The 57542-nt window shown below is 60.4% G+C and carries 51 protein-coding genes (1 of these 51 running past the window's edge); 36 read left to right on the top strand and 15 right to left on the bottom strand.

Going from position 1 to position 57542, the window contains the following annotated elements; genetic code table 11:
* The 5 genes from ggt to HX898_RS30035 form a co-directional block, all read left to right on the top strand.
* A protein-coding gene (ggt, locus tag HX898_RS30055) for a gamma-glutamyltransferase (protein WP_180196548.1) crosses the window boundary here: on the top strand, positions 1-17 show its 3' portion. 1594 nt of this gene lie to the left of the window's left edge; 17 of the gene's 1611 nt are visible here — the last part of the coding sequence; its start codon lies beyond the left edge, outside the window; its stop codon occupies positions 15-17.
* A 130-nt stretch (positions 18-147) separates the two neighbouring features.
* The gene (locus tag HX898_RS30050; protein ID WP_072641174.1) at positions 148-1122 is read left to right on the top strand and encodes an ABC transporter permease; all 975 of its coding nucleotides are present in this window, start codon (positions 148-150) and stop codon (positions 1120-1122) included.
* 5 nt (positions 1123-1127) lie between these two features.
* Positions 1128-2042 carry an ABC transporter permease gene (locus tag HX898_RS30045; protein WP_130689986.1) on the top strand — a complete coding sequence of 305 codons (915 nt, stop codon included), beginning with the start codon at positions 1128-1130 and terminating at the stop codon, positions 2040-2042.
* Positions 2039-3016: an ABC transporter ATP-binding protein gene (locus HX898_RS30040; protein WP_180196547.1), complete on the top strand. Its 978-nt coding sequence runs from the start codon at positions 2039-2041 to the stop codon at positions 3014-3016. The genes HX898_RS30045 and HX898_RS30040 overlap by 4 nt, the downstream gene beginning before the upstream one ends.
* Entirely contained in the window at positions 3016-4020 is a 1005-nt protein-coding gene (locus HX898_RS30035; protein WP_246698004.1) for an ABC transporter ATP-binding protein, read from the top strand. Before HX898_RS30040 ends, HX898_RS30035 begins: the two co-directional genes overlap by 1 nt.
* Positions 4021-4070: 50 nt before the next feature.
* On the opposite strand, the gene HX898_RS30030 is transcribed toward HX898_RS30035, so the two are convergent.
* Positions 4071-4496, bottom strand: coding sequence for a CBS domain-containing protein (locus tag HX898_RS30030; protein ID WP_017957358.1), 426 nt, complete (start codon positions 4494-4496; stop codon positions 4071-4073).
* Between the two features lie 336 nt (positions 4497-4832).
* Entirely contained in the window at positions 4833-5882 is a 1050-nt protein-coding gene (locus tag HX898_RS30025; RefSeq protein WP_180196545.1) for an AI-2E family transporter, read from the bottom strand.
* Positions 5883-6034: 152 nt separating this feature from the next.
* On the opposite strand from HX898_RS30025, the gene HX898_RS30020 reads away from it, so the two are divergent.
* The 3 genes from HX898_RS30020 to HX898_RS30010 all read left to right on the top strand — a co-directional run bounded on the left by HX898_RS30020 (position 6035) and on the right by HX898_RS30010 (position 8390).
* A complete protein-coding gene (locus HX898_RS30020) occupies positions 6035-7000 on the top strand; it encodes an alpha/beta hydrolase (RefSeq protein WP_348649489.1) in 966 nt (321 codons plus the stop codon).
* Positions 7001-7164: 164 nt separating this feature from the next.
* Complete coding sequence (locus HX898_RS30015) at positions 7165-7839, top strand: L,D-transpeptidase (RefSeq protein WP_180196543.1); 675 nt, start codon at positions 7165-7167, stop codon at positions 7837-7839.
* A 14-nt stretch (positions 7840-7853) separates the two neighbouring features.
* Positions 7854-8390, top strand: a complete 537-nt coding sequence (locus tag HX898_RS30010) for an OmpA family protein (protein ID WP_180196542.1) — start codon at positions 7854-7856, stop codon at positions 8388-8390.
* Between the two features lie 92 nt (positions 8391-8482).
* Here HX898_RS30010 and HX898_RS30005 read toward each other — a convergent pair whose 3' ends face one another.
* The gene (locus tag HX898_RS30005; RefSeq protein WP_180196541.1) at positions 8483-10945 is read right to left on the bottom strand and encodes a glycoside hydrolase family 3 C-terminal domain-containing protein; all 2463 of its coding nucleotides are present in this window, start codon (positions 10943-10945) and stop codon (positions 8483-8485) included.
* Positions 10946-11146: 201 nt separating this feature from the next.
* On the opposite strand from HX898_RS30005, the gene HX898_RS30000 reads away from it, so the two are divergent.
* Positions 11147-11785 carry a TetR/AcrR family transcriptional regulator gene (locus tag HX898_RS30000; RefSeq protein ID WP_180196540.1) on the top strand — a complete coding sequence of 213 codons (639 nt, stop codon included), beginning with the start codon at positions 11147-11149 and terminating at the stop codon, positions 11783-11785.
* Positions 11786-11854: 69 nt separating this feature from the next.
* Here the strand turns inward: HX898_RS30000 and HX898_RS29995 are convergent, their stop codons facing one another.
* Both HX898_RS29995 and HX898_RS29990 read right to left on the bottom strand, forming a co-directional pair.
* Complete coding sequence (locus tag HX898_RS29995; RefSeq protein ID WP_180196539.1) at positions 11855-14881, bottom strand: glycoside hydrolase family 38 C-terminal domain-containing protein; 3027 nt, start codon at positions 14879-14881, stop codon at positions 11855-11857.
* 274 nt (positions 14882-15155) lie between these two features.
* The gene (locus tag HX898_RS29990) at positions 15156-16175 is read right to left on the bottom strand and encodes a LacI family DNA-binding transcriptional regulator (RefSeq protein ID WP_180196538.1); all 1020 of its coding nucleotides are present in this window, start codon (positions 16173-16175) and stop codon (positions 15156-15158) included.
* A 170-nt stretch (positions 16176-16345) separates the two neighbouring features.
* On the opposite strand from HX898_RS29990, the gene HX898_RS29985 reads away from it, so the two are divergent.
* From HX898_RS29985 to HX898_RS29955, 8 genes are all read left to right on the top strand, one after another.
* Positions 16346-17605, top strand: a complete 1260-nt coding sequence (locus HX898_RS29985; protein ID WP_180196537.1) for a sugar ABC transporter substrate-binding protein — start codon at positions 16346-16348, stop codon at positions 17603-17605.
* Positions 17606-17668: 63 nt separating this feature from the next.
* Positions 17669-18550 (top strand): sugar ABC transporter permease, encoded by an 882-nt coding sequence (locus HX898_RS29980; protein WP_138330765.1) that lies wholly within the window; start codon positions 17669-17671, stop codon positions 18548-18550.
* Positions 18543-19379, top strand: coding sequence for a carbohydrate ABC transporter permease (locus HX898_RS29975; RefSeq protein ID WP_180196536.1), 837 nt, complete (start codon positions 18543-18545; stop codon positions 19377-19379). The genes HX898_RS29980 and HX898_RS29975 overlap by 8 nt, the downstream gene beginning before the upstream one ends.
* Positions 19380-19392: 13 nt before the next feature.
* A complete protein-coding gene (gene ugpC / locus HX898_RS29970; RefSeq protein WP_180196535.1) occupies positions 19393-20535 on the top strand; it encodes a sn-glycerol-3-phosphate ABC transporter ATP-binding protein UgpC in 1143 nt (380 codons plus the stop codon).
* A 109-nt stretch (positions 20536-20644) separates the two neighbouring features.
* Positions 20645-22018, top strand: a complete 1374-nt coding sequence (locus HX898_RS29965) for a NosD domain-containing protein (protein WP_180196534.1) — start codon at positions 20645-20647, stop codon at positions 22016-22018.
* Between the two features lie 92 nt (positions 22019-22110).
* On the top strand, positions 22111-23799 hold the full coding sequence (locus tag HX898_RS29960; protein WP_180196583.1) for a glycoside hydrolase family 32 protein: 1689 nt from the start codon (positions 22111-22113) through the stop codon (positions 23797-23799).
* Between the two features lie 138 nt (positions 23800-23937).
* Positions 23938-24126, top strand: a complete 189-nt coding sequence (locus HX898_RS33380; protein WP_246697123.1) for a hypothetical protein — start codon at positions 23938-23940, stop codon at positions 24124-24126.
* Between the two features lie 211 nt (positions 24127-24337).
* Complete coding sequence (locus HX898_RS29955) at positions 24338-25477, top strand: ROK family transcriptional regulator (protein ID WP_138390410.1); 1140 nt, start codon at positions 24338-24340, stop codon at positions 25475-25477.
* A 27-nt stretch (positions 25478-25504) separates the two neighbouring features.
* Here HX898_RS29955 and HX898_RS29950 read toward each other — a convergent pair whose 3' ends face one another.
* Positions 25505-26551 (bottom strand): Gfo/Idh/MocA family oxidoreductase, encoded by a 1047-nt coding sequence (locus HX898_RS29950; RefSeq protein ID WP_138330771.1) that lies wholly within the window; start codon positions 26549-26551, stop codon positions 25505-25507.
* Positions 26552-26920: 369 nt separating this feature from the next.
* Between HX898_RS29950 and HX898_RS29945 the strand changes: the two genes are divergently transcribed.
* The 6 genes from HX898_RS29945 (at position 26921) to ugpC (HX898_RS29920) (ending at position 33215) form a co-directional block, all read left to right on the top strand.
* The gene (locus HX898_RS29945; RefSeq protein ID WP_003550504.1) at positions 26921-28219 is read left to right on the top strand and encodes a hypothetical protein; all 1299 of its coding nucleotides are present in this window, start codon (positions 26921-26923) and stop codon (positions 28217-28219) included.
* A gap of 70 nt (positions 28220-28289) precedes the next feature.
* On the top strand, positions 28290-29219 hold the full coding sequence (locus tag HX898_RS29940) for a sugar ABC transporter permease (protein ID WP_180196533.1): 930 nt from the start codon (positions 28290-28292) through the stop codon (positions 29217-29219).
* The gene (locus HX898_RS29935; RefSeq protein ID WP_011649125.1) at positions 29216-30058 is read left to right on the top strand and encodes a carbohydrate ABC transporter permease; all 843 of its coding nucleotides are present in this window, start codon (positions 29216-29218) and stop codon (positions 30056-30058) included. The genes HX898_RS29940 and HX898_RS29935 overlap by 4 nt, the downstream gene beginning before the upstream one ends.
* Positions 30059-30096: 38 nt before the next feature.
* Positions 30097-31230: an ROK family transcriptional regulator gene (locus HX898_RS29930; RefSeq protein ID WP_180196532.1), complete on the top strand. Its 1134-nt coding sequence runs from the start codon at positions 30097-30099 to the stop codon at positions 31228-31230.
* A gap of 46 nt (positions 31231-31276) precedes the next feature.
* The gene (locus tag HX898_RS29925) at positions 31277-32131 is read left to right on the top strand and encodes a sugar phosphate isomerase/epimerase (RefSeq protein ID WP_180196531.1); all 855 of its coding nucleotides are present in this window, start codon (positions 31277-31279) and stop codon (positions 32129-32131) included.
* 22 nt (positions 32132-32153) lie between these two features.
* Positions 32154-33215 (top strand): sn-glycerol-3-phosphate ABC transporter ATP-binding protein UgpC, encoded by a 1062-nt coding sequence (gene ugpC, locus HX898_RS29920; protein WP_138390414.1) that lies wholly within the window; start codon positions 32154-32156, stop codon positions 33213-33215.
* A 148-nt stretch (positions 33216-33363) separates the two neighbouring features.
* On the opposite strand, the gene HX898_RS29915 is transcribed toward ugpC (HX898_RS29920), so the two are convergent.
* Positions 33364-33849: a ProQ/FINO family protein gene (locus tag HX898_RS29915; protein ID WP_180196530.1), complete on the bottom strand. Its 486-nt coding sequence runs from the start codon at positions 33847-33849 to the stop codon at positions 33364-33366.
* Positions 33850-34125: 276 nt separating this feature from the next.
* Between HX898_RS29915 and panC the strand changes: the two genes are divergently transcribed.
* A complete protein-coding gene (panC, locus tag HX898_RS29910; RefSeq protein ID WP_180196529.1) occupies positions 34126-35037 on the top strand; it encodes a pantoate--beta-alanine ligase in 912 nt (303 codons plus the stop codon).
* On the top strand, positions 35034-35855 hold the full coding sequence (gene panB / locus HX898_RS29905) for a 3-methyl-2-oxobutanoate hydroxymethyltransferase (RefSeq protein WP_180196528.1): 822 nt from the start codon (positions 35034-35036) through the stop codon (positions 35853-35855). Before panC ends, panB begins: the two co-directional genes overlap by 4 nt.
* Positions 35856-35876: 21 nt before the next feature.
* Here panB and HX898_RS29900 read toward each other — a convergent pair whose 3' ends face one another.
* Positions 35877-36791 carry a hydrogen peroxide-inducible genes activator gene (locus HX898_RS29900; RefSeq protein WP_180196527.1) on the bottom strand — a complete coding sequence of 305 codons (915 nt, stop codon included), beginning with the start codon at positions 36789-36791 and terminating at the stop codon, positions 35877-35879.
* Positions 36792-36934: 143 nt separating this feature from the next.
* On the opposite strand from HX898_RS29900, the gene katG reads away from it, so the two are divergent.
* Positions 36935-39124: a catalase/peroxidase HPI gene (gene katG / locus HX898_RS29895; protein ID WP_180196526.1), complete on the top strand. Its 2190-nt coding sequence runs from the start codon at positions 36935-36937 to the stop codon at positions 39122-39124.
* Positions 39125-39402: 278 nt separating this feature from the next.
* On the opposite strand, the gene HX898_RS29890 is transcribed toward katG, so the two are convergent.
* Entirely contained in the window at positions 39403-39960 is a 558-nt protein-coding gene (locus tag HX898_RS29890) for a DUF3299 domain-containing protein (protein WP_180196525.1), read from the bottom strand.
* A 289-nt stretch (positions 39961-40249) separates the two neighbouring features.
* Entirely contained in the window at positions 40250-40708 is a 459-nt protein-coding gene (locus HX898_RS29885; protein ID WP_180196524.1) for an SgcJ/EcaC family oxidoreductase, read from the bottom strand.
* Positions 40709-40896: 188 nt separating this feature from the next.
* On the opposite strand from HX898_RS29885, the gene HX898_RS29880 reads away from it, so the two are divergent.
* The 4 genes from HX898_RS29880 to HX898_RS29865 all read left to right on the top strand — a co-directional run bounded on the left by HX898_RS29880 (position 40897) and on the right by HX898_RS29865 (position 45139).
* Positions 40897-42024 (top strand): sensor histidine kinase, encoded by a 1128-nt coding sequence (locus HX898_RS29880; RefSeq protein ID WP_180196523.1) that lies wholly within the window; start codon positions 40897-40899, stop codon positions 42022-42024.
* Entirely contained in the window at positions 42021-42683 is a 663-nt protein-coding gene (locus tag HX898_RS29875; protein ID WP_180196522.1) for a response regulator transcription factor, read from the top strand. Before HX898_RS29880 ends, HX898_RS29875 begins: the two co-directional genes overlap by 4 nt.
* Complete coding sequence (locus HX898_RS29870; RefSeq protein ID WP_180196521.1) at positions 42680-44602, top strand: ATP-binding protein; 1923 nt, start codon at positions 42680-42682, stop codon at positions 44600-44602. The genes HX898_RS29875 and HX898_RS29870 overlap by 4 nt, the downstream gene beginning before the upstream one ends.
* 69 nt (positions 44603-44671) lie before the next feature.
* Positions 44672-45139, top strand: coding sequence for a response regulator (locus HX898_RS29865; RefSeq protein ID WP_180196520.1), 468 nt, complete (start codon positions 44672-44674; stop codon positions 45137-45139).
* A gap of 51 nt (positions 45140-45190) precedes the next feature.
* Here the strand turns inward: HX898_RS29865 and HX898_RS29860 are convergent, their stop codons facing one another.
* A complete protein-coding gene (locus HX898_RS29860) occupies positions 45191-45658 on the bottom strand; it encodes a nuclear transport factor 2 family protein (protein ID WP_180196519.1) in 468 nt (155 codons plus the stop codon).
* Positions 45659-45795: 137 nt separating this feature from the next.
* On the opposite strand from HX898_RS29860, the gene HX898_RS29855 reads away from it, so the two are divergent.
* Entirely contained in the window at positions 45796-46167 is a 372-nt protein-coding gene (locus tag HX898_RS29855; RefSeq protein WP_180196518.1) for a helix-turn-helix domain-containing protein, read from the top strand.
* Between the two features lie 13 nt (positions 46168-46180).
* On the opposite strand, the gene HX898_RS29850 is transcribed toward HX898_RS29855, so the two are convergent.
* On the bottom strand, positions 46181-47155 hold the full coding sequence (locus HX898_RS29850; protein ID WP_180196517.1) for a zinc-dependent alcohol dehydrogenase family protein: 975 nt from the start codon (positions 47153-47155) through the stop codon (positions 46181-46183).
* A gap of 52 nt (positions 47156-47207) precedes the next feature.
* Here HX898_RS29850 and HX898_RS29845 point away from each other — a divergent pair, with 52 nt between their 5' ends.
* Genes HX898_RS29845 through HX898_RS29835 form a run of 3 tightly spaced genes read left to right on the top strand, consistent with a single transcriptional unit; the run spans position 47208 to position 50366 of the window.
* Positions 47208-47624 carry a thioesterase family protein gene (locus HX898_RS29845; RefSeq protein WP_180196516.1) on the top strand — a complete coding sequence of 139 codons (417 nt, stop codon included), beginning with the start codon at positions 47208-47210 and terminating at the stop codon, positions 47622-47624.
* Between the two features lie 29 nt (positions 47625-47653).
* Positions 47654-49183, top strand: coding sequence for an AMP-binding protein (locus HX898_RS29840; RefSeq protein WP_180196515.1), 1530 nt, complete (start codon positions 47654-47656; stop codon positions 49181-49183).
* On the top strand, positions 49161-50366 hold the full coding sequence (locus HX898_RS29835; protein WP_180196514.1) for a thiolase family protein: 1206 nt from the start codon (positions 49161-49163) through the stop codon (positions 50364-50366). The genes HX898_RS29840 and HX898_RS29835 overlap by 23 nt, the downstream gene beginning before the upstream one ends.
* 20 nt (positions 50367-50386) lie before the next feature.
* Here HX898_RS29835 and HX898_RS29830 read toward each other — a convergent pair whose 3' ends face one another.
* Positions 50387-50845 (bottom strand): carboxymuconolactone decarboxylase family protein, encoded by a 459-nt coding sequence (locus HX898_RS29830; RefSeq protein WP_180196513.1) that lies wholly within the window; start codon positions 50843-50845, stop codon positions 50387-50389.
* Positions 50846-51232: 387 nt separating this feature from the next.
* Here HX898_RS29830 and HX898_RS29825 point away from each other — a divergent pair, with 387 nt between their 5' ends.
* Both HX898_RS29825 and HX898_RS29820 read left to right on the top strand, forming a co-directional pair.
* Complete coding sequence (locus HX898_RS29825; RefSeq protein WP_180196512.1) at positions 51233-51997, top strand: SDR family oxidoreductase; 765 nt, start codon at positions 51233-51235, stop codon at positions 51995-51997.
* A 46-nt stretch (positions 51998-52043) separates the two neighbouring features.
* Positions 52044-52457, top strand: a complete 414-nt coding sequence (locus HX898_RS29820) for a cupin domain-containing protein (RefSeq protein WP_180196511.1) — start codon at positions 52044-52046, stop codon at positions 52455-52457.
* Between the two features lie 44 nt (positions 52458-52501).
* Here the strand turns inward: HX898_RS29820 and HX898_RS29815 are convergent, their stop codons facing one another.
* Positions 52502-53785 (bottom strand): cystathionine gamma-synthase family protein, encoded by a 1284-nt coding sequence (locus tag HX898_RS29815; protein ID WP_180196582.1) that lies wholly within the window; start codon positions 53783-53785, stop codon positions 52502-52504.
* A 73-nt stretch (positions 53786-53858) separates the two neighbouring features.
* Positions 53859-54938 carry a YihY/virulence factor BrkB family protein gene (locus HX898_RS29810; RefSeq protein WP_180196510.1) on the bottom strand — a complete coding sequence of 360 codons (1080 nt, stop codon included), beginning with the start codon at positions 54936-54938 and terminating at the stop codon, positions 53859-53861.
* Positions 54939-57542: the final 2604 nt, after the last annotated feature.

Here is a 57542-nt window from a genome sequence, read left to right as displayed (position 1 = left end):
CGATCTCCGTCGCCTAATGCATGTCGCGCAAACGTGTGCAGCGGTTTTGCGACAACGACGTGCGTAAAAACAAAGACGTCGATTCAAAGTGTTACAGCGTCCTTTGCGGCTCTCGAAAAGATGCGCGGCGCTGTAGGGAGAGGTTCAATGGTCACATCCATTATCAGGCGGTTGATACAGGCGCTGTTCGTCGTTGTCGCGATGACGATCATTGTCTTCATCGGCGTCAATGTGATTGGCAACCCGGTCGACATCCTCATCAACCCGGACGCCAATCAGGCGGAGCGGGCACTCGTCATCGCGCATTACGGCCTGGATCAGCCGCTGTGGAAACAATATCTGCTGTTTCTCCAAGGGCTTCTGCACGGGGACTTCGGCAACAGCTTCGTTTATGGCCGGCCGGCGCTGGGTCTGATCCTCGAACGTCTCCCGGCAACGCTCGAACTGGCGATCACGGCTCTCGGCATCGCGCTGCTGTTCGGCTTGCCGCTTGGGCTGTATGCAGGGCTCTACCCCAATCGGATTTCCTCCAAGCTCATCATGAGCGGCTCGATTCTGGGCTTCTCGCTTCCGACCTTCTGGGTCGGCCTCATGCTGATCATGGTATTTTCCGTCGAGCTCGGCTGGTTACCGACGAATGGCCGCGGCCCGACGCAGGAGCTGCTTGGCGCACAATGGTCGTTTCTGACCGGGGACGGCATCCGGCACCTTTTATTGCCGGCCTTCAACCTGGCTCTGTTCAAAACATCGCTCATTCTTCGGCTGACCCGCGCCGGCGTACAGGAGGTCCTTCCTCAGGACTATGTGAAGTTCGCCCGCGCCAAGGGATTGCGAGAGCGGCGGATCATTTCCGTGCACGTTCTCAAGAACCTGATGATCCCGGTGGTGACCATCATCGGTCTCGAGTTTGGCTCACTGATCGCCTTTTCGGTCGTCACCGAAAGCATCTTTGCCTGGCCGGGCATGGGCAAGCTCATCATCGACTCGATCAACCTTCTCGATCGCCCCGTCATCGTCGCCTACCTGATGATGATGGTGCTGCTCTTCGTCGTCCTCAATTTCATCATCGATATCTGTTATACCCTTCTGGATCCGCGGGTCCGGCTGGAAGGAAAGGCTTGACCCTCATGGCCGAACCAAACACGCAAGACACAAGTGCTCCAACGCCCGAACCCAGTCGTCTGTCGAAAGGGATCGCGGATTTCTTCAGCTCTCCGGCAGCGGCGATCGCCTTTCTCACGCTGGTGATCATCTGTTGCCTGGCGCTGTTCGCGCCATGGATCTCTCCGCAAAATCCCTATGATTTGATGCAGCTCGACATCATGGATGGACGACTGCCGCCGGGGTCCGAATCCATGACCGGGCTTGTCTATCACCTCGGTACCGACAGCCAGGGCCGCGATATCCTGTCCGGCATCCTCTATGGGCTGCGCACGTCGTTATTGGTGGGCGTTCTGTCGGCTTTCGCCGCTGCCATCATCGGAACCTCAGCCGGACTGTTCGCAGCTTACATGGGAGGGCGCACGGAAACCGCTATGATGCGGCTCGTCGACCTGCAGCTGTCGTTTCCCACCATCTTGATGGCGCTCATGATGCTTGCCGTGCTTGGCAAGGGCGTGCCCAACGTGGTGATCGCACTGATCATCGCCGAGTGGGCGACCTATGCCCGCACGGTCCGCGGCACCGCTCTGGTCGAGCGCGAGAAGGAATATATCGAGGCGGCCCGGATGCTGCGCCTGCCCGGATGGCGCATCCTCTTCAGGCACCTGCTGCCGAACTGTCTTGCGCCGGTCATCGTCATCGCCACCATGCAGATCGCCCGGGCAATCGGCCTCGAAGCAACCTTGTCCTTCCTCGGTCTCGGTGCATCCGTGACCGAACCCTCGCTCGGCATGCTGATCTCGACGGGCTACCAGTATCTTCTGACAGGCCTTTACTGGATCAGCTTCTTTCCCGGCATTGCGCTTCTGGTCACGATCGCGGCGATCAATCTCGTCGGCGACCGGCTGCGCGATGTCCTCAACCCGAGGAACATGTCATGACCCCATTGCTGCAAGTGAGCAATCTTGTCACCGAATTCGGCGGCGGCAGGGGACGCCCCAGCCTTTGCGCCGTCAATGATGTGTCGTTCACGGTGGAGCGCGGCAAGGTCCTTGGTCTTGTGGGAGAATCCGGATCCGGAAAGTCGGTGACCGGCTTTTCGATCATGCGGCTCCTTGATAAACCCGGCCGGGTTGTCGGCGGCAGGGTCATCTTCGACGGCGCCGACATCGCGAAATATTCGGACGAAGAGATGCGGCAGCTGCGCGGCAAGCGGATCGCCATGGTATTCCAGGATCCGATGATGACGCTCAATCCGGTCCTGACGGTCGGAACGCAGATGGTGGAAGCCGTCCAGGCACACGAGCGAGTCTCGAAGGATGCCGCCCGGCAGCGGGCGCGGGATGCTTTGGCGCTGGTCGGCATACCAAGCCCTGAAGAAAGGCTTGCCGCCTATCCGCATCAGTTTTCCGGCGGAATGCGCCAGCGCGTGGCAATTGCCATCGCGCTTCTTCACAAGCCGGACCTCATCATCGCCGATGAACCGACAACGGCGCTTGATGTGACGATCCAGAGCCAGATCATTTCCGAATTCCAGAAACTCACGGAAGAGGGAAATACGGCGGTGATCTGGATCACCCACGATCTGGCTATCGTTTCAAGATTGGCCGACGAGATCGCCGTCATGTATGCCGGCCGCCTCGTCGAGACCGGACCGGTGGGCAAGGTTCTGACCGATCCTCACCATCCCTACACCGCCGGTCTGATCGCGTCCGTTCCTTCGCAAAACAGACGCGGAGAGCCCCTTCACCAGATCCGCGGCATGACGCCGGCGATTAACCGGCTCCCACAGGGATGCAGTTTTCGTACGCGCTGCGAGCGGGCAACCGACGGCTGTCTGGTCATGCCGGCGCTCATGCCGGAAGGCGATCGCTCCTTCCGTTGCATTCATCCCGTAACGAAAGAGGTAGCATGATGACGGCGACCGCCGCGCCCCTGATCGAAGCGAGGAACGTGTCGCAGCGCTTCGGAGCCAAACCCGACCTCGCCGCCAAGATCGCGCTCAAGCTCAAACTGGCCAAACCGGCGCCTGTCGTTCACGCGCTTGATAATGTCAGCCTCAGCATTCGGCCCGGAGAGGTTGTCGGCCTTGTCGGTGAAAGCGGCTGCGGGAAGTCGACGCTCGGCCGCGCCATTGCAGGGATCACCTCACCAAGCCAGGGCCACATTCTCTGGAAGGGGATGGATCGAAGCGCCATGTCGAAAGGCGAGCAGCATCAGTTTGGTCTCGCCAGCCAGATGATTTTCCAGAACCCGATGGCGGCTCTCAATCCGCGCATGACCGTCGAGCAGCTTATCTGGGAGGCGCCTCGAACGCATGGGCTTGCCCGCTCGACGGAACGCGACGCCTATGTCGACAGATATTTGATGCTGGCCGGTTTCGACCCGGCCATGAAAAAGCGATACCCGCACCAGTTTTCCGGTGGCCAGCGGCAACGCGTCAATATTGCGCGCGCGCTCGCCGTGCAGCCGAAATTCCTCGTCTGTGACGAAAGCGTTGCGGCGCTCGACGTTTCCATCCAGGCACAGGTCATCAACCTGTTCATGGAACTTCGTGACAAGCTCGACCTGACCTATTTGTTCGTCAGCCATGATCTCGGCGTCGTGGAACATATTTCCGACCGTGTTGCGATCATGTATCTCGGCCGCATCGTCGAAGAGGCGCCCGTCGAGGAGGTTTTCAGACGGCCCAATCATCCTTACACGAAAGCGCTCTTGGCCGAAGTGCCGCGCATCGAACCCGGCAAGCGGCAGTTCAAGCCCGTCGACGGCGAACTCCCCAGCCCGATAAACCCGCCGAAAGGCTGCCACTTTCATCCGAGATGCCCGTTTGCGATGGACCGCTGTCATGTGGAAGTGCCGGTGAAAAAGGAAATTGCACCGGGGCACTTGTCGGCTTGCCACCTCAACGATGAATGATCTCAAGCGATAGGATCGCTGATTGCTTCAGGCCTAACATCATCCCTGTTCTAATGTGCATGAGCGCCGCCCGGACGGGACACTTTTTTCAACCCGGCTCCCGCTGCAGCGGTGTCCGCCAGGGACGCATCGCCGAGCGAGATGACGCCGGTTAGGCGTTTGTCACGATTGACGACGGGAAGGCGGCGGACCTGGACCTGCCCCATATTGCGGGTCACGTCGTCGACATCTTCGTCTTCGAAACAATATTTGACATCGCGCGACATGACTTCGCGCACCTTTGCATCGCCCCCGAGTCCGTCGGCAAGCCCGCGCACGACGAGATCGCGGTCGGTGATCGTTCCGACGAGCCGGTCGTTGTCGCCGACCGGCAGGAAGCCGATCTGCCTGTCGGCCATGCATCTCGCGATTTCGGCTATCGTCTGATTAGGGTTGGCGATTTCTACATCGCGCGACATGATCTCTGACACTTTCATGGTCTTTCCTCCTGTTGTGCGGTTAGCGGAACGTCAAACGTTGCGGTGAGAGTCGTTCCGAAAGGAGGCGGCTCCGTTTATGCCCGCTCCTCCTGGTCACTCCTCGACCCATCTTCAACGGGGCTTATCAGGATCCGACCAGAGGGCCTGGACTTCTGCCGGCAGTCCGTGGCGCACTTTCCGCACCTTGCTTGCTCGGATCACTATAGTAACAATAGGCCCCGAAAACCGACCTTACGGTTGGCGTCGATTGAACATGATGATGGCTCGAATCTATCAAACCAGTCAGGGAGACGAAAGTTCCGGAAGCCACCGTTAAATGCACCGGCCGCTTCGTCAGGAATCCGACGTGCCCTCCTCCTCCACGAATATCCCCCAAGCGGCGATGAAGAGAGCGGCTATCAGCGGCCCGATCACGAAACCATTGATGCCTAGGAGAGAAATGCCGCCAATGGTGGAAATGAGGACAACATAGTCGGGAAGCTTGGTCTCCCTGCCGACCAGGCGCGGCCGCAGAAGATTATCGACAAGACCGATGACAAGGGCGCCGACCGCAACCAGCACAATCGCCTTCACCCAAAAACCGGCCAGGGCCAGGTAAATGGCCGTGGGGACCCAGATCAATGCGGCGCCGACCGCAGGCAGCAGCGACAGGAAGCTCATCAGTACGCCCCACAGCAGGGCTGGCTCGACGCCGAGGGCCCAGAAGGCGATGCCGCCGATCGAACCCTGGATGATGGCGATGATAATATTGCCTCGCACGGTCGCGTGAACGACCGAAGTGAATTTGGAGGTGAAGCGAACGGTATGGGCATCGCTGAGAGGCAGCGCTCTTCTGATGGCGCGGGCAACGGCGCGCCCATCCCGGAACATGAAGAACAGGAGATAGAGCATCACGCCGAAGGTGACGAAGAACCGCAGGGTGTTCTGACCGAGGCTCAAGGCGCGTCCGGCAAAAAAACCGCCGCCCTGCATCAATGCCGAGGAAACGCGGTTCTGAAACGTATCGACGCCATTCAGCTCGATGCTCCGGAGCCAGTCGCGGAGGAACAAGGGCAATGCTTCCTGCAGATTATGAATAAAGCTCCGGACGTCGATCTCGCCGCTGTCCATACGTTGATAGAGATGGTTGCCCTGCTGGACGAGTGAACTGAGGACGATCAGCCCGGGAATGATCACGACGCAGAGACAGATCAACACAGAGAGCGCTGCAGCAAGGTTTCCCCGCCCACCCAGCCGAGCCTCCATACGGGCGTGAAGCGGGAAGAAGATGATAGCGAGGACGACTGCCCAGAATATCGCCGAATAGAACGGTAGCACGACGGCGACGAACGCAATGGTCACGAGGACCAGAAGCACATAGAAACTGACACGCTGAAGGAGCATTCGATCTTTCCGCTTCGAGACCGCGATGATGGTAGCACAGATGCGGCGGCAGCGCTGGGCCTCCCCTTCCATCCTATTCTAACGGCTCGATAACGCAGGCGCCGTCTCGCAACCGGCCGGAACTTCTACTTGCGATTTTCGTTATGCGGCTCATGTTAATGAAGCAATCAGTCCAGCCGACACTCGGAACAACAATTCACGTTGAAGATCAGGATGTTCACATCATTGACGGTGGCAACCCACATGGCATTCCAGTCCTCCTCCTGCATGGCTGCGGCAGCCTTGCGCAGGAAATTTTGTTTCCCTTCGACAACAGCGACTTCCGGATCATTGCACCCGACCGCCCCGGCTATGGACTGAGCACGCCGCTTGCACCGGCTGAGCGTGGACCTGAGGGACAGTCCTTCTGGCTTGAACGCCTTCTCGCCTCTCTTGACCTGCCGGAGGTGACGATCGTCGCGCACTCGATCGGCAGCGCAGCCGCGCTACACCTTGCGGCAAGAAGACCAGACCTCGTCAGGGGACTTTTTCTCATCTCTCCATGTTGCGGGCCGGTGCCGCCGAAACCGTTGATTGTGCTTAGATCAGCGGTCGCTCCGGTGGTCGGGTCGTTGATCCGCCAGCACGTCCTCGGCCGGTGGCCCGCATTCTTTCTTGATCGAGGTCTGAGGTCGTCCTCTTTTCCCAATCCCCTACCTTCTCATCTCTCGGACCTGCCGGCCTCTCACGTGGTCAATCCCATTACCATCCGCACGATGGCCGACGAGTTGCGCGCCTTCAACCGAGACATGGAGCACCTTCCAGATCTGCCTGGCGATCTTCCCCTGCACGTTCTCTTCGGGCTGGCGGACCGCGTGATTTCACCGAACTGGCATATCGATTGGCTTTGCAGGAAGCATCCGGGGCCGATCGTCAGATTGCTGGAAGGTGTCGGGCATTTGCCCCATCATGTGGTCCCTGGCGTGGCGCGACGGATGCTTGGTGATCTTGTGGAGGCATCCGCACAAGAAACGGAACTCCCGCGCGTGAGGAGCATCGGCTCGCAGGCGGTTGTGGAAGCGCCATCTCGCAAAGAGTACATGCAGGTCTTCAGAGGAGATGAATCCCCGGCCCTCTAATTCGAAGCGCTGCGGCATTCCAGGGTAACGATGGGGCAATACCAGACACAGGAGGCCCGCGACCCGATCTCCGCCTTTAGGGTGGAGATGATTTTTCTATTGTGGCAAATGAAAAATCTGATTTACTGACGCTTCGCTGCTTGGCTCTAAGGGGGATATTGCCGATGCCGTGGACTCGCAGAAATATTGTGCTTGGTGGATTGGCGTTACTTGGCGCCGGTGCAATCCGGAAACCGGTATTCGCCGCTGCGTCCTCCTTTTTCGACGGCACCACCGTCGACAACGGCGTGACGTTTCGAAGGACCAACTTCGCCAAGATCGACAGGAAGTGGCACCGCCAGGTCGTCAAATATTTCAGCAGCGAGCCGATCGGCACCGTCGTCGTCGATACCAGGCACCATTTCCTCTACGTGATCATGGAGAACAAGACGGCCATCCGCTACGGCGTCGGCGTCGGTCGCGAGGGCTTCAAATGGTTTGGCCGCGCCACGATCGACAGCAAATCGCTATGGCCGCGCTGGACACCGCCGCCGGAGATGCGCAAGCGCCATCCCGAACTGCCCGAATTCGTGGCGGGAGGCTCACCGAAAAATCCGCTCGGTCCCCGCGCCATGTACCTGCATCGCGACGGCGTTGACACCGGCTATCGCTTCCACGGCACGCTGGAGCCGTGGAGCATCGGCAAGGATGCCTCCAGCGGCTGTATCCGCATGTTCAACGAAGACGCTATCGATCTTTACCAGCGGTGCCCGATCGGCACCGCGGTGCAGGTTCTGCCGCATATTGCCGATCAGGCTGAAAGTGCCGCGCAGGTCAGCCAAACAACCACGGTCGAATAAGGAATATCAGCTTGATGTCTGCTCCGACCGGATACATGAGGCGCCTTGCCGCCGCAGCCATGCTCTTGGCGCTCGCCGCCTGCAGCACCACCGATATCGCCTCCGTGGAAGAACCTGCTGCGGCGCCGATGACCGGCCAGACCAACGATCCCGCGCCCGGTTTCGAAAACGTCGCGATGGGCAGCGAAGAGGATTTCATCCTCAATGTCGGCCGGCGGATCTACTTCAAGCAGGATTCCGCAACACTCGATTCCGTCGCCATGGCAACCCTGGATAGCCAAGCCGCCTGGCTCAACAGGAACCCATCCTGGCTGCTCAAGCTGCAGGGATTTGCCGACGATTCCGGCTCCGCATCCAGTATGGAGACGCTGTCGCAGAAGCGCGCCGATGCGGCGATGGCTTATCTCGCCTCGAAGGGCGTGGACGCCAGGCGCATGTGGGCCAAGGGCTACGGCAACGACCGCGAGGTCCGCGACTGCACGGAGCGCTCCTGCAAGGTGCAGAACCGGCGTGTCGTCACCAATCTGCGCACTCAGCCCGACGCGGTCTGATCCAGCTCGAACCACTCAGCGCTTGGCGCAGACGCGCCAAGCGCTATCGGCCGGGCTCACTCGAATACGACATGGATCTCGCCAGCCTGCGTTTAATACGAAGGTGGTTGTACATATTCGAGTGGTGACGGCAGATCGATGACGAACCTGATATCCGCGGCATTCGCCGCCACGATCAGCTGGTAATTGCCCGATTCGGCGCGGAAGGCACCGGACTCGATGTCGAAATAAGCGAGATCGCGCGGCAGGATCGTCATTACGGCCGTCCCGGTCTCGCCGGGGAGCAGCGAAAGCTTTGCGAAGGCGCGCAATTCCTTCTCCGGCCGCTCCACCTTGGATTTTGGCGAGCGCACATAGAGCTGGACCAGTTCCGATCCGGCCCGGTCGCCGATATTGGTCAGATCGACGCTGATCGTCACGCCTTCGGCACCCATTTCGCTTGCTGAGAGCCGCGCCTCGCCCCAGCTGAAGCGTGTATAGCCAAGGCCGAAACCGAAGGGGAAGAGCGGTTCGACAGCGCGCGTATCGTGATGACGATAGCCGACGAACACGCCTTCGGCATAGCGCACATGCCCATCCTTACCCGGATAGACGGCTGGATCACCTGTTATCGCGGAATTGTCGGCAAGCGCCTTCGGAAATGTCTGCGGCAGGCGCCCACCGGGCTCGACATCGCCGAACAGGACATCGGCGACGGCATTGCCCAGCTCCTGCCCGGGATACCAGATCTGCAGCACGGCGCGAACCTTGCCGAGCCAGGGCATTTCCACCGGGCCGCCGGTCTGCAGCACGACGACGGTGTTGGCGTTGACCGCCGCGACCCGCTCGATCAGTTCCTCCTGCCGACCCGGAAGCCGCATGTCGGGCAGGTCCAAGCCTTCGGTATCCCATTCGCCGTCGCGGCCGACGAAGAGAAGCGCCACATCGGCATTCAGCGCCGTCTCGACGGCGTCCTGCATATCGGCCTCGCCCAAGGGCTTTTCGACGCCGAACCGAATGGCCGTGAGGTTGATCCCCTCCCCGTTTGCCACCGGTGGGTCATATTCCACGGTGACGGCATGGGCTCGGCTCGCATCGAGCGCCACCGTGCCGCGCTGTTCGTCATTGGCGGTGCCGAAATAATTCTCGCCGCGTGTCCAGCCATCATGGCCGTCGACCGTGAGCCTGCCGTCGACGAAGAGCCGCGCCAGTCCAGCATTGGTCATGCCGAAGACATGATCGCCGCTCTCCTCCGGCGCGAATTGCATCGTCATCCGCGCCGAGAAATCGGTGGGGTCGAGCTCGGCCGATGGCAGCTCGAACCAAAAGAACTCACCCTTGTCGACGGTCTCGACATGAAGCGGAGTGTCCTGGCAACCACGCCCCTTGAAATATTCGACGGTAATCTTCCCCTTGGCCACCTCGATCAGACGGTTGTGGCGGCAGCCGACGGCGTGGCTGACGCTGTTGGCATTGGAAAGGGCGGCTCGAATTCCTTCGAGCGGGCTGACCGTATAATGCGCCGCGATCTGCGCGCTGCCGCCGCCCATGACACGCGCGCTCGCGGCGTTGGGTCCGATGACGGCGATCCGGTCGAGCGACGTCTTGGCAAGCGGCAGGATGCCGTCGTTCTTCAAGAGGACCGCGCCTTCCGCGCCGAGATGCCGGATCAGCGCCCGGTCTTCCGGCAGGTTGACCGCCTGCTCCGAGAGATCTGGCCTCTTCTCGAACGCGCCGACCCGCTCGAGCAGAAGCAGGATCCGCCGCGCCGCCGCCCGCACCGTGGCGGCTTCGACCTTGCCCTCGCGCACGGCGGCAACCAGCTTCTCGCCGCGATCGCGCGCCGGGCCGGGCATTTCGAGATCAAGACCGGCATTGATCGTCTCGGCCGTCGAATGCGAACCGAACCAGTCGGACATGACGATCCCGTCGAATCCCCATTCCTCGCGCAGCACCTTGGTCAGCAGCCACGCATGCTCGCTGGTATAGGTGCCGTTGAGGCGGTTATAGGAAGACATGACGGCCATTACGCTGGCGCGCCGGACAGCCTGTTCGAAGGGCGGAAAGTAGATTTCGCGCAACGTCCGCTCGTCGATATCGGAAGACATGGTCTGCCGCTCGATCTCGGATTCGTTGCCGATGAAGTGCTTGATCGTCGCCGCGATCCCCTGGCTCTGCACGCCCTTGATATAGGCGACGGCGAGTTCCGCGGTCAGCATCGGATCCTCGGAATAACATTCGAAATTTCGTCCGTTGAGGCCGGAACGATGGATATTCACCGTGGGCGCGAGCAGCACGGCGGCCCCTTTGCTCTTCGCCTGGTTGGCAAGCGCCACACCCATGCGCTCGACGAGATCGGGATTCCAGGTGGCGCCGAGCGCGATGGCAGTGGGAAAGCAGGTCGCCTTGACGCCGCCGACCAGCGAACCGGCGCCGCGGGCGCCATTCGGTCCGTCCGTCACCTTGATCTTCGGCACATCAAGACGCTCGACGGGAACCGTCGTCCAGAAATCGGCGCCGGACAGCAGGGAGACCTGCTCCTCGAGCGTCATCTTGTCGAGAATGGAATCGATCATGCAAACCTCCCCTTCAATGGAATTCGGGCATTGCGAAGTGCTGGCCGAGCATGCCCGGGCAATTCATCCGGCGGCGGCATCAACTTCTCCACGCGCCAGACAGTTCTTAAACCTACCGATTACTCGGTATTTTTAAGATGTCAACTGCCGAGCCGTGATGTATGGATGGAGGGCGGGAGAAAGAGGCAGGCGGAAGAGACGATGGCAGAGTTTTCTGAATCGAAGACCGGACAGGACGAAAAGCGACGGCGCAGATCCCGCAAGGGCGAAGCGCGCCGTGCGGAGATCCTGACGGCTGCGATGCGGCGCTTTGCCGAAGACGGCTACCAGAATGCCGCCATCGGCGATGTGGCCCGCGACGTCGGCCTGTCGCTGCCCGGCCTGCTGCACCATTTCCCGACCAAGGTCGATCTGCTGCTCGCCATTCTGGACAAGCGCGATCTCGAAAGCGAAAGCTTCATCGACCCCCATCGTTCCGATCTCCGCGGCTTGCTCAAAGGCATGGTCGAGGTCTTCCGCCGCAACGCCGAAATGATCGAGGTCATCAGGGCCTTCGCCATCCTGAATGCCGAGAGCCTGATGAAGGATCACCCGGCCAAGGCCTGGTTTCTCGATCGCGCCACTCAGCTGCAGAATGACATCGCCGCGACCTTCGAACAGGCCGTCGCCGATGGCTCGATCGACGGCAAAATCGATGGCAGGGCGATGGCGGCCGAGCTGATCGCGGTGATGGACGGCCTTCAGATGCTCTGGCTGCGCGATCCCACCCGCTTCGACATGGTCGGCGGGTTGGAAGCCTATGTCAGCCGCCTGCTGGCGAGCCTTGGGTTAGAGGGCTGAGCTTGGTTGAGTGCCGCGGATCATTCCGGGGCACCGAAACGAAAGAGAACCATCTGCCAAGACATGGCATCAGCCATTCTGCAGCTTCCAGGTCCTGACTTCGAACGGCATGATGTCGGCAGGTCCCTTTCGCTCCATCGGCTCTTCGAGAATGTTCAGCGGCTGCGATGCTGCCCATCCGGAAGGCAAGTTGAGGGCGAGCCTGCCGCGCCGGCCGGCCGGTTCGTAAAGGCGCAGGATGAGGCCGTCGCCCTCTTCCGCCGGCTTCAGGCCTGAGAACGCGACAGGGATGCCGGTGACCGCAAGCGGCGCAAAAATGCCGGCGGAGAGGCCGCTGAATTGAGCCGAGACGAGCGGCTGATTGAGATCGATCGCCTCGTCGAGAACGCCGCCTTCATGCCAGGCGCCTTCATGCGGCATCAGTGCATAGGTGAAGCTCTGCTCCCCTTCGTCGGCCAACGGATCCGGATAGATCGGCCCGCGTACGAGGCTCATGCCGATCACATTGCCGCGGGCGCTATGGCCGTATTTGGCATTGTTGAGCAGCGCGACCCCGAAATCCGGCTCGCTGATATCGACGAAGCGGTGCGCGACGGCCTCGAACATCGCCTGCTCCCAGGACGTATTCGTGTGCGTTGCCCGTTCGACGACGCCGAAGGCGCATTCGAAGGTCGCCTTGCGGGCCTGCGCGGCGACCGGGTTCAGGGTTCGCAGCAGCGTGCGGCGATCATGCCAGTCGATCGTCGTTTCGATGTCTAGCCGCCTGGCGTTGGCCGTCAGCACATAGGTCTGCGTGACGCTCGAATTCCGGTAGCGGTAAACGACGCGGATCGCCGCGCGGTGCGGGCCGTCTTCAACGAGGGTGATACTATCAGGCGTATCGAGGCGGACGGCCTTTTCGGCATAATCCGCATCGATGTCCCAGGCGTCCCAGTTGCGCGGCTTGTCGGCCGGATAGACCCAGAGCTGATTTGCCGAGCCGTCGACCGCTTCCCGGCCCGTTGCCTTGTGAAGGAGGCTCGAAACCGCCCCGTCCCTGCCGATGGAGACCGAGAGGTGCTCGTTTTCGAGACGCTCGGGGCCTGCCTTCAGCCCGCCCGCCGGCTTGAGCGAGCCCTTGTCGAAGACCGCGACGGACAAGGGGGCGACGAGATCGGCGGCCGCGACGACCGTGCCGTCGGAGAGCGTTGCGCTGAGCGGTCTGGCCGCAAGAGACGGATTGACGACGACGAGGGCATCGCCAACCCCGCCTTTCGGCAGCTTGGCCGACAGCGCTTGCAAGGCATTTGCCTGTTCGGTTCCAGCACGTTCGATGACGCCGCCCAGTTCCTGCTCGGCATCCTGATAAACTTCACGGATGCTCGAGCCCGGCAGAATGTCGTGAAATTCGTTCTTCAGCACCACGCGCCAATCCGCTTCGAGGCTTCGGGGCCTGTCTGCTCCGAGCATATGCGCCAGCGAAGCGATGGTTTCGGCGGTGATCAGCGCGCGTTCGGCCTGGCGATGCTTGCGCTTGACGCCGCTTTGCGACGTCAGCGTGGCGCGGTGCAGTTCGAGATAGATTTCGCCATCCCATACCGGAAGGTTCTGTTCGCCTGCGGTGCGGTGCGCCTGTTCGTAATAGCTTTTGACGGTGCCCCAGCGTGCCTGCGGGATCGCCGGGAAATCGCGCAGCTGCACCTCGCGCTCGACCATCTCGGGCGTGACGCCGCCGCCGCCGTCGCCATATCCGACGGCCAGCAGCGAGGTATCGTGCTGTGTCTTGCCGCGGAAATTCTTCCATGTCGGCACGTAGCAATCGGCTTGCACGAAGCCGTTATAACCCTGCATCGGATTGTCGAACGTGTGGGTCAGCACCCGGCTGCCGTCGAGACCCTTCCACCAGAAGAGATCGGATGGAATATGGTTGGTCTCGCTCCAATTGACCTTGATCGTGAAGAAGCTGTCGATGCCGCCCTGCCTCAAGATTTGCGGCAGCGCGCCTGAAAAGCCAAAGCAATCGGGCAGCCAGCAGACCGTATGGCGCGTGCCGAAGGTCTTTTCGAAATAACGCTGGCCATAGAGAACCTGACGGGCGAGACTTTCGCCGGTCGGCATGTTCGTGTCGGGCTCCACCCACATGCCGCCGACGGTTTCCCACTTTCCTTCCGCGACCTTCTGCTTGATGCGATCGAGAAGCTCCGGGTCTTCCTCTTCCATCTGCGCGTAATAATGGGCGGTCGATTGATTGAAGCGGAAATCGTCGGAGCGCTCCATCAATGACAGCGCCGTATTGAAGGTGCGCCGCATTTTCCGCCGCGTCTCGCGATAGGGCCAAAGCCAGGCGAGATCGATATGCGCATGGCCCGTCAGCAGCAATTCTCCATTCGGCGGGAAGCGCTTCTGCAGCTCCTTCAACTTCGCCGTCAGAGCCTCGAAGGCTGTGGCTGCCGAAGCGCTCTGCTCCTCCGTAAGGCCTGCCGGATTAGCCTCGAGCTCCGGCAGTTCCCAGATCTTCTGCTGCATGACAGCGCTTGATGTGCGGGAGATATAGGCCGCCGTATCCGACGGCCAGTCGAGACTGCGCAACGCGTGCTCGGCGGCATCCATCAGGTGCGGCACGACTTCATGCTCGCCCAGCACATCGATTGCCTCGGCAACCTGCTTTAACAGAAGATGCAGGCGGTGAGCTGGACCATCGAGCCAGATAAATCGGGCCTTGTTGAGCCGTGGAGCGCGATTGGGCTCGCCGAATGGAAACCGGGCGACGGTTTCCGTTGCGATCGAAAAGCGGCGGCCCTTCAGCGGGAATTCCTGATGGTAGGGATCGAGACCGAATGTTTCCGTCTCGCCGTCGGGGTAGCTGAGCGTAATCAGGCTCTCGCCGCCGAGGTCGAGCTGCAGGCGAATATCGCCGAGAGGCCACGCCTCCGGCGCTTCAGCGGTCGCGGCAAAATGCACCACCCCCTGGCGGTGCGGCCAATCCTGGTGATGGCCAATCGGCTCGCCCTCGAACGTCCAGCCGTCGATCGCAGCACTTTGTCGATCTCGCCAATGCGCCAACTCGGCAATGCGAACTTTGAGACGATCGAGGCGCTGGGCAATGGTCAGAGGCATGGCTTATCCTGTTGAAAATCGACGGCTGACAATCTTGTCGTCATGCTTTTGGGGTCATGGTCATGGTTTGGGGGAGATGAAGATGGCGCGACCGACATCGCGATTGCCCGGCCCCTCCTCCAAGCAGGCTTGCAGAGTCTTAGATTAAGTAACTTTGATTTGGCGTCAAGCCCGGAAGAAGCGAACCGCTCCGGCTTTACCGGATGTCACTGTCACGCCATGTTCTTGCGAAAGCTTGCTTGCTCGATCAGACGCTCTCATGCATGAGGTCAGATTACAGGGAGCGCACCGAAAGTCGCTCCACCAAATTGCAGGACATAACTCGACTGGTCGGGCAAACTTCGCTTCCCGCCACCACGCTATTCAACAATTCCGCCCCTTGCAGACCGAGATCGTAATATGGCAAAGCGGCAGTGGTCAGCTCCGGCCTCAGCGCCAGGGAAACCGTCCGGAAATCGTCAAAGCCGACAATACTGACATCCTCGGGAATCCGAAGACCCAATGCCATGGCCGCGATGTAGATTTGGATCGCCATTTCGTCGTTGCCGCTCATGATTGCGGTCGGTCGATCCTTTTGTTGAAGCATCTCGGTGGCGGCAGCAAAAACGTAGTTCTTCTCTGCTCCTACCGGTCCTTCCATGCCAAGGCGGATAGTGAGGTCGTTCTCCGCAAGGCCAAAGTCTCCGGTGGTTTTGCGGAAAGCATCGAGGCGCAGTTCCGCACCAAGCAAAATGGGATTGAGCCGGATATAGCCGATCTTTCGATGCCCCCGCTCAAGCAGATAGCGTGTCAGATCCTGAGCGCCCTGGTAGTCATCGGGTTCGATCGACGGCAACAGCTCGCTCGTTTTTGGTCGGCAGTTGATCATGACTGTGGGGATGCCGACGTCGCCGATTTCGGGGTCAACGATGCGATGGTACATCGTTACGTAGAGAACACCGTCAATGCGGTGCGATTGGAACATCTTCCAAATTTTAATCTCCTGCTCGGATGCGCCGCCGGTGTTTGCCATCAGAATGGTCTTGCCGTTGGCATTGGCCCAATCCTGGATCCCGCGAACGATATCCACTGAATAGGGCGTCGTCGACACGTAGTCAGCGATGATGCCAAATGTGTTGGAGCGACTTGAGCGTATTTGGCGCGCGGCCATATTGGGCACATATCCGAGGTCCCGGATTGCCCTTTCGACCCTCTCCCTCGTTTCCTCGGTCACATATGGTTCGCCGTTAATGACGCGAGACACAGTTTTGTTGGAAACTCCCGCCACCTTCGCGACGCTGACTATGCTGACCATGTACGCCAATCTCCTTGCCGGGATTCGTTTTAAACCAGCCGCATGACAACGTCGACATATTTTTCTGACAACGTCGTCATTCCATATTGACAACGTCGTCATACGAGGACTACCTTCGCAGCAAGAAGGAGGGCTCAGCGCAGGTGCAGCGAGCCAACAGGGAGGAATCAATGAAGAAATTGCTTGGTGCCAGCGCACTCGCGCTTGTTTTCATGGCCGCCACTGCCAATGCCGAAGCCATCAACATTCTGGTGGAAGGAGGCGGCGAAATGTTGCAGAAGGCGGTCGCCGAGAAGTTTACTGCCGAAACAGGCATCAAGGTGAACTTCACGGTCGTTCCCTATCAGGGTGTCTTTGACAAATTTTCAGCCGAAATCGCGTCTGGCTCTTCCGCGTTCGATGTCGTGACGATCGACGTTGTGTGGAATGCGAAGTTTGCAGGCCACGTCGAGGATCTCTCGGCTCTTTTCACCGATGCGGTTCGCGCGGATCTGCCGCCTGTCTTGCTTGCCGATGCGAGGGTCGGTGACAAGCTGATCGGTATGCCTGCCTGGGCCAATGCCGAGATCGTGTTCTATCGCAAGGATCTGTTTGATAAGGCGGAGGAAAAAGAGGCATTTCAGGCCAAGTATGACTATCCTCTCTCGCCGCCCAAAACCTGGCAGCAGTGGCGCGACATTGCGAAATTCTTCACGCGTGACACTGACGGCGATGGAAAGACTGACTTCTGGGGCACCGACACCATCGGCACGTTTTCAGAGGAATGGATGGCGCATGTGCTGCAGGCGGGTTCGCCAGGAGTGATCCTCGATAAGGACGGGCAGGTCATTGTCGACAATGAGGCGCACAAAAAGGCGCTTGAATTCTACATCGCGCCGCACTGCATTGATCATTCCGTCCCTGAAAATGTGAACGAAATCGGCTGGGGCGAGGCGCAGAACCTGTTCTATCAGGGCAAAACAGCCATGATGAAGTTCTGGGCGCACGCCTACAAGATGACGCCTGCGGATTCGAAGGTCAGCGGCAAGATCGGCGTGGTACCGATGCTGGCCGGTGAAGCCGGGATCGCAGCTGTTCCCGGCCCTTGGTACAACGTCGTTCCCTCGACATCCCAGCACAAGGACGCCGCGAAAAAATTCATCTCGTTTGCTATCGCCAATAATGCCCTGGGTATCGAAGCTCCCCTCGGCCTTGCCGCGACGAATTCCGCCTATCGCAGCTATTCAGGCAAGGCCGGCTATGAACACTTCCCCCCGCTTCTTGAGACGCTGAGCGCGCCTGCCACCCAGGGCCGGCCGATCAATGAAAAATATCAGGAAATCGTCGATGAAGCTGTGCTGCCGGCTGTCCAGCAGGCGCTGACCTGCAAGGCGGATGTCGGCGACGTCCTGACGGAAGCCAAGGAAACGATCGAGGACATTCTCAACTAGCCTCGTACATTCCTCCACATCGTGGGGCAAAATATGCCCCACTCTTAGCTTTCGGAGACGGACATGTCGGGTGAAGACCGATTTGTACTTTGCATGCTCGCGCCTGCTGTCGCCATCCTCGGCGTGCTGGTCGCTTACCCGGTGGGGCTCCTGGTATTCGATTCCTTTTTCAAGGTCGATACGATCACGCCCCATATTCGCGAATGGGTCGGCCTGCAGAACTATGTCGATGCCTTGACGTCGAAACGTGTCATGGAAAGCGCTCTGCGGACCGTTCAGTATTCGCTCTTCGCGCTGTTTTTCGAGTTCACGTTCGGTTTCTGTGCGGCGCTGCTTTTTTCGGCGCTTGCCGGTCGATCGCGGTGGCATCGCACGATCTTCGCGCTGCCGCTGATGGTTCCGCCCATCGTCGCAGGTCTACTCTGGCGATTTCTGCTCGTCGGCAATATCGGCATTCTGAACTACGGTCTCGTCCGTTTGGGTCTGATTAGCGATCCGGAAGCCATCGCATGGCTGTCCAGCGAAGATGTCGTCATTTATTCCGTTTCCTTTGCCGACATCTGGCTGACGACTTCCTTTGTCGCCCTTGTGTCCTATGCCGGGCTGACCAACATCCCGAAAGACCTGCTGGAGGCAGCGCGGATCGACGGGGCGAATGCACTCAAGCGCTTCTGGCATGTCACCCTCCCCCTCATGCGGCCGGTGATCGCCGTCGTGGTGATCGTGCGGGGTGTGGATGCTGCAAAGACATTCGACCTGATCTGGATACAGACGCAGGGTGGTCCCAATCACGCTTCTGAAGTGTTCTCGATGAACATCTACCAGCGCATGGTTCGGTTCGGCGATCTCGGCGAGGCTTCCGCGTCCGGAACATTGTTTCTCATCGTCATGATGCTTCTGGCGGCAGTCGCCTATTGGAAGATATGGAGGCCGGTATATGCGTAGAGCTCCCCGCCTCAAACTCAGCGGAATCCTGATCAACGCGGCAGCCCTCGTGTTGGTGCTATCCTACGCGCTGCCTTACATCTATTTGCTCATGACTTCGATCAAGCCGGCGGCCGACGTCCAGCAGATCCCGCCTAGCTTCTTTCCCGCCGTTGTCTCGTTCGAGAACTTCCGCGAAGTGCTGCGATCCTCCACTTTGCCGAGAGCCTTCGTCAATTCACTCACCGTCGCGGTACTGACGACGGCTCTCTCGCTTGCGGTGGCCGTGCCTGCCGCTTACGTTGCCACGCAGTACCGGCGCCGGATCACCACCATTTTCCTGCTTTTCGCCCTGGTGACGCGCATGGTGCCGTCGGTGGCGCTCGGAGTGCCGCTGTTCCAGCTTTTGAAATCGGTGGGTCTGCTCGATACCATTCCAGGCCTGGTGCTCGCTCACGCATCGGCCGCGGTACCACTGGCACTGCTGCTCATGTCCGCGTTCTTCGAGGGCATACCGAAGGAGCTAGAAGAAGCAGCGCGCATGGATGGCTGCACACGATTCCAGGCGTTTCGAAAGATTGTGCTTCCGGTCATGACAGGGGGAATAGCGGTCACCGCGCTCTTTACCTTCATCACAAGCTGGAATGAGTTCCTCTACGCGCTGCTGTTGACGTCCGAGGCGACGAAAACGGCGCCGATCGTCATCGCCGAATACAATTCGGTCTATGGGCTTGCCTGGGGGGCGATGACAGCTGCGGCCGTGCTCTACTCGCTGCCGGTCATCATCGTAACGCTCGCACTGCAAAAACAGATCGTCGGCGGCCTGACTTTCGGCGCTGTAAAGGGATGAGGGAGGCAAAGGCATGGCCGGCATAGAACTGCGCAATATCAACAAGGTCTACGGAAACAGCTTTCACGCTCTGCACGATCTGAGCTTTGACATCAGGGATGGCGAGTTCATGGTGTTCGTCGGCCCGTCCGGATGCGGGAAGTCGACGGCGCTCAGGATGATTGCTGGCCTGGAGAGCATTACGAGCGGTGAACTTAGGATCGGTGACCGGATCGTCAACGATGTCGATCCCAAGGATCGCGACATCGCCATGGTCTTTCAGTCCTATGCGCTCTACCCGCACAAGACGGTGCGGGAGAACATTGCCTTCCCCTTACTGATGGCAGGCCTGCCGACGACCGAGATTGCCAGCCGCGTAGACGAAGCCGCCCGCATCCTCGAACTGACGACTTTGCTCGACCGCAGGCCGGCACTCCTTTCAGGAGGCCAGCGTCAGCGTGTCGCCATGGGACGGGCGATCGTCCGTAAACCAGCGGCCTTTCTGATGGATGAACCGTTGTCGAACCTCGATGCCAAGCTGCGCGTGCAGATGCGCGCCGAGATCGCCAGCCTCCAGAGAAAACTGAATGTCACGACGATTTACGTGACCCACGACCAGGTCGAGGCGATGACGATGGGTGACCGCGTCGCTGTCATGAAAGGCGGTCTGCTGCAGCAAGTCGACACACCGCAAAACCTGTACAATCGCCCTGACAATGTCTTTGTCGCCGCCTTTATCGGATCGCCCTCGATGAATTTGTACGAGGCCGTTTTGAATGGGAGGACGCTGACCCTAGGCAGCAACAGCTTGGAAATCCCCGACCGGGTTTTCGAAGACCGCCCCTCGCTCAACGGTGCGTCCAACCGTCAGGTCATTGTCGGTATCCGGCCCGAGCATATGAACGATGCCGCAATCCGGCCCTCTTCGGCCGAGATCTCGGCCCCGGTCACTCTTGTCGAGGCGCTAGGTTCTGAATCCATGGTGCATCTGAAGATCGACGCCACCCGTGTAGATGCCGGCGACCCGGACGCCGTCGCCGAGATCGGCAACGAAAAGGCTGCTGTAGCCCGCTTTTCTCCAAAGAGCACTGTACGCGCAGGTGACATCGCGCGCATCGCTGTCGATGCCGACGAACTCCATTTCTTTGAACCGGACGTCCGCACCAGCATCTGGTGACGGTGCGCAGGATCTAACGCATTTCCCTGGCGGCTTGCGAGCAACAGGCCAATCAAGACATCGGTCTACTCTCGCTGTGGAGTAGAAAATGACCGAGGAGACATGAACAATGGTAAGTGAAAACTTTTACGACGTAACACAATATCCCTTAGGCAACCCCTATGAGGATATCGGCTCGGTCATCAACAGCATCATTGCGGATATTAAGAGCAGGCAAGCGGTTCGCGACCAAAATGACGGCGGAAAGCCTGGAGCCGTGATCTATATTCCGCCAGGCGATTATCGTCTTGTCACCCAGGTCTTGATAGACGTGAGCTATCTGAGGATCGTGGGCTCGGGACATGGCTTTACGTCTTCGAGCATCCGTTTCAACACACCTGCAGACGAACTTGCCCAGTGGCGCGAAGTGTGGCCGGGCGGAAGTCGCATACGTGTGGACATGTCTCCGGACGCCGCCGACGGTGAGGCTGGCGGAGCCGCGTTCTACGTCAAGCGCACCGGCAATCCTCGCATAAGCTCTGTGGAGTTTGCCGATTTTTGCATCGATGGCCTGCACTTCATGGACGACGGTTCGGGGCAGAATGATGCGGAAAATACCTACAGGAATGGCAAAACGGGAATCTATGTGGGCAGCGCCAATGACTCATTCCGAATAACGGGGATGGGCCTTATCTATCTGGAACATGGCGTGACTGTTCATGACGCGGATGCGCTGGCAATAGACAACAATTTCATTGCAGAGTGCGGCAACTGTATCGAATTGAAAGGTATGGGGCAGGCCTCGAGGATAGCGAATAATTTTGTCGGAGCCGGATATAGGGGACATTCCGTCTACGCTGAAAATTACGGCGGCATCCTGGTCTCTTCAAACAACGTCTTCCCCCGAGGCGCCAGCAGCGTCTATTTTTCCGGCGTGGTGCGTTCCTCGATCACAGGAAACAGATTCCATTCCTTCTATCCCGGAATGCTGGTTTTTGCTGCGAATTGCTGCGAAAACCTGGTCTCCTCAAATCACTTCCTGCGAGATCGCGAGCCGTGGGCGCCCATGCAGAGGTACGATAACGGCCTGGATGACCTGTTCGGACTTTTGCACATTGATGGCAGCAACAATTCGGTAATCGCCAACCACATTTCAGAAACGATCGATATTCAATATATCAAGCCTCTCGCCGCAAAGCCTGTGATCATCAATGTCGTTTCCGGCAGCGGCAACTACATCGCCAATAATCACATCGTGGCCACAACCGAAATTTCGCAGATCAACGACGCACCAAACAGCGCCTGTTTTTCAACGCAAGTGGGCGCATTGCTTTCAACGGACAATTTGAAGGCGCTCGAGGTAACGGCAGTATTGGTGCAAAGGGGTTCGGTGCGGAATACAGTTCTGGATTCAGGCAGTGTCGATCAGGTCGAGATGGACAGAACAGTGAATGCTTTCAGGGGCACTCCAGTTCTTGGGCAATCGTCGGCAGAGTTTCACTAGGCCGAGCATAGCTAGGCCGTCGGCCGAAAATCCAGTGACTATTCGGAGTTGTGTTCATGGCGAACCAAATGGATCGGGAAGATGACCCGTTGATGCAGCAAAACCTGTTCCTACCCTCGGGGTACCACTTGGAATTTTGGGCCGCGGGCGACGGCTTTTTTCGTATCGACATTGACGGGAAAACGGTTTGGCAGGTTCGGTCATTTGCCATCCATCCGGAGTTTTTCAAATATCACCACAGGGAAGCGTGCGAGGTCACCATTGTCACCAATGCGCCGGACGCTGTTCTGTGGGCCTATGGATATCAGCCTCAAACCGTGAACGAGACCGGTATAACAGTGTTTGAATTCTCGCAAAAAGGGATCCTTCAACGCACCGGCGCGGAAATTGAAGATTGGCTTCGGTCCGATCCGGATCGTCCTGCGCTTCATTTCTCGCCAATCCGGCATTGGATGAACGACCCCGTAGGTCTCTGCAAGATCGACGAGTTATGGCACCTTTTTTATCAATTCCAACCGAGCGGCAGTGATTGGGGACCGATGCACTGGGGACATGCAACCAGCCGCGATCTGGTCAATTGGCTTCACATGCCGGTATTTCTGCATCCCGAACAGAACCTGTGGCGTCTCGGCGCCACAGGAGGCGCATTCTCCGGCAACGCCTTTCGGGATCGAGATGGAAGTTTGATGTTCTTTTACACCGAGCGCCTGCCCGCCTATGACCTTTTCAAAGGCTATCGGGAAATTCAGAAAATAGCGCGCCCAGATCGGCAGATGATCAAGGCGGAAGGCATTGTGACGGTATTGGAGCAGCGTCCCGATGGGGTCGAGCACGACTTCCGCGATCCAAAGGTTTGGTGGGATGACGCAGCCAACGCCTATCGCATGATACTCGGCGCATCGATCGAAGGCGATCCCGCGGTGTTGTTGTTCGGCTCCGGCGATGGCCTCGATTGGCAATATCTCAGGCCGCTCTACCGTGCGCCGGTTAACTTCCGCCAAGAAGGCGCGCGTGCGGTGGAATGCCCGGATTTCTTTCGGCTGGAGGAAAAGTGGGTTCTGGTGATGGGTTTTGTTGGCCATGTCGAGCCACGAACACGGCGCCACAATCTCCTTTATGCCCTGATCGGCGAGTTTATCGACGACTGCTTCGTACCCGACGTGCCGGAACTGCAATTGCTGGATTTCGGCACCGATTATTACGCGATGCAGAGTTTCGAAGCGGGAGGGCGCCAGATCGCCTTTGCCTGGCTTTTCAATTGGGAATATCGCAAGCCTGAGGGCTCTGCCTATTCCGGGGAGATGTCCCTACCACGTGTTCTAAGTTTGAGTGAAGACAGGAAGAGGCTGCGCATGCTGCCGACGATCGAAGTCGACGATCACTTTGCCGCTGACCCTATCGTCGAGGAACAAAGCGGCAAATTCTCGCTACCAATGGCCCCCATTGAAATCCGCCTTTCCGGAGCCCTGGAAGGCAGCAAGGTCGTTGCGACGCAGGGCGGCGAACTTGCCTTCGAGGTGGGCGTCGCTGGCGGTATTCTCTCGATCCGGCTCGCCCAGGACGACGGCTCGATCCATTACGTGGCGGAGCTTGCCGACGGAAAGGACCTTCGTCTGTTTCATGATTGCGGAATCATCGAGATTTTCGCCGATGGCGGAACTGTTTGTGGAACCCGTCGTGGCTACGCGAATATCAACCCCGATTACCTGGAAATCTCATCGTCCGCTTCAACGCGGGTGCTGGAAAGGGATGCGAAACGCTGCTGTGCTGCCGCGAGATGAGCTATTGAGTGAAACGCCTGGGCCTTCACGGAATAACGAGATCTTGATCGACGACAATAGTTATCGAAACCCCTGTCGGCCCTATTTGACCGAGAATTGCACTGATATGGCAGATTTCAGGCAGCTGGGGAGGGTGGGATGTTTCAAGTCCGCAAATTATTGACAGCCACGATAGCCGTCATCGTGATTGCCGTATCGTCGTCATCCTGCACGACGACCTCGAATGACTCGATGCAAACCGGCTCGGTTGGATATACCGGCACCGACTATTCGCTCAGACCTGCCTGCCGCGATGGATTCGGCAACGATCATCCTTGCAGCTATTAGTGACCAATAGAGTGAAGCTTCCATTGCCATGTCGTTTCGACGATCTGTTGACGCATTGCGCGGCATTCGCCCCGCCGCGCGTCGTCAGCGCCTTGATGGCGCTGATCCCGGTTGATAGGACGTTCAGCCCAAAAAGCGGCCGCTAAGCCCGGCTTTCCCATAGCCCGTGGATGAAGTACACAACCGAGATGGTGCTCTAGGAAAGACAGTCATGCGGTATCTTCGGTCAGGGCCGCGTCGGCTTCACACTCAGGAGATGGGCGCCCAGCGCGCCAAAACGGTCGGTCTGCGGTCCGGCGAAATCGCCGATCGAAACATTCGCGTCATTCTGGAAGCCATCCGCCGCCATGGCCCGCTGACGCGGATGGAACTCGGCCGGCATTGCGGCCTGACCGGTCCGGGCATTACCAATATTCTCCGCCGGTTGGCTGACGAAAAGCTTGTCACCTCCAACCGCCGCAATGGCGTTGGCGGAGGGGCCACCGCTACCGAGTTTGCCTTGCGCCCGGAAGGTGCTTTCTCGATCGGCGTCAAGCTTCGCCAAAGGCGTGGCGAGGCCGTGCTCATCGATCTGAGTGGCCAGGTCCATGACCGGGTCTATATCGAGCTGGACCCCGCTGACAAAGTCGGCCTGGTGCATGCGGCCGTCAGGGATATGGTCGATCGCCACGCGACATTGCCGATCATCGGGCTCGGCATCGCCGCCAACGACTGGACGGACGATCAAAGCGATCAGATCGCCGCGATGTCGACGATCGCGCGTCCCTATGTCGAGAACGAGTGCACGGCGAGCCTTCTCGCCGAGCGCACGATCGGCAGCTCCGGCAGGGAAGGCGGACTTGCGATGATCATCATCGACGACGACGTTCAGGCCGGCTTTCTCATTCGCGGTATTCCCTATTCCGGCGTGCATGGCCGGGCAGGCAGCATCGGCGAAATGCTGACCGGTCCCGACAATGTCCAGCTCAATACCGTCGTCGGTTTCGAGTCCTTGCGATCACGGATCGGCGACCGGGACTTCACCCGTCTGCTGCAAGGGGAGGAAATCTCCTCGCCGTTACTGTCGCAATGGATACGGGAAGCCGCAGGCCATCTGCTCGACCCGATCATCGCCATGGCCGGTTTCCTCGCGCCGAGCGTCGTCATGATCGGCAGCGACCTGCCGCAGTCCGTGATCGAAGCGCTGATCCATCAGCTTTCCATCGAGCGGCGCGACACCTCGACGAGACCGTTGCTGACGCCCTGGATTTCGCCGATGAAACCCGCGAGTTTCAGCGGCGGCGGCGTTGCGCTCGGTGCGGCACTCCTGCCCTTCCTCAACACTTTGCTGCTGCCGCCGGCTTCGGCCTGATGGCCCAACCAGCCGCTTTGGCGCGACTCAGCCGAGCGCTTCATCGGCGTGGCTGAGATCGGAGGCCAGCGCCTTGTCCAGGACTTTCTGGATATTGGTCGCCCGCCGGAACGAGGGTTCCTGGGTCCTGCCCGCCCGCACGGCCTGGACGAAACGCTGGTAGTTCGTCTCGACCGGATCGAAGGGGACGTCACGCCAGGTCGCCGTGTGCACGTCTTCTCCAAGACAGGCGCGTAGCGTCGATTTTCCGGTGTCGTAGATCATCTCGATCGAGCCGGTTTCGCCATAGACCCTGAGGCGCAGCTGATCCATCTGTCCGGCCGCCGTGCGCGTCGCCTGGATCGTCCCGATCGCCCCGCCGAAGAAATCGACATTCATCGTAAAACTGTCATTCGCATCGAGATCATACTCGCCGATCTTGTGTCCCGGCGCCTTGTCGAAGGTCTTCAGCCGGGCGAAGACATGAGCAACGTCGAGCCCGGAACCGTATGATGCGAAATCGACGATGTGAATTCCGATATCGCCGAGCGCGCCGTTGGATCCGTGTTTCTTGCTCAGCCGCCACAGCCATTTGCTTTCGCTCTTCCAGTCGCCCCAGTGGCGGCCGACCAGCCAGCTTTGCAGGTGGGAAGCCTCGACGTGCCTGATCTCCCCGATTTCGCCGGCGAGCACCATCTGCCGGCCTTTCTGAAGAGCAGGCGAATTGCGATAGGTGAAATTGACCATGCCGACCTTGCCCGATCGCTCGATGGCCTCGGTCATCTCCATGGCCTTGACCGCATCGGTGGCGAGCGGCTTTTCGCAGAAGACGTGCTTGCCGGCGGCAATGGCCTGAAGCGTCGTCGGGTGGTGAATGCGGTCCGGCGTGACGTTTGCCACTGCGTCGAACTCGCCCCAGGCGAGAGCATCCTCGAGGGTCGTGAAATGATTGGCGATGCCATGTTCGGTGCAAAAGGCCGCGAGCCTTTCCGGGACGACATCGACGCCGCCCACCACGCTGACGCCTTCGATCGCCTTGAAGTTGGCGGCATGCTGGTTGGCCATTCCGCCGGTACCGAGAATGAGTAGACGCATCTTATCCTCCATGGAATTAACTTCCCGCGGCAGTTCAGCCGGGCAAAACCGCACTCGCGCCATCGCAGCCATCCGCGATTGCCTCGTGCTCTTCTTCAGGAAAATTGCGGTGGATGTGCCGCGCGTGCCGCGGGACGCTCCATCACTTTCACGGCGCATGTTCTTTTCCGGAAATCGATCTCGATTTTCCGGAACTGTGCGCTAGCTGCTGTTGATTGTCGCCAGCATCTCAACCTCCCAGGTCTGGCCTTCCAAGCTGTGGCTTGACATCAAATCAAAGTAACTTAATCTAATTAATGCAGCACGGAAATGAGGAGAGGTCAACTGACCGCCAGGCTGTATCCGTTCAAAATGGGGAGGAGACCCATCATGAAGAGCGCCACCGTCAGCGCATTTGCGCTGAGCACCATGTTATTTTCAGCATCCGTTTCATTTGCCCAGGAACTTGCCACGAAGGACAGGATCGGCCTTGCCGATGCGCCGAAATCCCTCGTCGTCCGTCTGACGAACGATAGTCCCAACAATTCCGATCCGGCGATCGCCGAGGGCTATCAGAAGCTGTTCGTCGATTTCATCAAGAAGCATCCGGACTGGAAATTGCAGATGCAATTCATGTCCTCGGACATCGGCACCGAACAGGCCAAGATGCTGGAGCAGGCCAAGGCCGGCAACGCGCCTGACTGCGCTGCCGTCGACTCCTTCGTCCTCTCGCAGTTCATGGTCAATAAAGTTCTTGCGGACTTCACGCCGTATTTTTCGAAGGAGGAAGTGGATGACCTGTTCCCCTTCATCCGCAGCGGCATCACGGATAAGGATCAGACGGTCCGCGCCTGGTGGTGGGATACGGACCTTCGTGTGCTCTACCGCAACAAGTCGATCGTTGCGGATGCGCCCCAGACATGGGACGACCTGAAAACGGCCGCGCTCGCCTCCACCAAGGAAGGCATGGAAGGCGTTCTCTTCAACGGCGGGCGCTGGGAAGGGACGACGTTCGACTGGCTCGCGAATTATTGGGCGCTGGGCGGCAAGCTCGTCGACGACTCAGGCAAGCCAGTGTTCGGCGAAGGCGAGAACAAGGAGAAGTTCCTAAAGGCGCTGAATTATTTCAAGGATCTCGTCGATTCGGGTGCCGCGCCCAAGCGCGTCAGCACGATCGCGAATTACGACGATATGAATGCCGCGGCGGCAGCGGCGACGACGGCGCTCTTCATCGGCGGCAACTGGCAATATGCGCAGCTGAAGGCCACGCTCGACGAGGACGAGTTCAACAACTGGACCTTCTCGCCGATCCCCGGCCCCAGCGCCGATGAGCGTTCGACCGGAACCGGCGGCTGGACGATCGCATCCTTCAGCAAGGACAAGGACAAGATCGAGATGTGCGCCAACCTCGCACGCGAGGTCTATATGGGGCCGGCAAACGCGCTGCAGCAGCAGTTGCCGACCAGGAAGTCGCTGTTCGACAAATATGAGGTCTTCTCCACCGAAGCCAACAAGACCTTCGCCGCGGCTCTGGTCGATGGACAGGCACGCCCGGGTGTGCCGATCTATCCTGAAATCTCCAACCAGATCCAGATCATGATGGGCGACGTGCTCTCGGGGACCAAAAAGCCGGAAGACGCCTTGAATGCCGCCTTCAATGCGGCGCTGGAGGCCTACAAGCGTCTCTAGTGCTTCCGACCGTGACGGCGCCTGCCCGCCAGGCGCCGTCGACATTGCGAAACCCCGCACAGAGAAGCCAATGAGCCCCATTGCCATCGAGGCTGACAGCCCGCCTCAAAGCAGAACGTTCATGCGCCGTTTCGCCGGTGCGCCCCTGCCCTGGATCATGCCCGTGATCGTCGTCATCGGCATCTTCTACCTTTACCCCGTCATCGACGTTTTCAGGCTTTCATTCACCAATGCCACGCTGATCGGCGACAATCAGGATTATACGCTGGGGTCGATCACCAATGCGTTGAGCTCGCCGCAGCTACCCGACATTTTATGGGCGACCCTGATCTTTGTCGGCGGCAGCGTTATCGGTCAGCAGATTTTAGGCCTTGCGGTCGCCGTCGTGGTTATCCGCGGCGAAAAGCGCTGCCTGTTCGGCACCACCATTTTGAGGACGACGGCGCTGGTTGCCTGGGTTGTTCCCGGAATTGCCGGCGGCATCATCTGGCAGATGCTCTTTTCCGAAGCGCCTTATGGTGCGTTGAACAGCATTCTGCGGTTGATGCACATGCCTGTTGTCGCCTGGCTCTCGGATCCCGCAATCGCACCGTGGTCTACCCTTATCTCCAACATATGGCGCGGCACGGCATTTTCGATGGTCGTCATGTATGCGGCGCTGAAGTCGATCGATCCCTCGCTCTATGAAGCGGCGGAGGTCGACGGTGCGACGGCATCGCAGCAGTTTTTCTTCGTCACGCTTCCGCAACTGCGCGCGGCAATCCTCGTCAACATGATCCTCATTACGATCCAGACGGTGAATACTTTCGATGCGATCATCACGCTGACGGGCGGTGGTCCGGGGCGTGCGACCGAGGTCATCTCGCTCTACGTCTTCAATATCGTCTTTAGAAACTACGACCTGTCCGGCGGCAGCGTGCTCTCCGTGCTCATGCTGATCATCAGCCTCGGGCTCGCCTTTATCTATGCGTCGTTCCTGCCGAAGGAGGAAGAGCAATGAGCGGACGGACCGGAACGCGGCTCGGCGATGCCATGAGCTATCTGTTCATGCTGGTAATGTTCGTATTCTTCGCCGGCCCCCTCACCTATCTCCTGTCGATGGCGATGCGTGACAAGCGCGAGATCTATCGCGGCGCGGCGAGATATATTCCAAACAATCCCACCATCGACAATTTCATCACCGTTTTGAACAATAGCTATTTTCCGATCTATCTCTGGAACGGCCTCAAGCTTGCCGCCCTTAGCGGACTGGGCGTCCTGATCGTCGCACTGCCCGCGGCATACGCTTTTTCCCGCTTTCAGTTCCGGGGCAAGGGCCTGTCGATGATGGGGCTGCTGCTTTTCCAGATGATCTCGCCGCTTGTCATCATGGTGCCGCTCTACCGCTACATGAACCGCCTCGGCCTGCTGGATACGCATTTTGCCGTCGTCATGGTCTATATCGCGCTTGGTGTTCCGCTGGCGACCTGGCTTCTGAAGAGTTCGGTCGACGGCATCCCGCGCAGCCTCGACGAAGCGGCGATGATCGATGGCTGCAATCGATTTTCGGTCTTCTGGCGCATCATTCTGCCATTATCGGCGCCGGGCATCGCCTCCGTCTTCATCATCACGGTGATTGCCGGCTGGTCGCAATTTCTGGTGCCTTTTCTGTTGCTCACGAAAAATGATCTGATGCCGATCGGCGTCGGGATCTTTAACTTCCGCGGCATGCAGACCGACTCGTCCATCCAGCTGCTTGCCGCCGCCTGCCTGATTGCGGTCGTTCCGGCGATCGTCGCCTTTCTGTCGCTCCAGCGGCTGATCCTCGGTGCGATGACCAGCGGCGCCGTCAAGGGATGACGAGCGGTTCAGGCGATGCGCAAGGAAGGATTTCGAGCATGAACCAGACACTCGGCGCCAGGCTGTCCCCGGATCTGACGGGCGCCAATGTCGAAGATGCAGGTGAGCACAACAGGGCCGTCGTCCTGCGCTGCATTCACCGTCAGGCGCCGATTTCGCGGGCTGAAATCGCTAGGCGGACGGGTTTTACCAAACCGGCGATCGCCCGGATCGTCGATCGCCTGCTGGACGAGGGCCTGATCATGGAAGCCCGCCGGCGGCATGGGCTGAGAGGCCAGCCGGCGATCGAACTCGAAATCAATCCGGATGCCTGTTTTGCCATCGGCATCAACATTGATCGCGACCATCTGACGATCCTGGCCGTCGATGCGGTCGGCAATGTCCGCGCCCGCGTACACCACGAGAAACGCTTCATTATGCCGGCGGAGTTCCTGCAGCTCACGGCCGATGCGATTTCGCATTTCCAGCGCAGCCGGCTCATCGACGACGCGCGTCTCGCCGGCATCGGTCTGGCGATGCCGGATTGGCTTGGCGAGATTTCGCTCCTCGGCAAGCCCAAGGCCTATCAGGAATGGACGGCATTCGATGTGCGCGCCGCACTGGAGAATCTCACGCAGCATCCCGTCTTCATCGAAAACGAAGCCAATGCCGCAGCCCTTGCCGAACTCGATTATGGACTGGGTGCTGAAAGCAGCAGCTTCTTCTACATCGCCATCAATCCATGCCCGGGCGGCGGCCTCGTGCTCGACGGCAACGGTCATCGTGGCGCCATGGGCCTCAGCGGCGAAATCGGCTGGCTGCCGATCGCCGACGGCCGGGATGGGAAGGCCCATAAGGTCCAGCTTCTCGGCGAGATATTCTCGCTGTTCTTCCTCTATGATTTCCTTGCGCAACACGGCGTCGAGGTGAGTGTTCCCCACGACCTCCTGACGCTGGATGCGCGCGGCAGATTGCCGATCCGCATCGTCGACGAATTGCTGCGCTACGTGCATGAGCATCTCGATGCCGAGGACACCAACCTTCCTTCGCTTCATCGCGCCTCGCTCGGAGAGGATGCCTCTGCCATGGGAGCAGCGGCCATGCCGATGGCAGCAGCCCTCATGCTCGCATCGGCGGACGCTGCTCAACGCACACGTTCGCCACTCAAGAACATGGATCGCCTGAACAGTTGAAACGGCCGCATGGCCCCAGGGATTTGGTGAAGATCGGAGGATTTTGATGAAGATCGGCTTTTACACTTCGACATTCAACGATCGCCCCCTGGAGGAAGTGGTTGATTTCGCCGCGTCGGCCGGGTTCGACGCCATCGAGATCGATGTCGGCGGTCATATCAAGACGCCGGATCGGGTGGAGGCCGCCGTCGCGCTCGCGCGCAGCCGCAACCTCTTCGTGTCGTCGATCACCTATTTCGGCAATCAGCTCGATGCCGACCGGGCAAAACGAACGGCACTTCGCGAAACGACCGCCGAATTCGCCGGCGCGATCGGGCAAGCGGGCGTCCCGATCTTCGTGATCTTCCCGGGCCGGGACGACACCGCAAGCGACGAAGCCAATTATGATGACTTCGCCGATTTCGCCAACGGCCTGATCGCTGAGACGCAGCCCTACGGCCTGACCTTCGCAATCGAGAACTGGCCGGGTCCGAAGGACAATTTCATCGGAACGACACCAAGAGGGTGGCAGGAGCTTTTTCAGCGGATCAGGGATCCTCGTTTCGGGCTGGAATTTGATCCCTCGCACCTCGTTCGCATCGGCGTCGATCCCTATCAGGCGATGGAGGCGGTGAAGGATCGCATCGCCATCCTTCATGCCAAGGACACGGCAATCGATCCGGAGAACCTGCAGGCTGTCGGCTATCACGGCAAGGGCTGGTGGCAATACAAGCTGCCGGGGCTCGGCCTCATCGATTGGCCGAGGTTTCTGCGCCAGGCCCGCGGGGCTGGTTTCGACGGCACGCTGTCGATCGAACACGAGGATGCCGCCTATGGCTGGCCGGGCAAGGACTTGGCCGCGCGCAAAGACGGCGAGCGCCTCGGCCTCGATTATTTGAGAAATGTCCTGAGCGGACTTTGACAGCGATTTCGGGAGGACGGTAATGGCCCATGTTTCGGTCAACAATGCGCGCAAGGATTACGGCGCGTTCAAAGCCATCAAAGGCGTCTCGGTCGATATCGGCGACGGCGAGTTCGTCGTTCTGGTCGGCCCTTCGGGCTGCGGCAAATCCACGCTCTTGAGGATGATTGCGGGCCTTGAGGGCATCACTTCGGGGCAGATCCAGATCGGCAAGCATATCGTCAACGAGCTTGCCCCCAAGGACCGGGACATCGCCATGGTGTTCCAGAATTATGCGCTCTACCCGCATATGACCGTTGCCAAGAACATGGGCTTTTCGCTGCGGCTGAAACGGATGCCGAGGACGGAGATCGATCAGCGGGTCGGCAACGCCGCGAAGATCCTCGGTCTCGAAAGTCTCCTGGAGAGATATCCCAAGCAACTGTCGGGCGGCCAGAGACAGCGTGTGGCGATGGGGCGGGCAATCGTGCGCGACCCGGCCGTCTTCCTCTTCGACGAGCCCCTGTCGAACCTCGACGCCAAGCTCAGGGTGCAGATGCGCTCGGAGATCAAGGAACTGCATCAACGGCTGCAGACGACGACCATCTATGTCACCCATGACCAGATCGAAGCCATGACCATGGCCGACAAGATTGTCGTCATGAAGGACGGACTGATCGAGCAGTCGGGTTCGCCGCTGGAATTGTACGATCGTCCGAACAACCTCTTCGTCGCCGGCTTCATCGGCTCCCCGGCGATGAATTTCATCAGCGGCAACATGACGGAAGACGGGTTTCGAACCGCCGACGGCCTGCTCCTGCCGAGCGAGCGCCGTCCGCCTGAAGCCGTGATCTACGGCATTCGTCCCGAACATATCCGGTTGGACCCGGGCGGCATCGAGGTGACGACGGTGGTCGTCGAGCCGACGGGTTCGGAAACGCTGGTCATCGTCCGGCTGGGAACGCAGACCTTGACTTGCGTCTTCAGGGAACGGATCAGGGCAACCCCCGGCGAGGTGCTGAGGATCGCGCCAATCCACGATGCGGTTCATCTGTTTGCCGGAGACGAGCAGCGGATCACCTCAGGCGAAGCCCCGTTGAACTGACCCGGCCGATTGCCCCTCCCCTTCGGCCGGCGCCGGCCGGGGGCGCGTTTTCCGCGCCCCCGATGCGGCCAAGCTCATAGAGCGACTACGTCGCCCTTGTGAATGACGGTCGCACGACCAAGACCACGACTGCAAGCGAGCGCTGATGTCATCCCGCTCTAGCTGGCGGCGTTCCTTTTTTGCCGAGGAGGGCTGCGCGGATCTGTTCGCTTTTGCTCAACAGGGGAGCGGGGACCGGTGCTATCTGCTCGGGCGCGTCTGTCTTACCGGTGGTCTGCTTGAGGCTCAGAAAGCGTTTTTGCGCGACCAGCCGGTCTTCGGACGACAGTGGTTCGACAGGTTCACCGTCAAGACTATGGCGCATAGAATCGGGTTGGGCGCTGGCGAAATAGTAGCGCCGGCAGTGGACATAGGCCGCGGTCGCTCGCCTGAGCGCGGTGACGCCGGCATCCGGCTTCAGGAGCGGACGGAGTTCATTGAAAAGGCCGACGGCAAAAGGAAGGACAGGATCTCCCGCCTTGGCCGGAAGGACGCCGACCGGCCGTATCAACAGCACATTGATCGCGGTTGCCTTCTCCACGTCGAGCTCGGTTGCAGCAATCGGTCCGCGGCTGATCTTCCAGGGCTTGTCCATGCGTCCTCCATGTAACGTCCATAGCGATCGACTGTGATGGTATCTTGACGGACAGGGCGAGTAACGGAAGTCGCATATCGTCGGTTCCACTGCAAGCAGGTGAAACGCGCAAACAGCGGCCAAGTGGCGAAAAGCCGTTCCCCGGGGCTGATATGGTCCGGTGTCGTCGGCTGGCTTTTCATCTAATCGTTTTTATCGAGGAATATGCATTGACCTGCCGCATCGATTACACTTCTTATCCGCGCCCAAGATGGAGTGACCGGCAGGGGAGGATATATGCGGGTTTTCTCGAGCATTGACGAGCTGCGCCACACGCTCGACGCGCTGAGGCGGCAGGGGCGGACGGTCGGCCTTGTTCCGACGATGGGCTATCTCCATGCCGGTCATATGGAACTGGTCGCGCGCGCCCGCGCCGAGAACGACATCGTCGTCGTGTCGATTTTCGTCAATCCGCTGCAATTCGGCCCGGCGGAAGATCTCAGCAAATATCCGCGCGATCTGGAACGCGACGCCGCCATGCTGAGGCAAGCCGGCGTCAATTTCCTTTTTTCGCCAGGCGTCGAGGACATGTATCCCCGCCCGATGCTTGCTGTCGTCGACGTTCCCGATCTCGGGCGCGAACTCGAAGGGGCGGTACGGCCCGGGCATTTTGCCGGCGTCGCCACTGTCGTCTGCAAGCTTTTCAACATCGTGCAGCCGCAAACCGCCTATTTCGGAGAGAAGGATTACCAGCAGGTCGTCATCATCAAGCGCATGGTGGACGATCTGGCCGTGCCGGTGCGCGTGATATCGGTGCCGACGCTCAGGGACAGCGACGGCCTCGCATTGTCGTCGCGCAACGTCTATCTCAGCGAGGCGGAGCGGCATGCCGCGGTGATCGTCCCTCAGACCCTTGACGAGGCAGAGCGGCTGGTCGCCGGCGGCCTGACCGATCCGGTGGAACTCGAGGCAAAGCTCACGGCATTTCTCAATCGCGAGCCTCTGGCAAAGCCCGAGGTCGTCGCCGTCAGGGATGCCGCAACGCTGCAGCCGGTCACATCGATCGCAGAGCCTATCGTCGTGGCGCTCTTCGTTCGGGTCGGCTCGACACGGCTGCTCGACAACAGGGTCGTCAGTAACAATCGAGTTGTCGGAAACAAAAGGGTGATCGGCGGGCAGAGCTTGCCGGGAAAGGGAGTGACCAGATGAGCGCGGCCGGAATTCAGAAGCGCATTACGCCACCGCGCATCTCAGCCATGAAGGGCGGCAAGCCGATCGTCTGCCTGACCGCCTATACGACGCCCATGGCGCGGCTACTCGATGAGCATTGCGACCTCCTGCTGGTCGGGGATTCGCTCGGCATGGTGCTCTACGGCATGGAGTCCACCATCGGCGTGACGCTCGACATGATGATCGCGCACGGCAAGGCGGTGATGCGCGGCGTCGACAAGGCCTGCGTTGTCGTCGACATGCCGTTCGGCAGCTATCAGGAATCCAAGGAGATCGCCTTCCGCAATGCTGTGCGCATCCTGCAGGAAACCGGCTGTGATGCCGTCAAGCTGGAGGGCGGCGAGGAGATGGCCGAGACCATCGCCTTTCTGACCAAGCGGGGGATTCCGGTTATGGGCCATATCGGCCTGATGCCGCAGCAGGTCCAAACCGCAGGCGGTTATCGATCTGTCGGCCATTCCGAACACGAGACGTCGAAGATCCGCCGCGATGCCCACGCCGTTGGCGGCTCGGGCGCCTTTGCTGTCGTCATCGAGGGCACGGTGGAGCCGCTCGCCCGAGAGGTGACGTCCGCCATGCACGTCCCGACCATCGGCATCGGCGCCTCTTCGGCCTGCGACGGCCAGGTTCTGGTCTCCGACGACATTCTGGGGCTCTTCAACGATTTCACCCCGCGCTTCGTCAAACGCTACGACGAACTCGGCAAGAGGATTTCGGCCGCCGCTGCCGCCTATGCCGACGAGGTCCGATCGCGACAGTTTCCGGCAGCGGAGCATACGTTCAAACGGCGATCTTGAGGCGAGGCCATATCAGGTCCATCACCGGGCGGCATACTGTTCACGCATGCTGTCGGCCGACCGGCGAACCGCCTCGGAAACCTGCTGGAGCTGTTTGGCCATGGGCGTCGAATTGCGCCAGATCATGCCGATGGTTCGCGACGGCTGCGGAGACTGAAAACGGGAGATCGAGACGTGCGCCGAGCGCGTTTCGAGGGGAACGGCCATCTCGGGAATCAAGGTGATGCCGATACCGGCGCTGACCATCTGGACTAGGGTGGAGAGAGAGCTGCCTTCCATGACTTCCCGGGGACGGGCCTGCCCGATCTTGCAGAACGACAAGGCCTGATCGCGAAAGCAGTGGCCCTCCTCGAGCAGCAACAACCGCATTTCGCGCAGCGCCTCGCGTTCGGGCACCGGCTTGCCCTCGTCTTCGGGCCGCCGAACCAGCACGAACTCTTCCTTGAAGAGCTCGAGTTCTGCCAGGGAGGGTTCGGACACGGGCAAGGCAACGATTGCCGTGTCCAGCTGGCCTTGCGCCAACTCCTGAACCAGCTTCGACGTTTGCGTCTCGCGCACCTCGATCTGGATGCCGGCAAAGCTCCTATTCAGATCGTTGATGATCGCTGGCAACAGATAGGGCGCAATCGTCGGGATGATGCCGATGCGCAGCCGCGTCAGGAAAGGATCGCGCGCGGCGCGCGCCAGATCCGCCAGTTCGTCCACGCCACGCAGGATATCGCGGATCCTGAGAGCGACGGTCTGGCCGAAAGCGGTCAGCTTCACCTCACGCGCGTTGCGCTCGAAAAGCTCGCCGCCCAACTCCTGCTCAAGTTCTTTGATCTGCATTGACAATGCCGGCTGGGAGATCGCGCAGGCGTCGGCAGCGCGTCGGAACCGGCCATCTCTTGCCAGTGCTTCAAAATAACGTAGCTGTTTCAGGGTAAGGTTCTTCATAACCTCAGCTTATCGCAACGATCAGTAAATCCAACTTAAATTTATTACATGCTTCCGATATGAAGACTGCAAGGGGAGAGTGGGGCGCCAGCTCGGCTCATCTTTTTTACGCGCAGACAGATCAAGCAATGAAGGAGACGATCATGGACAACCCCACTGACAGCGCAGGCAAATGTCCTGTGCCACACGGCAATACGCCTCGCAGCAGTCGATCCAACCGCGACTGGTGGCCGGACCAGTTGAACGTGCAGATTCTTCACCACAATTCCGGCCGCGCCGACCCCCTCGGCCAAGCCTTCGACTATGCTGAGGAATTCAAGAAGCTTGATCTCGACGGCCTGAAGAAGGATCTTCACGCGTTGATGACGGATTCGCAGGATTGGTGGCCGGCCGATTTCGGTCACTATGGCGGCCTGTTCATCCGCATGGCCTGGCACAGCGCCGGCACTTACCGCATCACCGATGGCCGCGGCGGCGCCGGGGCCGGCCAGCAGCGTTTTGCGCCGCTCAACAGCTGGCCTGACAACGTGAACCTCGACAAGGCCCGCCGCCTGCTGTGGCCGATCAAGCAGAAATACGGCAACAGGATCTCCTGGGCTGACCTGTTGATCCTCACCGGCAACGTCGCGCTCGAATCCATGGGTTTCAAGACCTTCGGTTTCGCCGGCGGCCGCGCCGACGTCTGGGAGCCGGAAGAACTCTACTGGGGTCCTGAGGGAACCTGGCTGGGTGACGAACGCTACAGTGGCGAACGCGAACTGGCAGAGCCGCTTGGCGCCGTGCAGATGGGCCTTATCTATGTTAACCCGGAAGGCCCCAACGGCACTCCGGATCCGCTGGCATCCGCCCGCGACATCCGTGAAACATTCGCCCGTATGGCGATGAACGACGAAGAAACCGTGGCGCTGATCGCCGGCGGTCATACCTTCGGCAAGACCCATGGCGCTGGCGATCCGTCGTTTGTCGGTGTCGACCCCGAAGGCGGCGAGCTTGAAGCTCAGGGCCTGGGCTGGACCAGCAAGTTCAACACCGGCGTCGGTCGCGATGCCATCGGCAGCGGCCTCGAAGTGACCTGGACCCAGACGCCGACCCAGTGGAGCAACTACTTCTTCGAAAACCTGTTCGCTTTCGAATGGGAGCTGACGAAGAGCCCGGGCGGCGCTCATCAGTGGCAGGCCAAGAACGCCGAAGCCTCCATTCCAGATGCCTACGACGCCTCGAAGAGGCACCTGCCGACCATGCTGACCAGCGATCTCGCGCTGCGTTTCGATCCGGTCTACGAGAAGATCTCGCGCCGCTTCCTCGAAAATCCCGAGCAGTTCGCCGACGCTTTCGCCCGCGCCTGGTTCAAGCTGACCCACCGCGACATGGGACCGAAGGTGCGCTACCTCGGCCCGGAAGTTCCGGCCGAAGACCTGATCTGGCAGGATGTGATCCCGGCCGTCGACCACCCGCTCGTCGACGACAAGGACATTGCCGACCTGAAGGAAAAGGTTCTCTCCACTGGCCTCACCGTGCAGGAACTGGTCTCGACCGCCTGGGCGTCGGCCTCGACCTTCCGCGGCTCCGACAAGCGGGGCGGCGCCAACGGTGCGCGCATCCGCCTTGCCCCGCAGAAGGACTGGGACGCCAACCAGCCGGCGCAGCTCGCCAAGGTCCTCGGCGTTCTCGAAGGCATCCAGAAGGACTTCAACGCCGCCCAGACCGGGGCTAAGAAGATCTCGTTGGCCGACCTGATCGTTCTCGCTGGTGCTGCCGGCGTCGAGAAGGCGGCAGCGGCCGGCGGCAACGCTGTCAGCGTGCCGTTCACGCCGGGCCGCATGGATGCTTCCGAAGCCCAGACCGACGCGCATTCCTTCGCAGCGCTCGAGCCGCGTATCGACGGCTTCCGCAACTATGTGAATGGCAAGCGCCATCAGTTCATGAAACCGGAAGAAGCACTCGTCGACCGCGCCCAACTCTTGACGCTGACCGGGCCCGAGCTGACCGTCCTCGTCGGCGGCCTTCGCGTGCTGAAGGCAGGCGACCCCGAGCAAGGCGTCTTCACTTCGCGTCCCGAGACGTTGACGAACGACTTCTTCGTCAACCTGCTCGATATGGGCACGCAGTGGGTTCCTCTCACCGGCAAGGAAGGCGTCTATGAAGGCCGCGACCGCAAGACTGGCGCCGCCAAGTGGACCGGCACCCGCGTCGACCTGATCTTCGGCTCGCACTCGCAACTTCGCGCCTTCGCCGAAGTGTACGGCCAGGCCGATACCAAGGAGAAGTTTGTGAGGGACTTCGTCGCCGCCTGGACCAAGGTCATGAACGCCGACCGTTTCGACCTCGTCTGATCGGCAGCATTTTGCCTGGGCGCAGTTTCGGCTGTGCCCGGGCATTTTCTTTTTTGGATCGGCTTGCGCTTCCACCGCAGCGCTTCTTCTCCCTCATCGCTGTGCCTGTCACAGAGATCCGGTGCGCCCAAGTCCTTGGGCGCGGGAGACTTCCTTGCTTTGATAAGAGTCATTCGCCGCGCAGACGCGCGGTGGCTGTATTCCTGTGACATCTTTCGGGCCAAGCCTGAGGAAGGGAATGATGAGTGTGCCCCGATCGTGACACCGTCTCTGGGCTTTTAGCGAGGGAGGATGCCGAAAGGCGAAAGTGACAGCAGATCGGGATCGGTCGTCGCTGTTACTGTCGCTACCTGGGCATGGCTTATGCTGTAGCCGTAGGTGAGGACGCGGTCACCGTCGATCATGAAGAATTGCGCCTGATCCAGGCCGGGCCGCAAGGTACCCGTAACCGTGACGGTCTCGTACATTCTTGCCAGGTGCAAAGGCTTTTCCGGAACGACACGAACCAGTTGGTTGGGCGGAGGGGAAGGCATGTGGCTGCAGGCTCCGGCCCAAGGCACGAGCATGAATTCATAGACAAGATCACCATCCTGGTCGATCGGCAGAACGAAGCCCGTCAATTCGACCGGATGCTCCTCGCTATGCCAGGCGAGTGTTTCGCCTTGTGGGCCGCTAACCGCCTTGCCCGACAGCGGAACTGTCGCTTTGGCCTGATCGGCCGGCCGTAAAGCGCTCCAGAAGATAGGCTGAGCTGCAGCGAAGCTGTCAGAAATTGGCCATGCGGAACCGAATGCCAGCGCCGCGAACGTCAGGAAGAAAGGTTTGTGCTTCATCATGGCATCTCCACGGGGCCGGCCGCTTGACCACCTTGCCGCCGCCGTACGGATGCTACTCTCGATCCCGCCTAGCCGTCAAAGCTTCGGGTGTGGACTACCTCTCCTCCATCATGCTCGGCTCCGTCCTGGACAGCAGCGCCGAGGATCTATTGCCATCGACCGGAAGCAAATGCTTGGGGCACAGGCCCCGCCACGACGAAAGAGACGTTAGCGTGCTTCGTCAGCAGTCAAGAGACCCCGCGTGGGTGAACACGGGATCTCCCTGCCGGACCGGCAGGCCGGTGAATTCTTACTTCTCCGGCATCATCGAAGAGTGGTGCGAGGTAATCAGCCAGTTCTCGTCCTTGAACTCATAGGTATAGGTGTAGCGGGCGGGAACCTTCGAGCCGTCCTTCAGGCTGAAGGTGTAGGTGCCGGTGTCGACGGCCCAGTTGCAGCCGATCTTGATGTCGCGGCTATCGATATGGCCCTTGGGCTCATTCGCCAGGAAGTGCTCGAAATAGTCGATCCGTTCCGCCTGGGTCAGGCGAGGCTTGTCCGACAAGGTCGCGAGAAGCACGGAGTCTTCACTGTAATTCTTGGCGACTTCCTGGGGGCTCAGGGTCGCGAGTGAGGTATTCCAGCGGTCGAAGAGCTTGGCGATTTCCGCCTCGCTTGTCGGCGCACAGGTTGCGGTTTCGGTAGCCGCCGCGGCCGACTGGACCTGAACGAAACCGAGAACGAGGGCGGCAGCAATGATGGTACGCATTTTGACTTTCCTATGTAGCGGTTCCGGCGGACATCGCATCGGTCGACCGCATGACCGACATCTAAGGTGCCCGATGCCGCCGCCCCATCTGCCGGGTGGCTCCGATCGGGTCTGCCGAACGGCATAGATGACATTCCTGCCGGAATGACTATCGTGCCCGCGTCATTCATCTCGGAGTCCCGTCAGGCATGAACCACGATACAGGCACGACGCATTCGCCGAACGTCGCGGAATTGAGGGCTCTTTACCGGGCGGCGGAAGCGCGCGCGGCCCGGCTGCGCTTCATCATCGAGGCCCGAAACCTGCTTGACACCCAGGCCTTCCAAACGGCTGCCCTGGAGGTTCTATCGCGGCTCGCCGACTTCGCGGGAGCAGCCTTTGCCGAGCTCGTTTTTCCATCCTTGCAGGGAGATCTGCCGGTGCAGCTGATGGTCGGCAAGTCGACGAGCCCGGGAAGCGACAGCATCTTATTTACCTCGCAGGACGGCTCCGGTTTCCACCTCACGCTGGTCGGTCCGTCGAGAGGCCGCGCCATCGACGCCGACGATCGGCAGACATTGGAGGTGGTGGCAGGTCAACTGGCCGACGCTTACAATCTTGATCGGCAGGCGGCGGAAAATCAGGCGCTTCTCGGCGATCTGGAACGGCAGCGCAGCGAACTCGCAGCCCTCGTCGCGCAACTGATCCAGGCGCAGGAGCAGGAGCGGCAGCGAGTAGCGCTCGATCTTCACGACGGCTCGGCGCAGCTGGCTGCAGGCCTCAGCTATCGCCTGCAGGACCTCGCGGCCCGCATCGGCGAGGCGCATGTCCTGAAGCCCGAGATCGACCAACTCGCTGCACTGGCGCGCCATTCCGTTGCGGATCTCAGGGCGGCCATCGCCGATCTTCGCCCGCCCGAACTCGATGATCTCGGTGTCGCCGCGGCCCTGCGCACGCGTCTCGATGCGATCGACGGTCTCGAAGTGATCGCCGATCTCGATGCCGCCTCCGATCTCTGGCCGGCATCGACGGGGATCATCTTCTATCGTGTCGCGCAGGAAGCGATCACCAATGTGATCAAGCACGCCGAGGCGAGCCGGCTGGTCGTCCGTCTCTTCGAGGATGACGCGGGCGAAGCGCATCTCGAAGTGATCGATGATGGCAAAGGCATCGGCGAGTTGCGCCATCCTCAGATGCGGGGCGGGCAACTTGGCATCGTCGGCATGCGGGAACGGCTGGCGCTGCTCGGCGGCCGGATCGAGATCGAGGCCGGGTCTTCGGGCGGCACGCATGTCCGCGCCGCCGCCCCTCTTGCGCAGGAGACGACATCAGAATGACGGCATCGATCCTTGTCGCCGACGATCACGACATCGCCCGTGCCGGTCTTATCGCCATGATCGGCGGTCAGGAAGATTTCCATGTCGGCTGGGACGTGCGCGACGGCGTCGAAGCGGTGGATGCCTCAGCGCTCAACAAGCCGGATCTGGCACTCCTCGATATCCGCATGCCGCGCATGGACGGCCTCGCCGCGACGAGGGAGATCCGGCGCGTGTCGCCGGGAACACGCGTCATGATCATCACGATGCATGACAGCCTCGATTATCTGGAAGCGGCGATCGAGGCAGGCGCCACGGGCTACCTGCTGAAGGACGCCAGCCGGGAAGACATTCTCCGCACGATCCGCCGCGTCCTTCAGGGCGACGCCTTCTTCGACGGTTCGCTCGTCGCCAAGCTGTTGCGCCGCGCCGCCACCAAGCCGCAGACCAACAGCAGCGCCCTGGAGACGCTGACCATCCGGGAGCGCGAAGTCTTGTCGAAGGTGGCCGAGGGTCTGACAAACAAGGAGATCGCCAGGACCTTGAAAATCTCGCCCGGCACCGTGAAGATCCACGTCGAGCGCATCATCGGCAAGCTGGGCGCCGGCGACCGGACGCAGGCCGCAGTCATGGCCGTGCGCGGCGGGCTCGTTGCAACATCCAGCGAAGAACAGCCATGACCCTGCGTTTCGCCGATCTGCCGCTGAGGGCGAAGGGCATCGTCATCATCACCGTGCCGCTGGCGCTGCTGCTTGCGGCTCTCGCTTCCGTCTTCGTGGCCGACCGGCAAAGCCGGATTGCCGAGGATCAGGTGCGGGTCACGCTCGAGATCCAGTCGGGCATTCAAGAGATCCATGCCTCGATCGCCGAAGCGGCCACCGCGATGCGCGGTTATCTGCTGACCGGCAGAACCGATTTTCTCGATCCCTTCAACCGGGCCGAAGACAGGCTGCCCGTCGTGCTCGATGAAGTCGGTCGCCGGTTGCGGGATGACGAGCAAAAGAGCCGCCTCGAACGCATCCGCACCCTCGTCGTCGCGAAAGTCGACCGTCTCCAGCTCCTGAAACAGGCCGACATCCTGCGCGCCGGCGGACGCGAGGATCTTGCGGCCAAGCTCATCGAGGGCAAGCAAGTCCTCGATGTGCTGAGACAGGAAATCGACGCGATGAGCCGGCGGGAGGCCGATCTGCTTCACGCGAGGACGGAGGCTGCCGACCGGGTTCGCACGCTGTCACGAAGCCTGATGATCGCCGCCGGCTTCCTTGGGTTTGCCGGCGCGCTCGTCGCCGTCTTCCTGTTTTCGGCGAGCATCGTGCGTCGCGTGCATGCGCTGAAAGCCGAGGCGCATCGGCTGGCGCAAGGTGAGGTCGTGATGGTGGCGGATCCCTTCCGCGATGAACTCGGGAGCCTCGGACAGGCGCTCGAAGATGCGAGCGTGCTTCTGAAAAAGCGCGAGGCTGATCTGACCGAGAGCGAGGAGCGCTTTCGGCAATTGGTCGAAGGCGTTAGCGACTACGGCATCTTCGGGCTCGATACTTCAGGACGGGTGATAAGCTGGAATGCAGGCGCCGAGCGGATCACCGGTTATGGCGCCGAGGAGATCGTCGGCCAGCATTTTTCCCGCTTCTATCCCACGGAAACCAGGGACACATTTCCGGCAGAAGAGCTTGCCGAAGCAGCCCTTCACGGACGCACCGAAGCGGAAGGCTGGCGCGTTCGCAAGGACGGGTCGCAATTCTGGTCGCACGTCGTCGTGACCGCACTCCATAACGAGACGGGCTGGTTGCGCGGCTTTTCCAAGATCACGCGAGATATTACCGAGCGCAAGCAAATCGAAGAAGCCCTGCTTGGCGCCCGTGAGGATGCGATCCGTGCGAGCAACGCCAAGAGCGAATTTCTGTCGCGCATGAGCCACGAACTGCGCACGCCGCTGAATTCCGTCCTCGGCTTCGCACAGCTTCTGGAAATGGACGTCACCGATACCGAGTCCAGGGAGAGCGTTGCGCAGATCTTGAGGGCCGGCCGGCATTTGCTCAGCCTCATCGACGAGGTTCTCGACATGGCGAGGATCGAGGCTGGGCACATGGATCTCGCTGTCGAAGCACAGCCCGTCGCCGAGGTGATCGATGAAGCCGTGTCGCTTGCAAGACCGCTCTGCGGCAAGCAGCAGATCACGATCGAGGTCGTCGGGCCGGTCGAGCCGGATCTTTCGGTGCTCGCCGACCGACGGCGTCTGCTGCAGGTGTTCCTCAACCTCCTCTCCAATGCGGTGAAATACAATCGCCCCCAGGGAAGTGTAACCGTCAGCCACCGCGCGATGGATGGCGGCCGTATCCGCATCGAGGTCAGCGATACTGGTCCCGGAATTCCGGCCGAACGCGTCTCCCGGCTATTCACCCCGTTCGATCGGCTGGGGGCGGAACGGATCAGCCAGGAGGGAACCGGTCTCGGGCTCGCGCTCTCCAAACATCTGATCGAAGCCATGGGCGGCACACTTGGCTTCAGCAACCGTAAAGGCGGCGCCACGTTCCAAGTCGATCTGCCGCGCGCGCCTGCAGCGGTAGAGGCAAGACCGGTTGCGATGGGAAGCCCGCCGTAAGGCATCGCCTTTGATTTGGCCGCCCAGCTTGATATCAGTTTGGCATCGCTTCAACGAAATATTGGGTCCATGACAGATTCCACCGATATCGTGCGCCGATCGACGATCCTGATCGTCGACGACGAGCCCGCCAATGTCTCGCTGTTGGAGCGTATCCTCAAGCGCGAAGGCTTTACGGCGCTGATCAGCACCACCGAGCCGCGCGAGGCCTTGCGGCTCTTTCGCGAACATCCTGTCGATCTCGTTCTTCTCGATCTGATGATGCACGATCTGGACGGTTTCGCCCTGCTCGAGACCTTTGCGAGGCTCATCCCTGAAAACAGCTATCTGCCGATCCTGGTGCTCACTGCCGATGCGACCTTGCCGACGCGCAGGCGCGCACTTTCGCTCGGCGCCAGAGATTTTCTAACGAAACCATTCGATGCGATCGAGGCCATCCTGCGTATCTTCAACCTTCTCGAAACCCGTATCCTGACCCTGGAGCTTGCCAAACACGGGCTGACAACGCCGAAATCGGAGCGTCCCCGAATTGATTGATGCGGATCGCGCCGACAATGGGGGCCAGCCAGGACGCCGGCCCCACTCAACTCAGAACATGGTGTTCTTGTTTGCCGCCTCTTTCGGAACGGCCTGGATCACGTCCCAGTGCTCGACGATCTTGCCGTCCTTGACGCGGAAAATATCGACGATCGCCTGGCCGAGGTCGCCTGCGCCGTTCGTCGCATGCACATGCAGCCAGACCAGATCGCCATCGGCGGCGCTGCGGACGATCTCGGCCTTCGATTGGGCATTGTCCTTGAAGAAGCCGGTGAAGAAGGAAATCAAAGGCTTCTTCCCGTCGGGAACTTGGGGATTGTGCTGCCGGTAATCGTCAGCGACGACCGAGGCGGCCTCGATATCGTGCTTGTTGAAGAACCTGTCGTAGAATTCCACCACCAGCTTCCGGTTGGCGTCCTCGATCTTCAAATCCCGCGAGGCCGATTCAGCAAAGGCCCCGGCCGGCGCGGCGACACCTGCCAAAATGACGAGTGCGAAAAGCGATTTCCCGAATGTCATGCATCAAGCTCCTTGGTACGGATTCGCGATCTAGTCTAGAAAGAAGACTATGAGAGCTGGTCTATGAAACCGCGGCATGCCGAGCAAGAAGGCAGGTTTTAGTGGCAAGGTCAGCCGACGATGACCGAGGACGGAGCATGCCCAAGGAAATGGACGATCCGAAACAACAGCCTGGGGCGGGATGCCCGATCAGAGGCGTGCTCGATCGTATCGGCGATCAATGGAGCCTGCTCACCCTCGAGGCACTGGAAGACGGAAAGAAACGCTTCAACGAGCTGATGCGCGAGATCGGTGACATCTCGAAGCAGATGCTGTCCAAGACGTTGAAGCATCTGGAGCAGGACGGCTTCGTGCGGCGCACCGTCTATCCGGAGGTTCCGCCTCGGGTGGAATATGAGCTGACGGATCTGGGGCAATCCTTCCTCATCCCCATGAAAACCTTGATCGGATGGGCCGAGCAGAACCATGCGGCAATCACCATCGCGCGGCAACGGCACGAAAACGCCTAGCGGCGAAACCCTGTCAGGCCAAGAGCACCTTGCCCCCCGTTCGGAAGGGAAGCGCGGACAGCAGGGCTTGCCGGACATTTTCCAAGGGGAATACCTCCCGCACCTCGGTCGCGATGACCTTCGAAACGATGTGCGCCGCGACCTCGGAATAGGCCCGTTGGACATCCCCCGTGGCCTGCGAATGAACCCATTCCCGGAGGTGAAAATAGGAAAAGGCGATATCGGGATGGGACGCCCAGAATGAATTCGGGATGCTCTGCCCCGAGAGCAGACCGTAATGCACGAAGCGTCCGCCCGGCCGCAGCGCATCGGCGAGGACTGCGGCGCGCGCTCCTCCGACGCAGTCAAGCACAGCGTCGAGCCCATGCCGGCCGGTGAGCCCGGCGACCAGATCGCTTTCGCTTTCTTCCCTATCGATGATGACAGCCTCGACCCGGCCGCGCAGGCGCTCAAGTGATGCCTCGCTGCGGACGATGGCGACCGGCTCCACGCCTGCCGCGTTGGTGAGACCGATCAATATCGCTCCGATCGAAGAGGCGGCGGCATTGATGGCGATGCGCATGCCCGGCCTCAGCCCGATCTTGGCATGCAGCATCAACCAGGCCGTCATCGGATTGACGTAGCTCGTCGCAGCTTCGAAGTCGGTGAGCTCGTCAGGAACACGCAGGCACCAGCCGGGATCGGTATCCTTGAATTCCTGCCACCCGCGGGCGCTGCGCACCGGCAGCACGCGTGCCCCGGGGGGAAGCCCATGAACCTCTTCACCGCACTGTTCGACCACGCCGAACGCTTCGAAGCCGGGAATGAAAGGCAATGTCGTGCGTCCGCTATAGGCTCCCGATATGGTGATGATATCGGACGGATTGATCGCCCGCGCCAGCAGGCGCACTCTCACCTCGTCGCGCCGCAGCGGCGGCAGTGCGGCCTGCTCGAGCTCGACGACATCCTGAGCCGGGCCGAATTTTCGCACGACCGCCTGATATTGCATTGCATCCCCCACACACTGCGGTTAGATCACCCCGTCGAATTTCGGTGATCGAATGAGCGTTGACGACAGGCCTTTAGCATCGTTCCGGGTCTCGATGCGAGACATCGACATCTATGGTCATGTCCACAACTCCCGTTATCTCGATTATTGCGAGGATGCGGTCGTTGAGTTTCTGCGGCAACGGCAAATTCTCAGCCATTTCCGTCACACCTCCTCCGGCGTTGCCTATCACGTGAAGAAGGCGGAGATCACCTATCACAGCCCGATCGATCTTGACGATGTTATCGAGGCAAAGGTGGACGTGGAGAAAATCGGGCGCACGAGCCTGTCCTTTGCCATAGAGCTCTTTCGCCAGCGCGATGGCGCTCATTGTGCATCGGCGCATTTCGTCTGGGTCTGCGTCGGCCTCTCCGACAGCCGCCCGACGCCGATTCCCGAAGCGACCAGAGCCGCTCTGTCTCCAGGCTGATTGCCGATCGTTCAAACCAGCGGGTGTCCATGCCGATCCATGCGCAGCTTCTTCGACATGCAACGGAAACACCGGACAAGCCGGCGCTGGTGATCGATGGGCACTCGCTCAGCTATGGCGAGCTCTATGTGCGCGCCAAGGCAATTTATCGGTTTCTCCAAGATCTCCCTCGCTCGAATCGCCGCACGCTCGATCTGCCCGGTGTGGAGAAGCTTGCCGCTCTCAGTCTTGGCAACCATATCGGCTTTGCCGAGTATTTTGCGGCGGCCACCGCTTTCCCGAATGCCTGCGCGGTCATCGACCCGATGATGCCGGCGGAAAGGATCGAACGCATAATCGAGCGCCTGGCGCCTGACGTTCTGATTGTCGACGACGATGCCGGGCCGAGTGCTGAAATTGCCCGAAGACTCGGCATTCCCGTTGTCGCTGCCGGAGCCGAGGCCTTCGACCTTGCCGCGGCGGAAGGTGAAGCCGAGCTGCCGGCCGATACCGACAAGATCTTTCTGATCGGTTTCACCTCGGGGACCACCGCCGAACCGAAAGCCTATTATCGCTCGCGCGAACAATGGCGCCGGAGCCTCGATCGCGGACGCGTTGTTTTCGAACTCGAAGACGCGCCCTCGACAATGTGCCCGGGAGCGCTCGCGCATGGCCTGGCGCTTTATGCATTGGTCGAAGCTTTCGATGCCGGGGCAACCTTTCATTCGATCAGGAAATGGGATCCTGGCGTGGTGGCACGCACGCTCTCCTCCCGGCAAGTCGAACGGCTGGTTGCCGTACCCACCCATATAGCCGGCATTGCAAGGGCGTGGGCAGGCCAACCTGCTCTGACCTCCCTGCGCGACGTCCTCACCGCCGGCGCAAAGCTTGACAGGAACGGGGTCGAGTCCATGCGTCGCCTTTTTCCGAAGGCGCGCATCCGGGAATATTACGGCGCATCCGAGATTGGATTCATGACCGTCTCGACCCTTGTCGGGAGCGAGATCGATTTTCCGATCGACCGGGTAGGACAAGCCTATCCCGGCGTGGGAATTTCCATTCGCGATCCCGATGAAAACGACGTCGGGACCGATGTGGCGGGAACTATATTCGTCGACAGCGACCTGATCGCGGATGGATATCTTTGGGGCGACGACGGTCAGGCCTTCCGGGTCACAAAAGCCGGGGCGACGGTCGGGGATCTCGGCGAACTCGATGCCGATGGTATGCTGCGGGTGATCGGCAGGGCGGGCGGCATGATGATATCGGGCGGCAACAACGTTTATCCCGCCGAAGTCGAGAGTGCGCTCAAGGCCTGCCCCGGCATAGAGGATGCCGTTGTCTTCGGGCTGCCGGACGCCTATTTCGGTCAGCGGATCGTCGCCGTCGTCTCGGGAGAGACGATGGACCCGAAAATCCTGGCCGATCATTGCGCGCAGATGCTCGGGAAGTACAAGATCCCCAAGCAATTCTACCATATAAGGTCCTGGCCGATGACGAGCAGCGGCAAGATCTCGAGGGGGCAAGTGGAGACATCGGTGATCTCAGGAGACGATCTTGTCCTACGCCTATCAGCCTGAGGAGGATTGGCAGCCGGTCGTGGTTGCCGCCTACCGGTCGCCGATCGGCCGGGCGTTCGGATCGCTTGCTACTGTCGCGGCGGAAGATCTGCTTGCGCCGATCATCCGTCGCATTGTTTCCGAAACGGGAATTGCGCCGGAAAACATCGATGATGTGCTGGTGGGCAACGCCGCCGGCGGCGGCGGAAACATCGCGAGGCTGGCAGCGCTGACCGCAGGTCTGCCCATGGCGGTTCCGGGTGTTTCGATCGACCGGCAATGCGGCTCTGGCCTGGAAGCGATCATCATGGCGGCCCGGCTGATCCAGGCGAAAGCCGGTTCGTGCTTTCTCGCCGGTGGCGTCGAGAGCGTCAGCACCGCGCCATGGCGCGTAGAAAGACCAAAGGCGAATGGGATGCCGCCGCGATTTTACGGGCGCGCCCGGTTTTCGCCTGAAGCGATCGGCGATCCGGAAATGGGAATTGCCGCCGAAAACGTCGCCCGTCAATTCGGCATATCGCGGCAGAGACAGGATGAATTCGCCCTGCGCAGCCATAGGCTCGCCGTAGCGGCGGCGGAGGCGGGGATCTTTCGGCCCGAGGTCGTTGACATTTCCACCGGCCACGGTCTGATCGAACGGGACGAGTGCCCGCGCCCGTCCACATCTCTTGAGGCGCTCGCAAACCTCCGGCCGGTCTTCCTGGCCGATGGTTCGGTGACAGCCGGTAACGCTTGCCCGCTGAACGACGGCGCCTGCCTGGTGCTGGTCATGAGCCGCGCAATGGCGAGAAGTATCGGTATCGAAAAGGGCCTTGCCTTCATCGACAGCGCCGCTGCCGGTGTGGATCCCAACCTGCTCGGCATCGGCCCGGTCGCCTCGACCAGAAAGCTATTGCAGCGTCAGCCCGGGCTCTCGCTCTTAGACATCGATGCCATCGAATTCAACGAGGCTTTCGCGGCCCAGGTTCTGGCATCGCTGGACCAGCTCGCTATCCCTGCCGACGCGATCAATAAGGACGGCGGAGCCATTGCGCTCGGCCATCCATTCGGAGCCTCCGGCGCAATCCTCGTGACCCGGCTGTACAGCCAACTGATCCGCGACACCGGGGAAGGCTGGGCGCCGGGTGCGACTGCCTTGGCCATGATCGGCATCGGCGGAGGCATCGGGCTGAGCGCCATGTTCGAGGCTGCCAAGCTTTCCTGACCCGGCGAAGGTGCAGCCCGTCAGGCGGCGGCGCGTTTGTGATCGGCCGGTTGCTGAAGCCGGAAGCCGATCGCCAGCCTGTTCCAAGCGTTGATCATAGCAATGCCGATCGAAAGCGCCACGAGCTCGTCATCCGAGAAGTTGGCGTGCGCCTCTTCATAAACATCATCCGGCGCATGGCTTTTCGCGATCTGAGTGAGAGCCTCGGCCCAGGCGAGTGCGGCCCGCTCCCGAGTGGTGAAGAGCTGCGACTCCCGCCACGCGTTCAGAAGCAGCAGCCGGTCATCCGTTTCGCCGAGCTTCAGCGCGTCCTGGCGGTGCATGTGCAGGCAGTGAGCGCATCCGTTCACCTGGGAAACGCGCACTTTGACAAGTTCGAGCAACTTCGGATCGAAGCTTTTGGCAATCCAGCCTTCAACGGCCACGAGGCCGTCGATGCCGCTGTTCTTATGGGCCATGAAGTTCAGACGCTTGATCATTCTTATCTCCACCGTGAGAGGATTGATGACGCAAGCCTCGGCTTGCAGGCCAGTGAATACGCCTTGCCTTCCAGATCGACTATCTGCCCCAACGGTAGACTAGGCCGATGCCTGTCGACGTGATGTTTCGCCATTTTGGCCGGATTCCTCGACCGCAGAGCCAGCTTTCCTACTGCGTTCGCATAGGGTGACAGCGACCGAGGGAGAATAGTTTGGCACCGCGATCCGGCGCATTCTCCTGCTCATCGGTTTCAACCGGCCGCACCGGCGACGGTCCCGATGAAGTCGCTTCGCTAATAAAGGACGCGGTTTCGCCACGCCGAGCAGTTGCCTGCTCACCTTCAGGGTCACCAGAGGACATCCTCGTAAAGGACAAGGAGACTACCCATGAAAATCGTCGTTATCGGCGGCACTGGCCTCATCGGCTCAAAGACCGTGGAAAGATTGCGCAACAAGGGGCACGAGGTGTTGGCGGCTTCGCCGAACTCGGGTGTGGACACGATCACCGGCAAAGGTCTGGCAGAAGCGCTCGCCGGCGCGCAGGTCGTGCTCGATCTCGCAAACTCGCCCTCGTTCGAGGACAAGGCCGTCCTGGAATTCTTCCAGACGTCGGGCCGCAATCTGCTCAAGGCAGGGGCTGCCGCCGGCGTGAAGCATCACATCGCCCTGTCGATCGTTGGCATGGAGCGACTGCAGGGCAGTGGCTACATGCGCGCCAAGATGGCCCAGGAAGAGCTGATCAAGAGTTCCGGCATACCCTATACCATCGTGCATTCCACCCAGTTTCATGAATTCATGGCCGGCATCGCTCAGTCGAACACGGTCGGCCAGACGGCGCATCTGTCGCCGGCCTATCTGCAGCCGATCGCCTCGGACGACGTCGCCGACGTCATGGCCGAGGTGGCGCTCGCCCCGCCTGTCAACGGCACGATCGAAATCGGCGGGCCGGAAAAAATCCGCCTCACTGAAATCGTAACGCGTCTCTTCAAGGCGACGAACGATCCGCGTCAGGTGGTCGCCGATCCGCATGCCCGCTATTTCGGCGTCGAACTCGAGGACAATTCCCTCGTGACCGGCCCCAAGGCGCGGCTCGGCCGGATCCGCTTCGACGACTGGCTCAGCCGGCAGCCGCCGCAGAAAAAGAGCGCCTGACAGCGAGGCTGCACCTGTGGACCCATTCTATCAAAGGAGACTACACATGCTCAGGAAAATGATTTCAGCAGCGGCCTTCGGCGTTGTCCTTGCTGCCGGCACTCAGGCTCACGCCGGAGGTGGGAAAGCGAAGGTAAGCGTCGTTTTCGACCAGAAGCTTCCCAATGTTCCCGGCAAGAGCATGAAGGCTGTGATGGTGGAATATGAGCCCGGCGGCATGTCGCCCGGCCACACCCATCCGAATTCGGCCTTCATCTACGCCACCGTTCTCGAAGGGGCGATCCGCAGCGCGGTGAACGACGGCCCGGTGAAGACGTATAAAGCCGGAGAAAGCTTCGCCGAATTTCCCGGCGATCACCACAGCGTCAGCGCAAACGCCAGCGACACCAAGCCGGCGCGCCTGCTTGCGGTCTTTGTGCTGGACACGGACGAGACGGAACTGACGATCGACGACAAGTAAAGTGCTGCTCGATGCCCGGCGCCGCCGGGCATCGTTTCCCCGGGTCACGCAGCCTGCAGCGCCAGTTCCAGGTCGGCGATCAGATCGTCCGGATGCTCGATGCCGATCGAAAGACGGATCGTCGATTCCAGAACGCCGATGCGCTGGCGGACATCGGCGGGCACGCCGGAATGCGTCATGGCGGCCGGATGGCTCGCAAGCGATTCCGTGCCGCCGAGGCTGACCGCAAGCTTGAAGATCTGGAGCGCGTTCAGGAATTTGAACGAGGCTGGCTGACCGCCGCGGATGTCGAACGAGAAGGTGGAGCCAGCGCCCGTGCATTGGGCTATGAAGGTCCGGCCGGCCGGCGATTTCGGATCATGGTAGGGCAGGTAGTGGACCTTCTCGACCTTCGGGTGATCGCGCAGATAGTCGGCGACGGCCTGCGCATTGCTGTTTGCCCGCTCCATGCGCAGCTGCAGCGTTTCCAGCGAACGACCGAGCATCCAGCAGGAATGTGGATCGAGTTGGGTGCCGATCGCGCCGCGCAGGGCCTTGATCTGCTTGGTCACCGCCTTGCGACCAAGAACGGCGCCGGCGATCAGATCCGAATGTCCACCGACATATTTCGTCAGCGAATAGAGCGAGATATCGGCGCCGTGCTCGATCGGCCGCTGGAAGACCGGTCCGAGCAGGGTGTTGTCGCAGACGATGATCGGCATATGACCCTGCCTTGCACCGATCGCGTCGGCCACGCGTCGGATCATTGCGATATCGACCAGACTGTTGGTCGGGTTGGCCGGCGTCTCGATCAGGATGACGGAAACGCGGCCCTTGGCCATCGCCTCGTCAGCCGCCTTCTGCACCGATGCTTCGCTGACGCCGTCAGCAAAGCCGACGGCGGCGGCGCCGAGGTTCAGGAAGGTCTTCGCCAGCAACGTTTCCGTTCCCCCGTAGAGCGGCTGCGAATGCAGGATCGCATCGCCCGGCCGGACGAAGGCAAGCAAGGTGGTGGCGATCGCCGACATGCCGGATGAAAACAGCACGCCGCTTTCCGTCCGTTCGTAGACGGCGAGCCTGTCCTCGACGATCTCGCTGTTTGGATGGTTGAAGCGCGAATAGACGAGGCCGGCCCCCTTCCCTTCAGGCGGCTCGAGGCGGCCCGACACATAATCGAAGAAGTCGCGGCCATCCTCGGCCGTCTTGAAAACGAAGGTGGAGGTCAGGAACACCGGAGGCTTGACCGCCCCTTCCGAGAGTTCGGGATCGTAGCCGTAATTTAGCATCTGTGTTTCGGGATGCAGCGCATGATTGCCGATATGAGTTTTGGAAGGATGCGGGGCGGTCATCATCGTCTCCTGTGTCGGGACTGCAGAAATGGCAGAATACATCAAAACCATATGAGAGAAGCAATCATCGCGGTCAGCTGATGGTCTTGCCCAGAGTGTCGGCGACATAGGCCCCGCGCGACCCCATCGGCAGCGGCGTTCCCGTCGTCGTGTCCTTCGCGGTCTGATGCTCCAGTTCGGCGTTGAGTTCTCCTCCGACGATCAGAATGACGACGGAAAGCCAGATCCAGATGAGAAAGCCGATCAGCGCGCCGAGCGTTCCGTATGTCGCGTTGTAATTGGCGAAATGGTCCAGATAGAAAGAAAATCCGAGGGACATGGCGGCCCAGGCGATCGTGGTCAGAACCGCGCCCCACGTCATCCACCGCAGCTTGGCAGGCTCGCGGCTGGGGCCGAAGCGGTAGACCGATGTAACGGCCACTGCGACGACCAGCAGAAGCAGCGGCCATCGCAGGAGAAGGGCCATGTGCTCCTTGAATTGATCGAGCCAGAGATAGGAGAGAACAACCGGCATGACCCCGACGAGTGCCACCATGACAACCGTCAAAAGCATCGCGCACAAGGTGAAGCAGAGGCCGATCAGGTTCAACCGGACAAGCCCCCGCTTCTCTTCCTCCTCATAGGCGACGTTCATCGCGTCGAAGATCGCCAGAGTGCCGCTATGCGTGCTCCAGAGGGCGATGCCGAGGCCGACGAAGAAGGTGATGCCGAGCGTCGCGTCGCGCCGATCGACGAGCTCCTTGATCTGATTGGCAAGAAGATCGAACGCTCCTGATGGCATGAGGCCGGCCAATTCGCGAAGATGTTCGGATATGGTGGCCGGATCTGCAACCAGCCCGTAAAGTGACACCAAAGCCGCCATGGCTGGGAAGAGTGCCAGCAGCAGATAAAACGTCACACCCGCGGCAATCAAAGTGACCCGGTCGGCGAGGACCTCGTGGAAGACGCGCCAGAACACGTCGCGAAGGCCGCTGAAAGGGATAGCCTCGGGCACGCTGGCGCTGCGGCCATGATCGTCAGGTGCGCGGCCGGTATCCCCAGAGCGAGCGACCGACCTGCGCTCAGTCGCCTGCATCAACACAAGTGCGCCAATCGCTGTGGCCATCATTGTCGCCGCAATGGAGAATCTCTTGAGGTGAAGCACATCAGGCATGAGCTGGTCTCCGGTCTCGTGCGGAGATAACGCAGGGTGCCGCTAAAGGATGCAAGCCGTTGCTTTCCTGCGGACATTTGATGCAGGACCGAGATCGTCCATTTCCCTAATTGGGTCAGGAAGCAGGGATTGGGAGGATTGAGACGCGTAGCTGCCTAGCTCATAAGTTATTGATATCGCTGCAGTCATATCCTGCTACGGAAGCAAATTCAGGCTTTAGTTTCGTTACCGCTGTGGTGGGAGTTTTTTCAACAGGTCTACCGATGGGGCGGCTTGGCAGCCGCGAAGCGGTAGATTGGTGCGCGGCTCATATCGAAAGCGCGACTTGGACCTGAATTCCACCTGCCGCCATCCGATACCGGCGCCTGTCGGCGACCCGCACCTGCACGCGCTGTGCAGCAAGCCCGCAAAAACAATAGCGCCGGTGACAATGGCCTGCAATAGCCGTTTGCGTTATCAACCGGCAAATACCGGATTTGCCCCTGCGAGCGGATTGCTTCCGCTCAGCGCGCCTTATGCCAAGCGTCGTTGAGACCGAGCCACTGCCCTGCCCGCGGACGCGATCTCAATGGCCTCGGTGGTTTGCTTGATAGCGGGCGGCAATCGGCAGAACGCGCCGCGATCGATCAAATGGCCACGCGTAGCCAGCCGCGCGGCGAGGAGGTGGGCATACGACGCGCGCCGCTCCGAACGTCGGCGCCAGTTCGTAGCCCGGCGTTATTTTGCCATAGGCCCCCCCCGGCGGCCACCGCAAGCGCTGCTCGGCATCCCGTTCACAAGGCGCAGGAACATCTGCCGACATATCGGCCGGGATGAACGCAGGTCTTCTACACTGGCTGACAGCGAGGGCTGCACGTCATCAAATAACGTGCATTGATGACGGGCGCGGCCTGTCTGACATGATGGTGCGTTCATGGTACTGCGGCCGGCAATCTCAGGACAAAGCGGACCCGACGCTGCCGTTCCCCATGCGCGGCTCGCTGCTGCAAGCAGATCGGCGGTATTCGTCGCTGCGTCAGGTGCGCTGACGGCCCGCCGATCGATGTCAGCGACCGCCCTTTCGCAACGGGCGGATGCGCCGGAAGAATTCGGCCGTGAACTGGCGATCCTCCAAGATCGAAGGGCGTCCCCTCCCCTTCCGCGAGATCCCTCCGCTCGGTCTTATGTAGCACCGGATGATAGCGAGGCAGCCGTACTGTCGGCTGACTACTACACAGAAGCCGGCTTTATGCCGGATGGGCAACCGACCCTGCGCCCTTTCCCAGGCGAATCCGCAAACCCTAGCTGCAAGGCCGAACGTTGCCTGCTCATGCCGTTGTCCGCGGACAACCGGATCATCAACGTGGTAGTCGCCAGATCGTTTGCGCATGAACTGATCTCCGCAGCAACTGGGTTCGCGCCGGGAAAATATCCCTGATATCGCCGTACTGATTTGCGGTATTAGGGCCGCCTCGATGGCTCTACCTAGTATCGTAGAGTCGCGCTTTCATGCGTCTTGCCGAACAGGCGCGGCGTATTCGGCTCCAAGAGTCCCGCCGGGTCTGCCGGCAGTTTCGCAATGCCGAGAACCTGCTCCCGTCTAAGAGGAGCAGAGCGCCGCCCGTTCGAAGAGGCTGCGAGGCTGCCGACGCTGCGGCTTCGCTCACCGAAAGGGATCCGCGGCAAGGTCGGTGGGACGCCGCGGCGGGGTCATCCTCGCCGCTCTTGCGCCTCCTTGATGAGGTGGCAATAGAGACCGCCTGTCGCTCGGCATTGGCTAACGGCAATGCTTCGGTCCGGCCAGATCGGTAAGCGTGCGGCTCGGTGCTTCGAGGCTCCTGCGGCGCGTCTCAGGCAAAGGCTGGAGAGAGGGCGGCAGGTGAGGGCGGCGACTCCAGCAGTCTGTCAGTTCGCGGTGCATCGATCGGTTCGGCCGTCCAAGCTATGCCTGTTGATCCTCCTTCCTGAGCTTTGCAGGCCAGAGGACGAAGTCTCGAATGGTGCAGCGGATGGCTGAAAGCTGACGGCAGCATCCGCATGTGCTGGGGCGGATGGTTGGATGCTGTCGCCGTCGTTGGTCATCGGCGTCCGATCGGTCGGCTCGGCGATCGCCTTGTTCGACATCTCGGCCAACTCGGCCGTCAGTCAGGTGGAGATAAGCAAGGCCATGCTCTTGCTCGGGCGAAGGATTGGGCAAGCCAGGTCCAAGGCGGATCGTCGTCGATCATTGAGGCAATCTCCATTCGCGCGTCCGGCTCTTGGCGCACCAGCCGCGCGATCTCCTGTGCCACTTCAATCATTTCGTGGTGGGCAGGTCGGCCCGCTGAAGGTCGGGGAAACTCCCTCCGCCGGGTCCTTTACTCGGCAAGTTGTCCGCGGACAACCCCTCGCCTAGAGCCTTTCCGGGTTAGATTGCAGCATTCTGTTGGCTCAAACGGAGTCGGATGGTCGACCGGCCGGCGCGTGTCGTAGCCCGGTTCTACGGCCAAGCCGGCCGGTCGATCAGCCGGCCCGTTTCAGCCAACCCGAAGGGCCGGGCATCTTTCCGCCAGGATCAGAGGCGATCGGCTCGGACGTACCAAGGGGTATGCCCTTCGCCAATCGCCTCTGCCCTGACGAAAACCT

The sequence above is a fragment of the Rhizobium sp. WYCCWR 11128 genome (assembly GCF_013416305.1).
GTDB classification, from domain to species: domain Bacteria; phylum Pseudomonadota; class Alphaproteobacteria; order Rhizobiales; family Rhizobiaceae; genus Rhizobium; species Rhizobium indicum.
Note: the sequence above shows the minus strand (reverse complement) of the source record. Positions and strands in the feature narration are given on the sequence as shown.

Coding starts and splice junctions, on each gene's coding strand:
- HX898_RS30050 (WP_072641174.1), top strand. CDS start 148: ATGGTCACATCCATTATCAGGCGGTTGATACAGGCGCTGTTCGTCGTT.
- HX898_RS30045 (WP_130689986.1), top strand. CDS start 1,128: ATGGCCGAACCAAACACGCAAGACACAAGTGCTCCAACGCCCGAACCC.
- HX898_RS30040 (WP_180196547.1), top strand. CDS start 2,039: ATGACCCCATTGCTGCAAGTGAGCAATCTTGTCACCGAATTCGGCGGC.
- HX898_RS30035 (WP_246698004.1), top strand. CDS start 3,016: ATGACGGCGACCGCCGCGCCCCTGATCGAAGCGAGGAACGTGTCGCAG.
- HX898_RS30030 (WP_017957358.1), bottom strand. CDS start 4,496: ATGAAAGTGTCAGAGATCATGTCGCGCGATGTAGAAATCGCCAACCCT.
- HX898_RS30025 (WP_180196545.1), bottom strand. CDS start 5,882: ATGCTCCTTCAGCGTGTCAGTTTCTATGTGCTTCTGGTCCTCGTGACC.
- HX898_RS30020 (WP_348649489.1), top strand. CDS start 6,035: ATGTTAATGAAGCAATCAGTCCAGCCGACACTCGGAACAACAATTCAC.
- HX898_RS30015 (WP_180196543.1), top strand. CDS start 7,165: ATGCCGTGGACTCGCAGAAATATTGTGCTTGGTGGATTGGCGTTACTT.
- HX898_RS30010 (WP_180196542.1), top strand. CDS start 7,854: ATGTCTGCTCCGACCGGATACATGAGGCGCCTTGCCGCCGCAGCCATG.
- HX898_RS30005 (WP_180196541.1), bottom strand. CDS start 10,945: ATGATCGATTCCATTCTCGACAAGATGACGCTCGAGGAGCAGGTCTCC.
- HX898_RS30000 (WP_180196540.1), top strand. CDS start 11,147: ATGGCAGAGTTTTCTGAATCGAAGACCGGACAGGACGAAAAGCGACGG.
- HX898_RS29995 (WP_180196539.1), bottom strand. CDS start 14,881: ATGCCTCTGACCATTGCCCAGCGCCTCGATCGTCTCAAAGTTCGCATT.
- HX898_RS29990 (WP_180196538.1), bottom strand. CDS start 16,175: ATGGTCAGCATAGTCAGCGTCGCGAAGGTGGCGGGAGTTTCCAACAAA.
- HX898_RS29985 (WP_180196537.1), top strand. CDS start 16,346: ATGAAGAAATTGCTTGGTGCCAGCGCACTCGCGCTTGTTTTCATGGCC.
- HX898_RS29980 (WP_138330765.1), top strand. CDS start 17,669: ATGTCGGGTGAAGACCGATTTGTACTTTGCATGCTCGCGCCTGCTGTC.
- HX898_RS29975 (WP_180196536.1), top strand. CDS start 18,543: ATGCGTAGAGCTCCCCGCCTCAAACTCAGCGGAATCCTGATCAACGCG.
- ugpC (WP_180196535.1), top strand. CDS start 19,393: ATGGCCGGCATAGAACTGCGCAATATCAACAAGGTCTACGGAAACAGC.
- HX898_RS29965 (WP_180196534.1), top strand. CDS start 20,645: ATGGTAAGTGAAAACTTTTACGACGTAACACAATATCCCTTAGGCAAC.
- HX898_RS29960 (WP_180196583.1), top strand. CDS start 22,111: ATGCAGCAAAACCTGTTCCTACCCTCGGGGTACCACTTGGAATTTTGG.
- HX898_RS33380 (WP_246697123.1), top strand. CDS start 23,938: ATGTTTCAAGTCCGCAAATTATTGACAGCCACGATAGCCGTCATCGTG.
- HX898_RS29955 (WP_138390410.1), top strand. CDS start 24,338: ATGCGGTATCTTCGGTCAGGGCCGCGTCGGCTTCACACTCAGGAGATG.
- HX898_RS29950 (WP_138330771.1), bottom strand. CDS start 26,551: ATGCGTCTACTCATTCTCGGTACCGGCGGAATGGCCAACCAGCATGCC.
- HX898_RS29945 (WP_003550504.1), top strand. CDS start 26,921: ATGAAGAGCGCCACCGTCAGCGCATTTGCGCTGAGCACCATGTTATTT.
- HX898_RS29940 (WP_180196533.1), top strand. CDS start 28,290: ATGAGCCCCATTGCCATCGAGGCTGACAGCCCGCCTCAAAGCAGAACG.
- HX898_RS29935 (WP_011649125.1), top strand. CDS start 29,216: ATGAGCGGACGGACCGGAACGCGGCTCGGCGATGCCATGAGCTATCTG.
- HX898_RS29930 (WP_180196532.1), top strand. CDS start 30,097: ATGAACCAGACACTCGGCGCCAGGCTGTCCCCGGATCTGACGGGCGCC.
- HX898_RS29925 (WP_180196531.1), top strand. CDS start 31,277: ATGAAGATCGGCTTTTACACTTCGACATTCAACGATCGCCCCCTGGAG.
- ugpC (WP_138390414.1), top strand. CDS start 32,154: ATGGCCCATGTTTCGGTCAACAATGCGCGCAAGGATTACGGCGCGTTC.
- HX898_RS29915 (WP_180196530.1), bottom strand. CDS start 33,849: ATGGACAAGCCCTGGAAGATCAGCCGCGGACCGATTGCTGCAACCGAG.
- panC (WP_180196529.1), top strand. CDS start 34,126: ATGCGGGTTTTCTCGAGCATTGACGAGCTGCGCCACACGCTCGACGCG.
- panB (WP_180196528.1), top strand. CDS start 35,034: ATGAGCGCGGCCGGAATTCAGAAGCGCATTACGCCACCGCGCATCTCA.
- HX898_RS29900 (WP_180196527.1), bottom strand. CDS start 36,791: ATGAAGAACCTTACCCTGAAACAGCTACGTTATTTTGAAGCACTGGCA.
- katG (WP_180196526.1), top strand. CDS start 36,935: ATGGACAACCCCACTGACAGCGCAGGCAAATGTCCTGTGCCACACGGC.
- HX898_RS29890 (WP_180196525.1), bottom strand. CDS start 39,960: ATGATGAAGCACAAACCTTTCTTCCTGACGTTCGCGGCGCTGGCATTC.
- HX898_RS29885 (WP_180196524.1), bottom strand. CDS start 40,708: ATGCGTACCATCATTGCTGCCGCCCTCGTTCTCGGTTTCGTTCAGGTC.
- HX898_RS29880 (WP_180196523.1), top strand. CDS start 40,897: ATGAACCACGATACAGGCACGACGCATTCGCCGAACGTCGCGGAATTG.
- HX898_RS29875 (WP_180196522.1), top strand. CDS start 42,021: ATGACGGCATCGATCCTTGTCGCCGACGATCACGACATCGCCCGTGCC.
- HX898_RS29870 (WP_180196521.1), top strand. CDS start 42,680: ATGACCCTGCGTTTCGCCGATCTGCCGCTGAGGGCGAAGGGCATCGTC.
- HX898_RS29865 (WP_180196520.1), top strand. CDS start 44,672: ATGACAGATTCCACCGATATCGTGCGCCGATCGACGATCCTGATCGTC.
- HX898_RS29860 (WP_180196519.1), bottom strand. CDS start 45,658: ATGACATTCGGGAAATCGCTTTTCGCACTCGTCATTTTGGCAGGTGTC.
- HX898_RS29855 (WP_180196518.1), top strand. CDS start 45,796: ATGCCCAAGGAAATGGACGATCCGAAACAACAGCCTGGGGCGGGATGC.
- HX898_RS29850 (WP_180196517.1), bottom strand. CDS start 47,155: ATGCAATATCAGGCGGTCGTGCGAAAATTCGGCCCGGCTCAGGATGTC.
- HX898_RS29845 (WP_180196516.1), top strand. CDS start 47,208: ATGAGCGTTGACGACAGGCCTTTAGCATCGTTCCGGGTCTCGATGCGA.
- HX898_RS29840 (WP_180196515.1), top strand. CDS start 47,654: ATGCCGATCCATGCGCAGCTTCTTCGACATGCAACGGAAACACCGGAC.
- HX898_RS29830 (WP_180196513.1), bottom strand. CDS start 50,845: ATGATCAAGCGTCTGAACTTCATGGCCCATAAGAACAGCGGCATCGAC.
- HX898_RS29825 (WP_180196512.1), top strand. CDS start 51,233: ATGAAAATCGTCGTTATCGGCGGCACTGGCCTCATCGGCTCAAAGACC.
- HX898_RS29820 (WP_180196511.1), top strand. CDS start 52,044: ATGCTCAGGAAAATGATTTCAGCAGCGGCCTTCGGCGTTGTCCTTGCT.
- HX898_RS29815 (WP_180196582.1), bottom strand. CDS start 53,785: ATGACCGCCCCGCATCCTTCCAAAACTCATATCGGCAATCATGCGCTG.
- HX898_RS29810 (WP_180196510.1), bottom strand. CDS start 54,938: ATGCCTGATGTGCTTCACCTCAAGAGATTCTCCATTGCGGCGACAATG.